Source organism: Nocardia harenae NBRC 108248 (genome assembly GCF_001612885.1).
Lineage (GTDB): Bacteria > Actinomycetota > Actinomycetes > Mycobacteriales > Mycobacteriaceae > Nocardia > Nocardia harenae.
In genome coordinates this window covers 1-47,659 of sequence record NZ_BDBH01000003.1, presented here as the reverse complement: position 1 = coordinate 47,659, position 47,659 = coordinate 1, and the positions used below count along the sequence as shown (strand labels likewise).

The following is a 47,659-nucleotide window of genomic DNA, read 5'->3' as shown; positions in this document are numbered from 1 at the left end:
GGCCGGCCGCCGCCACTCCCGGGGAGGTCGTCGCGGCGGCGCGGGCCGCCTTCCTCGCGGGTGAGCGGATCGATGTGCAGTCCATCGCCGCCGGGCTCGGGCTCTCCCGCGCCTCCGTCTATCGCTGGTTCGGGTCGCGCGAGGGGCTGCTCGGGGCGGTGCTCGCCGGGGAGTACGAAGCGCTCGTCGCGCGGGCCGACAGCCGCAGGCGCAGTGCGGGCGGGCTCCGCGTGCTCGAGGTGCTGGCCCGGGTCAATCGCTGGATGAGCGACAACGAACCCTTCCGCCGCTACTTCGAGCACGAACAGCGGGCGGGGTTGCGCACCCTCACCGCCGGGGACGGGCCGGTGCAGCCGCGCGCGGTGCGGGCCGTCGAGGAGCTGGTGCGGCGGGCGGCCCGGGACGACGGGTACGAACCGCCCATCGCGCCCGACCTGCTCGCCTACGCCATGGTGCGGCTCGGCGAGGCGTTCCTCTACAACGACAGCGCCGTCGGCATCACCGGCGACGTCGAGCGGTTGCGCACGGTCCAAGCGGCGCTGCTCGGCCTGCCCGCCGACAGCTGAACCCGGCACCGCGCCATTCCGATCACCATGATCGCAAGGCCCCGCCCGTACGGCGCAGTGGCGCAATGACCGGAGCCACCCAGGTCGCGCGCACCCGGCCCCGGCGCATTCCGGGCGGGTGAACGCGGTTCACGCGAACCGTGGCCGGCGCGGCCCTCCCGGGCCGTTATCGTCGGTTCATGCAGGTCAGAGGTGTGAATCCGGCTCCGGAGGGAGGCGAACCGCAGGGCAGGGCGCCGGTGCGCAGGCTGCGGGCGGATCAGGCGCGGCGGGTGGCCGATGTGCTGCGGCACCAGATCCACACCGGCGCGTTCCCGGACGGGCTCCCGGCCGAGACCCGGCTGGCGGAGGAGTTCGAGACCTCGCGCAATACCGTGCGGGAGGCGCTGGCGCTGCTGCGCGACGAGGGGCTGATCGACCGCGCGCCCCGGGTCGGCACCCGGGTGGCGAACCGCAAGTACGACCACGGCCTCGATGCCCTGCTCGGCCTGCAGGAGACGCTCAAGGGCCACGGCACCGTGCGCAACGAGGTGCGTGCCGCCACCAGGATCGCCGCGCCGCCCGCGGTCGCCCGCAGGCTGCGGCTGGAGCCGGGCGAGCGGGTGGTCTACCTGGAGCGGCTGCGCTACCTGGGGGACACCCCGCTCAGCCTGGACCTGACCTACCTCGCGCCCGACATCGGCGCCGCGATCCTCGACCTGGACCTGGCAGGCACCGACATCTTCGTGCTCATCGAGCAGGTCAGCGGCCAGTCGCTGGGCTCGGCCGATCTGGCGCTGGAGGCGGTCCCCGCCGACCCGCACACCGCGGCGACCCTGGAGGCCGCCGACGGCGCCGCGCTGCTCATGCTGGAGCGGCTCACCCGGCTGGAGGACGGCAGGCCGGTGGATCTCGAGTACATCCGGATGCGCGGCGACCGGATCACCATGCGGGGCAGCCTGTCCCGCACCGCACCCGAGTGGAAGGTCCTGTAGATGGCCCTCGCGAACAACCGCGCCGACGTGCCGGTGACCATCGACGAATCGCTCTGTATCGAGGGCTGCACGCTCTGCGTCGAGATCTGCCCGCTCGACTCGCTCGCCATCGACACCACGACCGGCAAGGCGTTCATGCACGTGGACGAGTGCTGGTACTGCGGCCCGTGCGCCGCCCGCTGCCCCACCGGTGCCGTCACCGTCAACATGCCGTATCTCCTGAGGTGAATGATTCATGAAACGCCTGATCGCGGTGGCCGCCGCCGCTGCTCTCGCCCTGACCGGCTGCTCGCTGGAGCAGGCCGCCGCGGGCGGCGACACCGTGCGCGTCGTCGTCGGCTACCAGTCCAAGACCATCAACACCGTCACCGCGGGCACCCTGCTGCGCGCCAAGGGCTACCTGGAGCAGCGGCTGCGGCAGATCACCGACGCGGGCGGCGCGCGGTACGAGGTGGAGTGGCAGGACTACGACACCGGCGCGCCGATCACCGCGCAGATGGTGGCGGAGAAGATCGACATCGGCTCGATGGGCGACTACCCGCTGCTCATCAACGGCTCCCGCACCCAGGCCAACGAGCGCTCGCGCACCGACTTCGTCTCGGTCACCGGGTACAACCCGAGGGGCGCGCTCAATATGGTCGTCGTCCCGCCGGATTCGCGCGCGACCACGCTCGCCGACCTGCGCGGGCAGAAGATCTCGGCCAGCGTCGGCTCGGCCGGGCACGGCACGCTGGTGCAGGCGCTCACCCGCGCCGGGATCGACCCGGGCACGGGGGTCGAGGTGCTGAACCAGCAGCCGCAGGTGGGGGCGTCGGCGCTGGAGTCGGGCCAGGTGGCGGCGCTCTCGCAGTTCGTCGCCTGGCCGGGGCTGCTGGTCTTCCAGGACAAGGCCGAGCTGCTCTACGACGGCGCCGAGCTGAACGTGCCCACCTTCCACGGCGTCGTCGCCAGGCAGGACTACACCGAGCGGCACCCGGAGGTGCTCGACGCCTTCCTGCAGGCGCAGCTGGACGCCACCGAGTCCCTGCGCGGCGAGCCGCTGGCGGCGGCGGAGATCGTGGCGGACGGGTCGGGGCTGCCGCAGGAGGTGGTGTACCTCTACAACGGGCCGGGCGGCACCTCCTTCGACACCACGCTCAAGCCGAGCCTGATCGCGGCCTTCAAGGACAACGTGCGGTACCTGAAGTCCATCGGTGACTTCGCCGAGCTCGACATCGATGGCTTCGTCGACGACGCCGCGCTGCGCAAGGCCTTCGCCGAGCGCGGCGGGACCAGCTACGACGCCGCGCTCGCCGACAACGCCAACGCCACCATCGGCTCCGGCAACGAGGTCTGGGTGGACGGGCAGCAGCGGACCAGGCCCGCCGCCGACCCGACCGAGCTGCTCCGCGTCGTGAAACAGGCTCGGGCGCAGGGCGATACCGTGCGCACCGCGTACGTGCTCGATGCCGAGCTCGGCACGCGCTGGTTCGCCGACGAGTCGGTCTGGTTGCGCGACGGGGATCGCTACCTGCCCTTCACCACCGAGGCGGCGGCGCAGCGCTACCGGGCCGCACACCCCGGCGCGGTCCCGGTGAGCTACGACCAGGCGGTCCAGGAGGTGCGGGCATGAGCGTCGAGACCGCGGTCCTTCGGGAGGGCAACGCCCCGCTGGTCGAGGCCGGTCCCGCAGCGGCGGCGCTGACCCCGGCCCCGGCGAAAGCCACCGGCTCCCCCTGGCCTGGTCGGATCACGAAACTCGCCTCGGTGCTGACGGCGATCGGCGTCTGGCAACTGCTGACGGCGAACGACGTCCGGCTCTGGCTCCGCTTCGACACCCTGCCCACGGTGACCGAGATCCTCACCGCCTTCGCCCGCACGCTCGGCACCGACACCTACTTCCTCGACCTCGCGCAGTCGCTGATCCGCATCCTCAGCGGCTTCGGCCTCGCCACGGTGGCGGGCGTGCTCACCGGCATCGCGCTGGGCCGCTCGCGCAGGTTCGCGAACGTGGCGGGCCCGCTCACCGAGCTGGCCCGCCCGATCCCGGCCATCGCGGTGGTGCCGATCGCCATCCTGCTCTTCCCGGACGACGAGGCGGGCATCGTCTTCATCACCTTCCTCGCCGCCTACTTCCCGATCATGGTCAGCACCAGGCACGCGGTGCGCGCGCTGCCGACGCTGTGGGAGGACTCGGTGCGCACGCTCGGCGGCAGCCGCTGGGACGTGCTGCTGCGGGTGGTCTTCCCCGGCTCGCTGCCCGGCGTCTTCGGCGGGCTCTCGGTCGGGATCGGGGTGGCGTGGATCTGCGTCATCTCCGCGGAGATGATCTCCGGCCGATTGGGCGTCGGGTACCGGACCTGGCAGGCGTACACCATCGTCGACTACCCCGGCGTCTTCGTCGGCATCATCACCATCGGCGTGCTCGGCTTCGGCACCTCGGCCGCGGTGGAATTGCTCGGCAGGCGGGTTACCCGCTGGCTGCCGCGCGGAGCGGAGAATGCGCGATGACCACCGTCGAACGCACCGGCACGGGGCTTTCGCTCGCCGACGTGCACCTCTCCTACGGCGGCGACCCGGTGATCGCCGGGCTCACCCTCGACGTGCGGCCGGGCGAGATCCTGGTGCTCACCGGCCCCTCGGGGTGCGGCAAGTCGACGGTGCTGCGCGCGCTGGCCGGGCTGCTCCCGCCGGACTCCGGGCGCGTGCTCGCCGACGGCGAGCCGGTGCGCACCACCTCGCGCGACCGGGCGGTGGTGTTCCAGGACAACGCGCTGCTGCCGTGGCGGACGGTGCGCGGCAATATCGAGCTGGCGCTGAAGCTGCGCGGCGAGCCGAGGCAGGGGCGACGGGCGGCGGCGGAGCGGTGGATCGACGAGGTCGGGCTGACCGGGTTCGGCGACTTCCTGCCCAAGAGCCTCTCCGGCGGGATGCGGCAGCGCGTGCAGCTGGCGCGCGGACTGGCCGGGGCGCCGCGCGCGGTCATGATGGACGAGCCCTTCGGCGCGCTGGACACCCAGACCCGCGCCACCGTGCAGCGGCTGCTGATCGACACCTGGCACACGCACCCCGCCACCGTCGTCTTCGTCACCCACGACGTGGACGAGGCGCTCCTGCTCGGCGACCGGGTCGCCGTACTCGGCCGGGCCGGGCAGCCGCTGCGCGCCCTCATCGATATCCCGGCCCCGCGCACCGGGGCCGATCGTTCCGCCGAGCGCGCCGAGATCGTGGCGGCGCTCTCGTGACGGGCTGCTGTCCGCGCCCCGGCGCTCCCGCGACCCGCGGCCGGCTCCGGCTCGATGCCTCGGAGCACCATCCCGCGAGACCCGACGCTGCTCCCCCGCTGCCCGCACTCCCCCGGACCACCGCGTCCCGCGGCCGCGCCCGGCTCCGCTGCGCCCCGCACTCCCCGACCGTTGGAGGCCCCGCATGACCGCCCCCGCTCCGACGCCGAGCATCCCCGAACTCGCGAACGCGATCCGCCTGGACTGCGACGTCCTGGTGATCGGCGGCGGCACCGCGGGCACCATGGCCGCGCTCACCGCCGCCGAGCGCGGCGCGAACGTGCTGCTGCTGGAGAAGGCGCACGTGCGGCACTCCGGCGCGCTCGCCATGGGCATGGACGGCGTCAACAACGCCGTCGTCCCCGGCAAGGCCGAGCCGGAGGAGTACGTCGCCGAGATCACCCGCGCCAACGACGGCATCGTGGACCAGCGCACCGTCTACCAGACGGCGACCCGCGGCTTCGCCATGGTGCAGCGGCTGGAGCGCTACGGCGTGAAATTCGAGAAGGACGCCTACGGCGAGTACGCGGTGCGCCGGGTACACCGCTCCGGCTCCTACGTGCTGCCCATGCCGGAGGGCAAGGACGTCAAGAAGGCGCTGTACCGGGTGCTGCGCCGGCGCACCATGCGGGAGCGGATCCGGATCGAGAACCGGCTCATGCCGGTCCGGGTCCTCACCGCGGGCGGCCGCGCGCTCGGCGCCGCCGCCCTGAACACCCGCACCGGCGAGTTCGTCACGGTGGGCGCCAAGGCGGTGATCCTGGCGACCGGCCCGTGCGGCCGCCTCGGGCTGCCCGCCTCCGGCTACCTCTACGGCACCTACGAGAACCCGACCAACGCGGGCGACGGCTACGCCATGGCGTACCACGCGGGCGCGGAGCTCTCCGGGATCGAATGCTTCCAGATCAACCCGCTGATCAAGGATTACAACGGCCCGGCCTGCGCCTACGTCGCCAATCCGTTCGGCGGGTACCAGGTGAACGCGCACGGCGAGCGCTTCGTCGACTCGGACTACTGGTCCGGGGCGATGATGGCCGAGGTCAAGCGGGAGATCGAGTCCGCGCGCGGCCCCATCTACCTCAAGGTGTCCCACCTGCCGGAGGAGACGCTCTCCACCCTGGAGGGCATCCTGCACACCACCGAGCGCCCGACCCGCGGCACCTTCCACGCCAACCGCGGCCACGACTACCGCACGCACGACATCGAGATGCACATCTCCGAGATCGGGCTGTGCGGCGGACATTCCGCCTCCGGCGTCTGGGTGGACGACCACGCCCGCACCACCGTCCCCGGGCTCTACGCCGCAGGCGACCTGGCCTGCGTGCCACACAACTACATGATCGGCGCCTTCGTCTACGGCGACCTCGCCGGCGAGCACGCGGCGGGCACGCTCGGCGATCTCGATGCGCCGGGCGAGCTCCCCGCCGACCAGCTGGCCGCGGCGCACGAGCTGATCTACCGGCCGCTGCGCAACCCGGAGGGGCCGCCGCAGCCGCAGGTCGAGTACAAGCTGCGCCGCTTCGTCAACGACTACGTGGCGCCGCCGAAGACCGCGGCCAAGCTCGCGCTGGCGGTGGAGACCTTCGAGCGCATGCGCGCCGAGGTCGCCGGGATCGGGGCGCGCACCGCGCACGAGCTCATGCGCGCCGCGGAGGTGTCGTTCATCCGGGACTGCGCGGAGATGGCGGCGCGCAGCTCGCTGACCCGCACCGAATCCCGCTGGGGGCTCTACCACGACCGCGCCGACCTGCCCGAGCGCGACGACGTCGACTGGCGCTACCACCTGAACCTGCGCAAGAACGGCGCGGGCGAGATGGAGTTCGTCAAGCGCGCGGTGGCGCCGTACCTGGTGCCGGTGCCGGAGTTCGACGACGTGCCTGGCGCGCTGCCCGCCGAGGTTCCGGTGCGCACTCCGGAGCCGGTGCTGGTCCGCGGCAGCGAGCAGCCGGTGCCGGAGCGGATCGAGCCGGTGCTGCGCGAGGAGGCGCCGTCGCCGCGGATCGTCACGCTGCTGGCGCTGGACGCGCCGGACGTCCCGGAACTCCAGCCGTACCTCGCCGACCCCGACTCGGTGGTGCGGGTGGCCGCGCTCTCGGTGCTCACCGAGCACACCCCGGACGGCTTCGCCGCAGCGCTGATCCGGGCGCTGGACGACCCGGCGGCCACCGTGCGCCGGGCCGCCGCGGACAGCCTGCGCGAGCTGGTCGAGGTGCTGCCGGGGCACGCCGGGCTGCCGGAGCGGATCGGCTCGCCGGACGCCGCGGTGCGCGCCACGGTGGTGGATCTGGTGCGGGCGCGGCGCGGCGGCTCGCCCGAGTGGTTCGCCGCCGCGGCGCGCGACCCGCACCACCGGGTGCGGCTGGAGGCGGTGCGCGGGCTGGTCTCGCTGGACGAGGCCGCGGGCGTCGCCGCGCTGGCCGGCGACCCCAGCCGCGAGGTGCGCGTCGTCGTCGCGCAGGGGCTGGCCGAGATCGGCCCGGTGGCGGTGGCCGCAGGCGTCCGCCCGGTCATCCGCGCCCTCGCCGCCGACCCGGACCCCCTGGTTCGCGCCGCCGCGCTGGCCGCCTTCGGCCCGCTCGGCGCCGAGGGGCCGTCCACGGCCGTCGGCTCCGAGAGCGTCGCCCCGCGCGCCGCGCGCACGAAGGCGCCCGCGCCGGGCGACGACGTGGCGCTGCTGATCGCGGCGCTCTCCGACACCGCCTGGCAGGTCAGGGTGGGCGCGGCCAAGGGGCTGGCGGGCGCCGCGCCCGACGCCGCGATCCCGGCGCTGAGCACCGCGCTCGACGATCCGCACCTGGATGTGCGCAAGGCGGCGGTACTGTCGGTGAGCGCTCGTGCCGAGCGGGACGACGCGCAGGACGCGCTGGCCCGCGCGGTACACGACAGCGATGCCGACGTCAGGGCGTACGCGCGCCGCGCGGCGCGGTTGCTGCCCCGCTGACGGATCGCTAGTTTGTCGGCGTGACCGTGGCCGACCCCCGAGCGGCCCGCGGTTGCCGGGCGCGGTCGGCTCGGTGCAGGGTCGGCTCGGGCCGGTGGACGGGAGACGCGGCGTGACGGTGGCGATCTGGCTCGATCTCGTCGTGCTCGTCGCCGCCGTGCTCGCCGCACTGGTCGGCTGGCGGCGCGGCGCGATCGTCGGGCTGCTCGGCTTCGCCGGGGTGATCGTCGGCGCGCTGCTCGGTGCGCTGCTGGCCGGTGGGGTGCTGAACCGGGTGCAGCCGGGCTGGCCCCGGATCACGGTGGTGATCGCGGTGGTCGCGATCTTCCTGATCACCGGCGAGCTGATCGGCCACCGCATCGGCCGCTCGGCCAGGAACGCCGTGCACGGCAGCGGAACCCGCAGGGCCGACGCGATCGGCGGCGCGCTCACGCACGCCGCCGCGGTTCCGGTCCTGGTCTGGCTGGTGGCCGGAACCGTGGCGGGCTCGGCCCAGGCGCAGGCGGTGCAGGGCTCGGTGGTGCTGCGCACCGTGGACGACCTGGCCCCCGGCTGGGCCGCCGACCTGCCGGAGCGGATCGCCGAGCCGCTGCGCGACGCCGGGCTGCCCGCCGCCTCCAACTGGCCGCGCGAGGAGACCCCGCGCTCCCGCGAGCAGCCGGACCCGGCCGTCGCCGGGCTCCCGCTCACCACCGCCCTGGAGCCGAGCGTGCTCCGCATCCGCGACACCGCGGCCGACTGCGGATTGCGGCAGACCGGAAGCGGTTTCGTGATCGCACCCGAGCGGGTGCTGACCAACGCGCACGTGGTCGCGGGCGCCACCGACATCTCGGTCGACACCGCCGACGGGCCGCTCGATGCCCGGGTGGTGCAGTTCGAGCCCGCCATCGACATCGCGGTGCTGGCGGTCCCCGGCCTCACCGCGGCCCCGGTGCCGATCGCGCCGCTGCCCGCCGACCCGGGCGCCGACGCCGTCGTCCTCGGCTACCCGCAGGGCGGGCCGTACACCGCGAGCGCCGCTCGGGTTCGCAGCCGGTTGCAGCGCCCGGTGCGCGACATCTACCGCACCGCGGGCGTGGAGCGGAAGTTCTACGCCGTGGCGGGGGAGATCCGCGGCGGCAACTCCGGTGGGCCGCTGGTGGATCCGGAGGGCCGGGTGCTCGGCGTGGTGTTCGGCGTCGACGAGGAGCGCGGCGAACTCGGCTACGCCTCCGGGCTGCCGGACGTCCTGGACCAGCTGGGCGGGCGCTGGCGCGCGGGCACCCCCGTCGGCGCAGGCAACTGCGCCCCCTGACCCGGCTCCGCGCGCCGGCGGCGGCGACTCAGCGTGGCAGCGCGAGCCAGCCGCTTTCCAGCGCCGCGGACAGCTCGCCGTAGCCGATCTCCTGCTCGGCCAGCGCGGTCCAGGCCGCGTGCATCTCGTCGCTGCCCGGATCGATGGTCATGAGCAGGTCGAAGGCGCGCTCGCAGGCGGCCGCCATCCGGTCGAAGACGATGCCGAGCGTCTCCGGGTGCCGCCGCACACCGGGGCGCGGCGCGGGCAGATTGCGCCGCACCCAGGCGTCGATGCGGCGCACCAGATCGAGGCGCTCGCGGTCGAATTCGGTGGCGCGGGCGGGCAACCTGCGCCGGGCCCGGTGCAGCTCGGCCAGCGCGTGCGCCTCCCGGCACAGTGGGCCCTGCAGGTAGTGGCCGCGCAGCGCGGCCAGCAGCTCGTCCTTGGACGGGAGCACCGGCTCGGCGGGCGGCTCGATCGCGGGCAGCGCGCGCCGGGCTTGGTGCGCTGTCATCGGACCGACCTCCCGTCCACGGCGACACGAGTCACATCACGTCGAATTCACGCCCCGCGCCGCCCGGAAACCGTGGCGCAGATCGCGTTTCCCCCGCTGCGACATGATCCGTGGTCAGCCTCGCGCGCCGGCCACCGCGGCCGGGCGTAGCCGCTCGGGGGCGAGCGCGGTGAGCTCCGCGGCGTGCTGCCGATCGGCGGTGATGGCATCCAGCCGCCTGCCGAGCGCCTTGACCTCGTCGCGCAGCGCCATCACCCGGTCCAGCGGGTAATCCACCTCGGCCAGCACGGATTCCACCATGCGCCGGGCCTGGCGCTGCAGCGCGCGCCCCGCGTCGGTGGCGCGCAGCTCGACCGCGCGCCGATCGTGCGCGCTGCGCACGCTCTCCACCAGGCCGTGCGCCTGCAGCCGTTGGATGAGCGGAGAGACGGTGCCGTAGTCGAGGTGCAGCTTCTCGCCGAGTTCGCGCATGGTCATGCCGGGGCGCTCCCAGAGCGCGAGCAGCGCCAGGTACTGCGGGTAGGTCACCCGCATCTCGTCCAGGAAGGGCCGGTAGGCCGCGGTCATCGAGCGGGAGGTGGAGTACAGCGCGAAGCAGAGCTGAGCGGTGAGCGAGAGCGGGTCGGCGCCGGGTAGCGCGGCCCCTGCGCTCCGGTGCGGGCGGAATTCGGATTCTCGGGTGGTATCGGGCAACGGTGCCTCGGACATAGCTGCACTGTACGCACCGGGCCGACCCGGGCGGGCCGGGTCGGCCGGGTATACCGCGCGGTCTCTCCCCGATCAGCTCGCGGCGCTGGTCTCGGCCACCTTCAGCTGCACGTCGACATTGCCTCGGGTGGCGTTGGAGTAGGGGCACACCTGATGCGCGGCGGTCACCAGCTGCTGCGCGCGGGCGGTCTCGACGCCGGGCAGCGCGACGGTCAGGGTGACGGCGAGCCCGAAGCCGGTGCCGTCCTGGCCGATGCCGACCTCGCCGGTCACCGAGGAATCGGCGATGCTGACCTTCTCCCGCCGCGCGACCATCTGCAGCGCGCTGTGGAAGCAGGCGGCGTACCCGGCGGCGAAGAGCTGCTCGGGGTTGGTGCCCGCCCCGCCGGAGCCGCCCATCTCGGCCGGGATCACCAGATCCAGGTCGAGCGCGTCGTCGGAGGAGGTCACGTGGCCCCCTCGGCCTGCGCCGGTGGCGGTGGCCGTCGCGGTGTACAGGATCTTCATCGTCGAACTCCTCGCGGGTCGTGTTCGTCGGACGTTTCCGACAGTAGCCAGCAATTCAGTTGTGCACAATGTTTGTGATGAGCCCCTCCGGCAATCCCCCGGCATGTGGTGAACGACGTCGAGAAGCGCTGGAACGACCCGGGCGCCGTGCGCGGCGCGGTGCGCTACCTGGCGGCGATGCTGGTGGTGACCGCCGTGGTTTTCGGCGCCTGCGTGCTCTGGGCGAGCCGCCGCGACGCCTGCGCCGGCGAGCGCATGCTCTGCGACGGCGCGGCGCAGGGTGTCACGCTGCTCGTGCCCGCGGCGGCGCTGCTGCTCGGCGCGATCGGCGCCTTCGTACGGACCTTCCAGGTGTGGCGGCGCGGCGGCGGCTGGCCGATCTGGCAGGGCGCGGGCTGGTTCGCGCTGGTCCTCTTCATGGCCTACCTGTCGATCGGCGGTACCGCGTCGGCCCGCTGACTACACCGGCAGCGTCGCCCAGACCACCTTCCCGGACGGCCAGCACGGCGCGCAGCCCCATGCCCGCGCGAGATGAGCGACCACGTGCAGCCCGTACGCCCGTACCTCGCCCGCGGCGGGTTCGCGCAGCACGGCGGGGTGCGGATCGGCATCGGAGACCGCGACGGTGAGCCCGCCCGCCCGCAGCTCGAGCCGGACCCCGACATCGCCCGCGCCGTGCCGTACGGCGTTCTCCACCAGCTCGTCCAGCGAAACGATCAGTGCGCGCGGCTGCTCCATGGCGAACCGCACCAGGTCGGCGCCGAAGCGCCGGGAGGTCGCCGCGTCGAGCACGCCCCGCGGCCGCAGTACCGCGCACTCCCCCGCGGCCTCCGGCCGCCAGAACACCTTTCCGCCGCTGATCCGCTCCACCCGGATCGGCTACCCGTCCGCCTCCCGCTCAACCGCGATTCACGCCGGGGCCAGCGGGTATAGCGGGCGCACAGCACAGGGGAACGATCGAGAAAGGAACGCCACATGACCGAGACGGCCACCGGAAGCACCGCGTTCACCGACCGCCCGTCCCCCGAGCATCGCAGGCCACCCGGGGTCGACGACGCGACGGTCGCGGCGGGCGGCAAGCTCTCCGAGGCGCTGGAGACGATCGAGCGCGCCCGCGGCCACCTGTACGAGCTGCACCAGCTGATCGGCGGCGCCGACCTGCGGCTGGACGAGGCGGCGTCGCAGTTCCGGGCGGCCGGGCACCCGGAGATCGCGGAAGGCATCGAACGCGAGCTGATCGGCCGGAACGTGCTGCCGGGGCGCTGGACCTTCCAGATCGTCGAGGAGTTCGACGACGGGTACTACACGCGGTTCCGGGAGTTCGAACGAGATGTCCGGGACAAGCTGTTCGATGGCAAGCGCCACCTATTCGAGGCGGAGCTGAAGGAAGCGAGGCGGACACCCGGGCGCAAGGGCCATTCGGCCGTTCCCCCCGAGTAGGAATAGCGCGTCAGCCGCCCGCGGGCCGCTCGGGCAACTCGACCGCGGCGCGACGCGCTTCCAGCCAGAAGGTGGCGCCGACCGTCAGATACGAGGCGACCACCGCGAGCACGGGAAGACAAGGACCATCAGCAACACCGGGAACATCGACATGACCCGCGCCCCTCTCCGCACTCCGTCCCGGGCCCGCTGCCCGGGCTCGGCGACGCCACCTGCGCCTGCTCGGCTATTACCCCCAACTCATCGCCACACGCGATCCATACCGCAACACCCCTGTGAAATGGGTCACCGGCACCCGGCAATTCACCGGGGCCGAATTGGCGCAGCGGCGGCGCGCCGCTCCGGGTACGAATTCGCTATCGATTACCAATAGACCGGAGCATCGCGCAGCGCGGAATCGGATGTAATGTCGTGCTGTCGAATCCGGCGTCCGGAAAGGGGCAAAACACAAGCATGGCCAAGAAGGTCATCGTCCAGACCATCGACGATCTCGACGGCGAGTCGGTCGCGGACGAAACGATCGAGTTCGCGCTCGACGGAATCGGTTACGAAATCGATCTGTCCAGCGCCAACGCGAAGAAGCTGCGCGACGAGCTGGAGGCGTGGGCCAAGCACGCCCGCCGGGTGAGCGGCAGACGGCGCCAGCCCAAGACCCCGGCCCCGCGCGCCAAGTCCGCCGACAATCGCGAGCAGACCGCCGCGATCCGGGAGTGGGCCCGCAACAACGGGTTCGAGGTCTCCGCCCGCGGCCGGATCCCGGCCGAGGTGCAGCAGGCCTACCGCGCCGCGAACAGCGACGCGGAGGACTGACCCGCCGCGCGGCAGGCGGGCCGTCGCAGGTTTCCCCGGCCCGCCCCCGCTCGCGCCGGTTTCCGCCCCCGCGCGGCGTCGCGCCGGGCAGAATGGAGTTCGGCGCACCACCGAACCAACGACCCCAGGATCGCGGGATGGCCCAACGGCGTAGCCTCTCGCAGCGACGAGCTGCCCTCGAAGCGGAATGGGCCCGCCGGGTCCCCCGCCCGCCCGGCACGGATGCCATCCGGCCCACGGCCGATGTCGCGCCGCCCGGCGCGCTCGACTCCGCGGTGGCGCAGTCCTGGGTGCGCTCGCTGCGTACCGTCGACCCGGGCCGCGACCACGCGCCCGGCGACGCCGTCGATGTCAGGACCCGCTGGGCCGCGTCCCCGCTGCGCACCCCGGTACTCGAGCTCGCCGATCAGCTGCGCGCGGTGGCCGATGGCTCCGATTTCGTCGCCGCCGTCACCGACGAGAGCGGCACCATTCTCTGGTCCTACGGCGGGCCGGTGATGCGGCGCCGCGCCGAACAGGTCAATTTCGCGCCCGGCGGCCGCTGGGACGAGCCGCACATGGGCACCAACGCGCTCTCGCTGGCGCTGCGCACCGAGCGCCCGCACACCGTCTTCTCCGCCGAGCACTTGGTCGCCGCGCTGCACGGCTGGGTCTGCTACTGCGCGCCGATCCACGGCCCCGACGGCAGGCAGCTCGGCGTCCTCGATCTCTCCACCGCCTGGGATCGGGCGCACCCGCTCGCCATGTCCACCGCCATGGCGCTGGCCAGCGCCATCGAGGCACGGGTGCGGGCAGGCGCGCCCGCCGCGCCGGGCATGCGGCTGCGCTGCCTCGGCGGCGCGGAGCTGGTGCGCGCGGGCGGGCCGGTGCGGCTGCGGCCCCGGCACCTGGAGATCCTCACCCTGCTCGCGCTGGAGCCGGAGGGGTTCACCCACGAGCGGCTGCACTTCGCCGTCTACGGCGACCGGCCGGTCGGGACGAGCACGCTCAAGTCGGAGATGTCGTACCTGCGCCGGGCCACCGACGGGGAGATCAGCAGCCGGGTCTACCGGCTGGCGCACCCGCCCGCCTGCGATGCCGTGGAGCTGCTCGCCGCGCTGGAGTCGGGGGATACCGGCACCGCCGTCGAGCTGTACCGCGGGCCGCTGCTGCCGGGGTCGGACACCCCCGGAATCGTCACGTGGCGGGACCATCTGGAGGTCGCCATCCGCACCGCCGTGCTCTCCAGCCCCGATCCCGCGCACGCCCTCCGCTACGGCGAGTTCGCCGCCGCCGATATCGCCGTGCACGAGCACGCGCTCACGGTTCTCGCCCACGGCGACGCCAGGCGCGCCATCGCCGCGGCTCGGCTGCACTCCGCCCTGCGCGACTGAGAACCCGGCGTCAACGTTTCGCCAACCTCGTCGGCGCATAGTGACACACGTCACGGCCGAGCGCCGTGCGTTCACTGTCGCCAACAGCGAGGAGTCGGTCGCCATGATCTACGCGAAGCCGGGAGCCGAGGGCAGCGTCGTCGAGTACGCCCGCCGATACGACAACTTCATCGGCGGTGACTGGGTGGCCCCGGCGGAGGGCGGCTACTTCGAGAATCCCTCGCCGGTGGACGGCGCCACCTTCACCGAGGTCGCCCGCTCCACGGCCCCCGACATCGACCGCGCGCTGGACGCCGCGCACCAGGCCGCCGACGGCTGGGGCCGCACCTCCACCACCGAGCGCGCGAATATCCTGAACCGCATCGCCGACCGCATCGAGGAGAACCTCACCGCGCTGGCCGTCGCGGAGTCCTGGGAGAACGGCAAGCCGGTCCGCGAGACGCTCGCCGCCGACCTGCCGCTCGCGGTCGACCACTTCCGCTACTTCGCCGGTGCGCTGCGCGCCCAGGAGGGCGGCATCTCGGAGATCGACGGCGACACCATCGCCTACCACTTCCACGAGCCGCTCGGCGTTGTCGGCCAGATCATCCCGTGGAACTTCCCCATCCTCATGGCCACCTGGAAGCTGGCCCCGGCACTGGCCGCGGGCAATGCCGTGGTGCTCAAGCCGGCCGAGCAGACCCCGGCCTCCATCCTCGCGGTGGTCGAGCTCATCGCCGACCTGCTCCCGCCCGGCGTGCTGAACGTGGTCAACGGCTTCGGCGTCGAGGCGGGCAAGCCGCTGGCCTCCAGCCCGCGGGTGGCCAAGGTGGCGTTCACCGGCGAGACCACCACCGGCCGGTTGATCATGCAGTACGCCAGCGAGAACATCATCCCGGTCACCCTGGAGCTCGGCGGCAAGAGCCCGAACATCTTCCTGCCGGATGTGGCGGCCGCCGACGACGAGTTCTTCGACAAGGCGATCGAGGGCTTCGTCATGTTCGCGCTGAACCAGGGCGAGGTCTGCACCTGCCCGTCCCGCGCGCTCGTGCACTCCTCGATCTACGACGAGTTCATGGAGCGGGCGGTGGCGCGCACCGAGGCCATCGTGAGCGGCAATCCGCTGGACGACGCCACCATGATCGGCGCGCAGGCCAGCAACGACCAGTTCGAGAAGATCCTCTCCTACATCGATATCGGGCGGCAGGAGGGCGCCGAAGTGCTCACCGGCGGCGGCACCCGCACGGTCGAGGGGCTGCCGGACGGGTACTACGTGGAGCCGACCATCTTCAAGGGCCGCAACGACATGCGGATCTTCCAGGAGGAGATCTTCGGCCCGGTCGTCTCGGTGACGACCTTCGACTCGGTGGACGAGGCGCTCAAGATCGCCAACGACACCCTGTACGGCCTCGGCGCCGGCGTCTGGTCGCGGGATATGAACACCGCCTACCGGCTGGGCCGGGAGATCAAGGCGGGCCGGGTGTGGACCAACTGCTATCACGCCTACCCGGCGCATGCGGCGTTCGGCGGCTACAAGAAGTCGGGCATCGGGCGGGAGAACCACCGCATGATGCTGGAGCACTACCAGCAGACCAAGAACCTGCTGGTCAGCTACTCCCCCAACAAGCAGGGCTTCTTCTGATGGCCGTGCCTCGGGTGGAGCTCACCGGGAAGGCCGCCGAGCTGCTGCACTCCCTCGAGGCCAGGCACGGGCCGGTGATGTTCCACCAGTCCGGCGGGTGCTGCGACGGCAGCGCGCCGATGTGCTACCCGCGCGACGAGTTCCGGGTCGGCTCGGCCGACGTGCTGCTCGGCCGGGTGGACGCCGACACGCCGTTCTGGATGAGCGCGGACCAGTACGAGTACTGGAAGCACACGCACCTCACCGTGGACGTGGTGCCCGGCCGGGGCAGTGGCTTCTCGCTGGAGGCGCCGGAGGGGGTGCGGTTCCTCATCCGGTCGCGGCTGCTCACCGACGACGAGGTGCTCGCACTCGCGGCGGAGCCGCCGCCCGCCACCGGGGCCGAGTTCGAGGGGTGAGTCTCGACGCCCGGCACCCGATGCCGGGCCGGCGGGTGCCGGGTGTCCACCGGCACCCTCGGTCCGGCCGCACCGGCGGCGGGAGCGCCACCCTCGCGCCCGGCGGCGCCTGTCATGACCGCCCCCGAGCCGCCATGGCATCGGCCACGTTACGGAAACGGACCGATCGGGTACCCATGACACATGAGACCGATAGACACCCGGGAAAGGGAGGACACGGCGCCGCCCGCGGTGAGCGGGTCCGGCCACCATGCCGGCGGGCACCAGTGGCGGCGCATCCGTGACGTGATCGCGTCGCGGACCGTGGCCGACGGTGCGCGACCGGTCTCCATCGATATCGGGGCGCCGCAGGTCGCCGCCGAGACGCAGGGCGTGGTGTGCGGATTCCGCATCGACGGGATCGGTGAGCGCTGGGCCTCCGGCACCGATTCGCTGGCCGCGCTCTACCGCGCGCTGCTCGGCGTCGCCGACGACCTGGCCGCCGCCAACCGCCGCGGTGCCCGCTTCGAGCTGCTGGACCCGGCCGACCTCGCCTTCCCGGCCCCGGCCGCGAGTTCGACGCAGCGCCCGGCCGACCCCGAGCACACCCCGCAGTCGCTGGTCGCCGCGCGCACCCTGCACGGCGCGGACGGCCCGTACTCCATCATCATCGGCCGGCCGTACCCGTCCGAGGACGGGCGGTACGCGCTCTGCCGCTTCCACATCAGCGAGCACCGCCCCGCCGTCGCCTCCGGGGTGGACGGGATCCAGGCGCTGCTCACCGCGTTCCGGATGATCGCCGGGCTGCGCGACCTGCCCGCGGACTGGCCGGTCAGCCGCCTCGCCTGAGGGCTCTAGTATTCCCGGGTGACCCGCTTCCGCCAGCCCGCCCTCGACCTCGACCTCCCCGACACCTCGGTGCTGCCGCCGCGGCAGCGGCAGATCCTCGCCGCCATCCGGGATTGGGCCGTCGCACACGGGTACTCGCCGTCCACCAGGCAGATCGGCGACGCGGTCGGGCTGCGCTCCACCTCCACCGTCTCCCGGCACCTGCGCGATCTGGAGGAGCGCGGCTTCCTGCGCCGCGGCCCCGCCGCCACCCGGCCCATCGACGTCCGGCTCTTCCTCGCCGCCGACGGCGAGCGCGCGGGCTCCCCCGACTCGGTCCAGGTGCCGCTGCTCGGCGATATCGCCGCAGGCACCCCCATCACCGCCGAGGAGCACTTGGACGAGGTGCTCGACCTGCCGCGCGAGCTGGTCGGCCGCGGCGAGCTGTTCGCGCTCCGGGTGCGCGGCGACTCCATGGTCGACGCCGCCATCTGCGACGGGGACACCGTGGTGGTGCGGCGCCAGCCGGACGCGCACTCCGGCGAGATCGTGGCCGCGCTGCTGGACGGCGAGGCCACCGTGAAGGTGCTGCGCCGCCGCGGCGGCCACGTCTACCTGGAGCCGCGCAACCCCGCCTACCCGGTGCTGGACGGCGACGAGGCGGCGGTGCTCGGCAAGGTCGTCTCGGTGCTGCGCCGGGTCTGAGCCAGGAGCCGCCCGCCGGTCGGCGCCCGCCTCGATTCGCGGCACCACCCGGTCTCCGGCGCGCCGGGAATCCGGCCGCGCGCACGGCGTTTCCCGCCTGAGTTCGCCGAAACGATTGCCCCGCATCGCAGCTCACGCGAGAATGAGCGGGCCGAGTGCCCCCGTGGCACTCCGGCACGCAGGGGACGCACCGGCCGCGCGCCGAGTTCGATCCCGCGCCTGCGGGCCGGTCGAAACCACCGGCCGCACCGCGGGCGCGTGCGCCGCGCTCGGCGTGGCCGGATCTCCCACTCGGGTGCCGCGCGGCCGTATCGAACTCGGCCGCCGTTGCCGAGAGACAGTGGGGAAATCATGAGAATCGATCGAATCGCAGCCACCGCCGTGCTCGCCGCCGCCGCCACCGCGGCCGCCGCCGGGGTGGCGCACGCCGCGCCCGCCCCGGCCGCCGCCGTCTCGGTGCAGGGCAGTGAGCAGGGCATCGCCTTCACCACCGCGCCCGCCGCCGACGGCAGACTGGTCACCACCGTGGCGTCCGGGGCTTTCGCCGTCACCGGCGGGGCGGTCACGCTCAGCGACGCGGCGGGCACCGTCGTGGCCGCGCTCCCGCTCACCGTGCAGACCGCGGGTGGCGCGCTCGACCTGCGGCCGGTGGTCGCCGACGCCGGGCGGACGCTCACCCTCACGCCGGTCTCCCAGACCGGCGAGGTGCAGCCCGTGCAGGACGAGACGACCGCGCGCAAGCAGTACAACGCCGGGGTCGGCGCGATCATCGGGGCCGGGATCGGCGCGGTGATCGGCTTCTTCCTCGGCGGGGTCGGGGCGCTGGTCACGGTGCCGATCGGGGCCGGGATCGGGGCGCTCATCGGGTTCTCCACCCCGTGAGCGAAGTCCCGTCGCACCACGCGCGGCGCGCCTGCCCGATCCGGTCAGGCGCGCCGCGCGCGTTGCGGAGCGGATTCGCGTGGTGACGGTGCCGATGCCGGAGCCGGCGGTGGCGCCGGAGGAGACCGTGGTCACCGTGCGGATCCCGGCGGCGGTGGAGCGGCTGGCGACGCTGCGCGCGCTCGCGGTCGCGACGGCGGTGGCGGCCGGGTTCGGGGCGCGCGAGTCCGGGGAGGTGCGGGACGCGCTCTACCGGATCGCCGAGGCATTGCTGACCCGCACGGTTCCCGGCAGCGCCGTGGACGGCACGCTCACCGCCCGGACCGGAACCGTGCTGGTCCGGCTGCGGGCGGTGACCAGGGCGGGGCCGATCCCGCGGTACACCGTCGGCGCTGCCACCCCGTCGCTGGCGCACAGCGCCGCCGCCTTCCGCGCCCCCTTCGACGGCGCCGCGGGCGGCCACCCGACCGTGGTCGATCTCGGCTGGACCCGCCCGGAGTGAGACCGGGCGCGCCACGCCGCCGATCCGCGTGCGCGGCGGCCCGCCGAATGTGGCACAGTTGCGCGGCGGAACCGGTGCCCATGCCGGCGACGCGGGACGAGCGAGGAGGCAAGGCGCATGCTGTCCGGGCAGCGGGAGGCGGCGGGCGGCGCCGCGCGCGCGGAGGTCGAACGCGTCGCGGCGGGACTCGTGCACTCCGCCACCGATTTCCAGGATCGCACCGGGCCCACCGTGCTGCTGGTCGAGGACGACCGGGCGGACGCGCTGCTGGTCGAGGAGCTGGTCGCGGACGGCGCCCCCGGCCTCCGGATGACCTGGGTGCGCAGCATGGCCGAGGCGGGCGAGCACCTGGAGCGGCACCGCCCGGACTGCGTGCTGCTCGACCTGCACCTGCCCGACGCCAGCGGCATGGAGGCGGTGGCCCGGATCCTCGGCTTCACCGACCAGGTCGCCATCGTGGTGCTCACCGGCCTGGACGAGGAGCAGACCGGGCTCGCCGCGGTCGCCGCGGGCGCGCAGGATTACCTGGTCAAGGGCCGGGTGGAGCCGGAGCTGTTCGGTCGCGCGGTGCGCTACGCCATCCAGCGCAAGCAGACCGAGGCCGCCGCCGTCGCGCTGCGCGCCAGCCAGATGCAGGCGCAGGAGAACTCCCGGCTGGAGCGCGGGCTGCTGCCCACCCCGCTGCTGCGCGGCGAGCGGGTCGCCGACATCTACACCCGGTACCGCCCCGGCCGCGCCTACGCCCTGCTCGGCGGCGACTTCTACGACGTGGTGCAGGACGCCGACGGCACCGTGCACGCGCTGATCGGCGATGTCGCCGGGCACGGCCCGGACGAGGCCGCGATCGGCGTCGCGCTCCGGCTGGCCTGGCGCACCCTCGTGCTCAGCGGGATCAGTGGGTCCAGGCAGCTGGAGCTGCTGGAGGAGGTGCTGCTCGCCGAGCGCGCGGGCAACCACACCTTCGCCACCCTGACCACGCTGGTGCTCGATCCGCGCAAGCGGGTGGCACGGGTGATCCGCGCCGGGCACCCCGGCATGCTGGCCCGCACCGACTCCGGCACCGCCTGGGTGGAGGTGGCGGGCGGCCCCGCGCTCGGGCTGCTGCCCGGCCGGGCGGTCTGGCCGAGCCACCAGTACCCGATGAGCGACGACACCGGGCTGGTGCTCTTCACCGACGGCCTCTACGAGGGCCACATCGGGCCGGGCAACCAGCGGCTCGGCGAGGACGGGCTCTACGAGCTGGTGGCCTCGGTGCCGCGGATCGACCCGAACGTCTTCATCGACGCGCTGATCGCCAAGGTCGAGTCGATGGCCGACGAGCACGGCGGGCTCGCCGACGACGTGGCGGTCATGTACCTGCGCTGGGCGCGCCCGGAGTCCGGCGCATGAGCGGCGCCGCGAACGGCATCTCCGGCCGGTTGACCGTCCAGACCTGGTTCCAGCTGGTGCTCGGTGCCATGGTGCTGATCGTGCTGCTCGGCGGCGCCGCGGGCGCCCAGGTGATCGCCGACACCAACAACAGCACCGATCGGCTGCTGGACCGGATCCAGCCCGCCGCCGCCGAGGCCTACCTGCTGCAGGGCGCGCTGATCAACCAGGAGACCGGGGTGCGCGGCTTCGCCATCGCCGCCGACCCCCAATTCCTGCAGCCCTACACCATCGGCAGGCAGGAGGAGGAGCGCGCCGCCGCCCGGATCCGCGAGCTGGTCGGCGACGACGCCGCGCTCATGGCCGACCTGGACCTGCTCGAGCGGCTGGCCGACCAGTGGCGCGCGGCCTACGCGGACCCGGTCACCGAGGCCACCACCCCGGCGGCGGCCAGGGAGATCGCGGACGCGGGCGTGGAGCGCAGCAAGGCCCTCTTCGACCAGCTGCGCGCCCAGTTCAGCACGCAGAACGACGGTTTCGCCGTGGCGCTGGCCAGGGACCGCGAGGATCTCGCCCACACCAGGAACATCCGCAACGCGGTGCTCGGCGGGGTGGTCGGGATCTTCGTGCTGGCCGCGGTGCTGCTCACGGTGATCGTGCGCAGGCTGGTGGCGCGGCCGCTCGCCGAGCTGGAGCGGGCGTCGCTGCGGGTGGCCGGTGGCGAGTTCGATCACCACATCGAGGCACGGGGCCCATCGGATCTGCGCACGGTGGCCGAGGCGGTGGAGGACATGCGGCGCCGGATCGTGGCGGAGCTGCAGTCCTCGCGGGCGCAGGAGGCCAAGCTGGGCGAGCAGGCGGCAGATCTGGACGCGCAGACCGTGGAGCTGCGGCGGTCCAATCAGGAGCTGGAGCAGTTCGCCTACGTGGCCTCGCACGATCTGCAGGAGCCGCTGCGGAAGGTGGCCTCGTTCTGTCAGCTGCTGGAGAAGCGGTACGGCGACCAGCTCGACGAGCGGGGTAAGCAGTACATCGACTTCGCCGTGGACGGGGCGAAGCGGATGCAGGTGCTGATCAACGATCTGCTCACCTTCTCCCGGGTGGGCAGGCTCACCGACGCCGCCGAGCCCATCTCGCTGGACGACACCCTGGACAAGGCGCTGACCAACCTGGCCTCCATCGTCGAGGAGACCGGCACCGAGGTGCGGCGGCCGGAGCGGCTGCCGGAGATCGTCGGCGACCGCACGCTGCTGACCATGCTGTGGCAGAACCTGATCGGCAACGCGGTGAAGTTCGCGGCGCCGGGTCGGGCGCCGGTGATCGAGGTGGAGGTCGCCGAGGAGGGCGCCGAGCACCGGTTCGTGGTCACCGACAACGGCATCGGCATCTCGCCGGAATTCGCGGAGAAGGTCTTCGTGATCTTCCAGCGACTGCACAACCGGGAGGAGTACTCCGGGACCGGGATCGGGCTGGCGATCTGCAAGAAGATCGTGGAGTTCCACGGCGGCCGGATCTGGATCGACACCGAGTACACCGGCGGCGCCCGCTTCTGCTTCACTCTTCCACGCACGGCCGACCTCGAATCGTCCACCAGGACCGGGGCCGACGAGACCACCGACACCGAGGAGCCCTCGTGACGAGTTCCGGCCAGCCCATCGACATCCTGCTGGTGGAGGACGATCCCGGCGACGAGCTGATGACCAGGGAAGCCTTCGAGGACAACAAGATCGGCAACAACCTCTACGTCGCCAGGGACGGCGAGGAGGCGCTGGAGTTCCTCTACCGGCAGGGGCCGTGGGGCGAGGCCCCGCGGCCGGATCTCATCCTGCTCGATCTGAACCTGCCGAAGTACGACGGGCGGCAGGTGCTGGAGCGGATCAAGTCCGATCCCGATCTGGCGTCGATTCCGGTGGTGGTGCTCACCACCTCCGCGGCGGAGGAGGACATTCTGCGCAGTTACAAGCTGCACGCCAATGCGTACGTGACCAAGCCGGTCGATCTCGATCAGTTCGTGGCGGCGATCAAGCAGATCGATGACTTCTTCGTGCAGGTGGTTCGGTTGCCGCGGCAGCGGTAGGGGTTTTTCCGGGGCTCCGCCCCGGATGCCCCGGTAGCCGCGTGCGGCGGGGCATGGTGGCCGGCGGCACCGACTGCGACGGGCCCGGTGAGTCCTTGTGTGGCGGCGGGAACACGCGCCCGCGACTGGCCGAGCGGCGGCTCACGCCCCAAGACGAGCGGAGCGGCGGTAGCTCGCGAGCGGCGATGAACCGCACCCGCCAGCCGGCGGAAGGCGGGCAGTCCGCGCCCGTCACCTCCACGCCTCCCCGGCGGCCGCGGCGGCCCGGGCCCGATGGCCCGGGAGCCGCACCCCGCGGAGTGCCGCATCCGCGGGGGGACTGCTCGCGCCGGGACCACGGAGCTCCCGGCGCGCGGCCCGTCACTCGGACGGGCGAACCTCCTCCGACGCGAGCGCGTCGTCCCTGGTCGCGAAGACCTGGAGCACCCGGTCCAGCCCGGTGATCTCGATCGGCCTGCGCACCGGCTCGGACGCCACCACCCGTAGCGAGCGCTCCGGCGCCGCCTCGGCGGCCACGAGCAGCACGCTGAGCCCGGCGGAGCCGAAGAACCCGACGCCGGACAGATCCACCACCAGTACGGGCGGCTCCGCCCGCAACGCCTCCTCCACCGCCGACTGCAGGTCGGGCGCCGACGCCATGTCGATCTCACCCGCCGCCGTCAGCACGACGGTCGACCCGACCGTCTCGGTACGGACGTCCAACGCCCTGTCCTCAGCGCTCACCGGGCGACCGCTCCGCCAGTGTCCGGGATCATCATCAACAACCTCCGCCAATGTCGAGGCCGCCCACGTGCCCGTGGCTGGACACCGGGTGGCCTTCAGCGGCCAAACTACCTCATCGGGACGCGCCGATCCGACACACCGGCATGGACGGGCCGTTTCGGTGGTCGCGGGCCGCTCGGCGGCGCACGGCCGGGATCGGCCCGGCCCGCGGGGTGAGCCCGGCCGCCACGGTACGCACCGCCGCGGCGCGCACCGCGTGCGCCGCCCGGCCGACCAGGGCGGGCCGCCCCGCGCGGCGATCGGGGCGTAGCGTTGTAAGGCAACCCTTATCGCCGATATCGGAGGTAGCCCCGTGGCTCGACCCCGCACCACCCTCACCGTGTTGCGCACCGAACAGCTCACCCCGCACCTGATCCGGGTGCACTTCGGCGGCCCCGGCTTCGCGGCGTTCCGCCCCAGCGAGCACAGCGACTCCTATATCAAGCTGATCTTCCCGGAGGAGGACGGCCACGAGGTGCTGCGCACGTACACGGTGCGCAGCGTCGACGTCGAGGCGGGCACGCTGGCCGCCGACTTCGTCTACCACGGTGCCGAGGGCATCGCCGGGCCGTGGGCGGCCTCGGTCACGCCGGGCACCACCATCGACGTCTACGGCCCCGGCGGCGCCTACACGCCGCGCGCGGACGCGGACTGGCACCTGCTCGCCGGGGACGAGGCGGCGCTACCCGCCATCGCGGCCGGGCTGGAGGCCATGCCCGCCGAGGCCGTCGGGGTGGCCTTCGTCGAGGTGGCGGGGCCGGAGGAGGAGCTCGAGCTGGTCAAGCCGGACGGGATCGAGCTCACCTGGCTGCACCGGGGGGCGCGGCCGCCGGGTGAGCTGCTCGCGGAGACCGTGCGGGAGGCCAAGTGGCGGGACGGGCAGGTACAGGTCTTCGTGCACGGGGAGGCGCAGGCCGTCATGCACGAGATCCGGCGGTACGTGCGCCGGGAGCGGAAGGTGCCCGCCGAGTGGGCGGCCTCGATCTCCGGGTACTGGCGCCGGGGGCGGACCGAGGAGGGATTCCGGGAGTGGAAGTCGGATCTCAAGAAATCCGGGGACGCCGACGACTGACCGCCCGGCGACGCGTCGCCCGGCCGGAGCCACGGCGCACGGCGCTCCGCCGGGGCAGGCGGCGCGGGCGGCGGTAGCGTCGAGCCCATGAGTCTCGATGTCGCGATCATCGGCTACGGCCTGGCCGGATCGGTCTTCCACGCCCCGCTGATCGCGGCCGACCCGCACCTCCGCGTCGCCACCGTGGTCACCGGTTCGGCCGAGCGGGCGGAGCAGGCGCGCCGCGAACACCCCGGCGTCCGCGTCCTCCCCGACCCCGGCGCGCTCTTCGCCGACCCGGCGGGCACCGCCCTGGTGGTCGTCGCCTCCCCCAACCGCACGCACGCCCCGCTGGCGGAGCGGGCGCTGGAGGCGGGCATCCCGGTGGTGGTCGACAAGCCGTTCACGGTGACCGTCGCCGAGGCCGAGCGGCTCATCACCCGCGCGGAGGCGAGCGGGCTGCTGCTCACCGTGTTCCAGAACCGCCGCTGGGACGGCGACTTCCGCACCGCCCGCCGCCTGGTCGACGAGGGCGTGCTCGGCCGGGTGCACCGGTTCGAGAGCCGCTTCGAGCGCTGGCGCCCGGCCCCGAAGGGCGGCTGGCGCGAGGTCGGCGGCCCGGCCGACGCGGCGGGCATCCTCTACGACCTGGGCCCGCACCTGGTCGACCAGGCCCTGGTCCTGAACGGCCCGGTCACCACCGTCTACTGCGAGCTCGACCGGCTGCGCCCCGGCGTCAGCACCGACGACGACGCCTTCGTCGCCCTGCACCACGCCTCCGGCGCCCGCTCGCACCTCTGGGCGAGCGCGCTGGCCCCGCGCCTCGGCCCCCGCTTCCGGATCCTCGGCGACCGCGCGGGATACGAGGTCGACGGCCTCGACCCACAGGAGGCCGCGCTGCGCGACGGCCGCCGCCCGGACGACGGAAAGCCATGGGGAACAGTCGACTCCGCGCACTGGGGTACCGTTGGCGCGGAGCCGGACGCCGAGCCGGTTCCCACGCTCCCCGGCGACTACCCCGCCTTCTACGCCGGCGTCGCCGCCGCGCTGCTCGACGGCGGGCCCGCCCCCGTCGACCCCCGCGACGCCGTCACCGGCCTCCGCATCCTGGAAGCCGCCCGCCGCTCCGCCGAAACCGGCGCCGCCGTGCGGCCGTGATCTCCCGGCCGCGCCCCGCCGCCGGCGGCGCGCAGGGCGTACCACCGCTGCGGGTGCGGCCCCGATCCCGCTGCGGGGCACCGCGATCGGGCCCGGCCCGGTAGGGTGCGGCGGTGGACTCCGCCGAGTTGATCGACCGAGGCAGGTCGCTCGCCGACAACCTGACCTCGACCCAGCTGCCGCCGCCGTGGTGGCTGGTGCTCGCCACCGGTGCGGTGGCCTTCGCCCTGGTGGCCTACTCGCCGGTCTGGCGGGTGGCCCGCGCCGCGGTGACCATCGCGCACGAGGGCGGGCACGCCGGGGTCGCGCTGCTCTCCGGGCGCAGGCTGAGCGCCATCACCCTGCACTCGGACACCTCGGGGCTGACGGTCTCCAGCGGCAAGCCGTACGGCATCGGCATGATCCTCACCGCGTTCGCCGGGTACCCGGCGCCGCCGCTGGTCGGGCTGGGTTTCGCGGCGCTCCTCGGCGCCGACCGGATCACCCTGGTGCTGTGGACCACGATCGTGCTGCTGGCCGCCATGCTGATCAAGATCCGCAATCTGTACGGCGCGCTGACGGTGTTCGTGGTCGGCGGTGCCGTCTTCGCGGTCTCCTGGTTCGGCAGCGACCTGCTGCAGGCCGGGTTCGCCTACCTGACCACCTGGTTCCTGCTGATCGCCGGGATCAGGCCGGTGGTGGAGCTGCAGCGCACCCGCAGCCGGGACGGCTCCCGGGATTCCGACGCCGACCAGCTGGCCCGGCTGACCCGGCTGCCCGCCGTCTTCTGGGTGCTGATCTTCGCCGCGGTCGCCATGTTCGCGCTGCTCATCGGGGGTCGCATGCTGCTCGCCGATGCCACCGGGGTGTGCGTGCCGTACCTCTCCGACGCCCGCTGCCCCGGGCCCGAGGTCACCGCTCCGTAGCCGTGCCGGGGTTTGCGCTCCTCCGCTCGCGGCACGCCTACAGCGAAGGCACGACCCGGCTCACGGAAGGAGCGACCCCACCATGACCGCGAACCTCGACGGCGTGCGGGCCCTGATCATCACCTCGCAGACCGGGGTGGAGCACGACGAACTCCACGACCCCAGGCAGTGGCTGCTCGGCAAGAACGCCATCGTCGTGCACGCCGCCCCGGAACCCGGCGACGTGCAGACCTTCCGGCACGACACCGAGAAGGACGAGGTCGCCACCGCCGACACCGCACTGGCCGACGTCTCCGCCGCCGACTTCGACATCCTGGTCGTCCCCGGCGGCACGGTGAACGCCGACAAGCTGCGCACCGAGCCGAAGGCGGTCGAGCTGGCCACCGCGTTCGCGCGGGCGGGCAAGCCCATCGCGGCCATCTGCCACGGCCCGTGGCTGCTGGTCGAGGCCGGGCTGGTGCGCGGCAAGACGCTCACCTCCTACCCCTCGCTGCGCACCGATATCGGCAACGCGGGCGGCGCCTGGGTGGACGAGGCGGTGGTGCGCTCCACCGATGACGGCTGGACGCTCATCACCTCCCGCAACCCCGGCGATCTGCCCGATTTCGAGACCGCCATCGGCTCCCAGCTAGCGGCCGCCCGCTGAGCCGGGAAACCCGCCGCGCGCTCACTCCGGCCGCGGGTTCCCGACCAGCGATTCCAGCTGCGTCACCAGCTGTTCCGGCGGGCCTGCCGCGGCGATCGTCCAGCCGGGCTCGGCCGGGCGCAGCGGCTCCAACGCCGCCAGCTGGCTGTCGAGCAGGCTCGCAGGCATGAAATGGCCGCGCCGCGCGGCGAGCCTGCGCGCCAGCTCCGCGCGCGGGACGTCGAGGTGCGCGAAGCGGACCCCCGGCACCAGCTCGCGCAGCCGATCCCGGTAGCGCAGCGCCAGCGCCGAACAGCTCAGCACCCCGCCGGTGGCGGCGAGCCGGGCGCCGGCGGCGGCCAGCCACGGCCACCGCTCGGCGTCGGTGAGCGGAATCCCGGCGCGCATCCGGGCCAGGTTGGCGGGCGGGTGCAGCTCGTCGCCCTCGACGAACGGCACCCCGAGCCGGGCCGCGAGCAGCCCGCCGACCGTGGACTTGCCGCTGCCGGAGACGCCCATGAGCACCAGCGGCGGTCGCCTCTCGCTCTGCATACCGCCTGTCTACCCGGCCGAACGGCGACCACCCCCCGTCGGCCACCTGCGGCAGGATGGTCGGCATGGAACTGCGTATCTTCACCGAACCGCAGCAGGGCGCGGACTACGACACCCTGCTGACCGTCGCGCGCACCGCCGAGGATCTGGGGTACGACGCGTTCTTCCGCTCCGATCACTACCTGGCCATGGGCGGCGGCGACGGGCTGCCCGGCCCCACCGACGCCTGGATCACGCTGGCCGGGCTGGCCCGCGACACCTCCCGCATCCGGCTCGGCACCCTGGTCACCGCCGCCACCTTCCGGCTGCCCGGCCCACTCGCCATCCAGGTCGCGCAGGTGGACCGGATGTCCGGCGGGCGCGTCGAATTCGGCCTCGGCTCCGGCTGGTACGCCGACGAGCACACCGCCTACGGCATCCCCTTCCCGGACCGGCGGCTGGCCCGGCTGGAGGAGCAGTTGGCCATCGTCACCGGGCTGTGGTCCACCAAGCCGGGCGACACCTTCGACTTCAGCGGCGAGTTCTACACCCTGGCCGGCTCCCCCGCGCTGCCCAAGCCGGTGCAGGACCCGATCCCGGTGCTGGTCGGTGGCGCGGGCCCGACGCGGACGCCGCGGCTGGCCGCCCGCTACGCCGCCGAATTCAATATGCCGTTCGCCTCGATCGAGGACTCCGCCGCGCAGTTCGACCGGGTGCGCACCGCGGTCGCCGAGCGCGGCCGCCGGGACGACCTGGTCTACTCCAATGCCCTCGTCGCCTGCGTCGGCGGCGATGACGCGGAGGTCGCTCGCCGGGCCGCCGCCATCGGCCGCGAGGTCGGCGAGCTGAAGCGGAACGGCCTCGCGGGCTCACCCGCCGAGGTGGTGGACAAGCTCGGCCGCTACGCCGAGATCGGCACCAGCCGGGTCTACCTGCAGATTCTCGACCTCGAGGACCTCGACCACCTGGCGTTGGTCGCCGAGCAGGTGCTGCCACATCTGTGATCCACGCCTCGAATGCCGGGTATTCGCCGGGATAAGCCGATTCGATCCACTACTCGCGGGTAAGCCATCGTTGTCAGCAATGATCCCGAGTTTCGGAGGACATCGTGGCCGAGAACACCAGTGGACCCCGCGAGGGCATCAAGGGCGTTGTCGAGGACGTGAAGGGCAAGGTCAAGGAGGCCGCCGGGATCGTCACCGGCAGCGATCGCCTCGAGGGCGAGGGCCGGGCCCAGCAGGACAAGGCCGAGTCCCAGCGCGAAGTCGCGCAGAAGGAGGCCGAGGCCGAAAAGGCTCGTGCCGAGGCGGGCCTGGACGAGGCGCGGCAGCGCGGATATCAGAACGGCTGAGTCGTCGCGGCGGCCCGAGAGGGCTGCGGGTGGGCTGTCCGAACGGGCAGCCCACCTTCCGTCGGTTCGGGCAGGGAACCGGCGCAGCACAGTTCACCACCAGTTCGAACGCGAGGATGTCCCGATGACGCGCGAGACCGCCGCGGCAGGCCCGGCCGGGGGTTCGACCGACAGCTACGAGAACATCGAACCCTGGTTCGAGAAGCTGGCCGCGCTCGCGCCGGGCGACCCGAATCGGGAGGCCCTGCGCGCCGAGATCATCGCGCGCTGCCTCCCGCTGGCCGCGCACATCGCGCGCAAGTTCTCCGGGCGCGGCGAGTCCTTCGACGACCTGCTGCAGATCGCCCGGCTCGGGCTGGTGCTCTCGGTGGACCGCTTCGACGTGCGGCGCGGCTCGTCCTTCCTGTCCTTCGCGGTGCCGACCGTGATGGGCGAGGTCCGGCGGCACTTCCGGGATCACACCTGGTCGCTGCGGGTACCGCGGCGGCTGAAGGAGGTGCAGCTGCGGATCGGCCCCACCGTGGAGGCGCTCTCGCACTCCCTCGGCCGGATGCCGACCGCCCGCGAGATCGCGGCCGAGCTGGAGATCGACCTCGCCGAGGTGACCCAGGCCATGGTGGCCGGCAATGCCTACCAGACCAACTCGCTCGATGCCGCGAGCAATGACGACGGCGAGCGCACCCCGCTCGCGCTGCGCGACACCCTCGGCAGCGTGGAGCCCTCCTACCAGCTGCTCGAGGACGCCATCGCGGTGCGCCCGCTGCTCGCGGCGCTGCCCGAGCGCGAGCGCGAGGTGCTGGTCATGCGGTTCTTCGAGAACAAGACGCAGACCCAGATCGCGGCGCAGCTCGGCGTCTCGCAGATGCAGGTCTCGCGGATCCTCAGCAAGACGCTCGCCGCGCTGCGCGCGCAGGCGCTCGGCGACGAGACGGCCGGCCGTGTCGCCTGACCCGGCCGGCGAGGAGCCGGAGGTCCCCGAGTCCGAGCGCACCGCGGCGCTGGCCGAGCGGGTCGCGGCCGCGACCGCCCGCACCGGGCGCACCGTCGCGGTGGCCGAGTCACTGACCGCGGGCCGGATCGCCGCCGCGCTCGGCGCCGCGCCGGACTCCGGCACCTGGCTCCGTGGCGGCGTCGTCGCCTACGCCGCGGAGGTCAAGCACACCGTGCTCGGCGTCCCGGACGTGCCGGTGGTGACCGCCACCGCCGCCGGGACCATGGCCACCGGCGTGCGCGGGCTGCTCGGCGCCGATGTCGCGGTCGCGGTGACCGGGGTCGGCGGGCCGGACCCACAGGACGGCGAGCCCGCCGGGTCGGTGTGGTTCGGGGTGACCGCCGGGGACACCGCCGCGACCTGCCACCACGTCTTCGACGGCGATCCGGTCGAGGTGCTCGAGCAGACGGTGACCCGCGCGCTGGAGCTACTGCGCGACGCGGTGGCGACCGGCGATGCGGAGCCCGCCGACCGGGTGTCCGAATAATCCGGATACTGGACGGTATGCGCCTTCGCCGCCCCGCCCGCGCCCTGATCGCCGCCTGCGTCGTCACCACCGCCGTCGCCTGCGGCGCGGACGATCCGGACGACTTCCCGCCGCCGCCCAGCGGCGTCGCCACCGGCCCGGTCGCGACATCGGCCGCCCCGAGCAGCCCGGGCGGCACCCCCGACCTGGACACACCGGCCGAGGTCGGCACCGGGCTCGACGTGCCGTGGGGGCTCGCCTTCCGCCCGGACGGCACCGCCTTCGTCGCCGAGCGGGACACCGGCCGCATCCTGCGGATCGCGCCGAGCGGCGGCGCGCCGGAGCCGGTCTACCAGGTGCCCGGCGTGGTGGCGCGCGGCGAGGGCGGGCTGCTCGGCCTCGCCGTCTCGCCCACCGACCCCGAGCTGCTCTACGCCTACTTCACCGCGGAATCCGACAACCGCATCGTCCGGTTCCGGCTCGGCGAGCAGCCGCAGGTGGTGTTCCAGGGGCTGGCCAAGGCCGGAAACCACAATGGCGGGCGGATCGCCTTCGGCCCGGACGGCCTGCTCTACGTCGGCACCGGCGATGCCGGGGAGCCACGCCGCGCCCCCGACCCGGCCGACCCGAGCGGCAAGATCCTCCGGCTCACCCCGGACGGCCGGCCCGCGCCGGGCAATCCGGAGCCGGGCTCACCGGTCTACAGCCGCGGGCACCGGAATGTGCAGGGGCTGGCCTGGGATGCCCGCGGCAGGCTCTTCGCCGCCGAGTTCGGGCAGAACCGGCTGGACGAGATCAACCTGATCGAGCCGGGCCGCGACTACGGCTGGCCCGCGGTGGAGGGCACCGGCGGGGCAGGCCGCGGCTACGCCGACCCGCTGGTCACCTGGGGCACCGACGAGGCGTCGCCCTCCGGCATCGCCATCGCGGGCAATACGCTCTACGTCGCGGCGCTGCGCGGGGAGCGGCTGTGGACGGTGCCGCTCGGGCAGGATGCACTCGGCACGCCGCGCTCCGCACTGGACGGCCGCTACGGGCGGCTGCGCACGGTGACCGTGGCGCCGGACGGCGCACTCTGGGTGACCACCTCGAACACCGACGGCCGCGGCGATACCAGGGACGGCGACGACCGGATCGTGCGCTTTCCCGCACGCTGATCCGGCCGCCGCCGGTCTTTCGGTCAGGGGCACCGGCCGCGGTGGGTCAGAGGTACTGGCCGCAGACCGGCCACGCGCCGGCGCCCTGGGTGGCGAGCACGTTCTCGGCGACCCGGATCTGCTCCGCGCGGCTGGCGTTGTGCGGCATGCCGCTACCGCCGTTGGCGGCCCAGGTGCTCGGGGAGAACTGCAGCCCGCCGTAGTAGCCGTTGCCGGTGTTGGTCGACCAGTTGCCGCCGCTCTCGCACTGGGCCACCTGGTCCCAGTTGTTGCCCGCGGCCGAGGCGGTCGCGGCCATCCCGAACGGCACCGCCGCGAGTGCGCCGGTGACCGCCGCGACGCCGAGCGCGCGGCCGATGGTCCGGGTCTGCTTGGTCTTCCGCTGCTGGGACATACGCTTCCTTCCCCGCTGCCCGCCGGTCCGCACCGCGAACCCCCGCCCCCGGGACGATCTCGGGGTCGGCCGGACCGCGGGGCGGGGTCGCCGGCTTGCGCCGGTCCGGCTCGGGCTGCGCGCCGAGCGCAGCCGGGAGCGACGATAACGAAGCAATCTCGGCAGATCACGTACCGGTAACTGACTCGCCATTTCCATTGTTCCGGCGAATTACCGCGATCATTCCCAGGTGGAAAGCATCTTCCGGTTCCGACCAAAACCGCGATTTCCGGGCGAAAAAGTGACAATTGTCACTTGCTTTTCGTGTCCTCGAGCACGGCCATGGCCGCGTTGTGCCCGCCGATACCGCTCACCCCGCCACCGCGCACCGCCCCCGCGCCACAGCAGAACACCCCCTCGTGGCCGGTGGCGACCCCCCAGCGGGTGGCCGGGCCGGGCTCCTCGCCGTCCTCTCGGAAGGGAAAGGCCAGGTCACCGTGGAAGATGTGGCCGCCGGGGAGCCCGATTTCGCGCTCCAGGTCGAGCGGCGATTTGGCCTCCAGGCACGGCCTGCCCTCGGCATCGCGGGCCAGGCAGCCCGCGATGGGCTCGGCCAGTACCGCGTCGAGCCGGGCCAGCGCGGCGGCCACCGCGCGCTCGCGCGCGGCTTCCGGATCGGCCTCGAACAATCGCGCGGGGGTGTGCAGCCCGAAAAGGGTGAGGGTGTGCATTCCGCGCTCGGCGGAATTGCGATCGAGAATCGACGGGTCGGTCACGGTGTGGCAATAGATCTCCGAGGGCAGCGCGGGCGGGAGCGAGCCCGCCGCGGCGGCCCGATAGGCATCGGCCAGTTGCGAATACGTCTCGGCGATATGGAAGGTGCCCGAGAATGCCTCGCGCGGCGTGATTTCCGGGTCGCGCAGCCGGGGCAGCCGGTCCAGCACCATATTGATCTTGAGCTGCGCGCCCTCCGGCTTCGGCCCCCGCGCGCGGCCGAGCAGCCGATCCAGTTCGTAGGGCGCGGCATTCACCAGGATGTGCCCGGCGGCCAGCTCGCTCGCCGCGCCCGTCGCGGTGTCGGTGCAGGCCACCGCGCCGGTCTCGATTCCGGTGACCGCGCACCCGGTGACGATCTCCGCCCCGGCCCGCACCGCGGCCGCCGCGAGCTCGCCGGTGAGCGCGCCCATGCCGCCGATCGGGACGTCCCAGTCGCCGGTGCCGCCCCCGATCACGTGGTAGAGGAAGCAGCGGTTCTGCCGCAGCGTGGGATCGTGCGCGTGCGTGAAGGTGCCGATGAGCGCGTCGGTGAAGACCACGCCGCGCACCACGTCGTCGGTGAAGGTGCGCTCGATCAGCGCACCCAGCGGCTCGGTGACGATCGCCGCCCAGAGCGCGTCGTCACCGAGGCGGGCGCGCAGCTCGGTGCGGGTGGGCAGCGGTTCGGTGAGGGTCGGGAAGACGGCGCGGGCCAGCGCGCCGGTGCGGGCGCCGAACTCGGCCCAGGCGCGGTGCTCGCGCTCGGCGCCGGTGATCCGCCGGAAGCTCGCGGCGGTGCGCGCCCGGTCGCCGGAGTCCACCAGCAGCCCGGTCTCGCCGACCGGGGTGTAGGAGGAGATGCGGCGGCGCGCGGTGCGGAAGTTCAGCCCGAGGTCGGCGACGATGCGGGCGGGCAACAGGCTCACCAGGTACGAGTAGCGGGAGAGCCGCGCCCCGACCCCGGCGAAGGTCAGCGCCGAGACGGCGGCGCCGCCGGTGTGCGCGGAGCGCTCCAGCACCGCGACCCGGCGGCCGGCCCTGGCCAGGTAGGCCGCCGCGACCAGGCCGTTGTGGCCGCCGCCGACGACCACCGCGTCGTACTTCCCGTGCTTCGGCCGCATGCCCCCTCGTTACCATCCCGCGCGCGGCGCACGGCCGAGGCAGGGCCGGCGACACGCCGGATTCCGGCACAAAGACCGGGCTACCGCGCTGTGAGTGTCACAAACTCCGCCCTGACCGGCAGCTTCCCGGCGATCCCGCTCCTACCGTGAGGTAGACCACACTTCCCACCTTCCCGAGAGCGACCCATGAACGACACCGACGGCCCCCTGGTGGTCTACTCGCGCGAGACCGAGATCCTCGACTACTTCGGCAAATGCGAGGCGTGCGGCTACCCGGCCCGCGCCTCGGCCACCACCGAGATGCTGGCGGGCGGCGGGGTGCAGACCGCCGTGGTCGCCGCCTGCTCGCTGCCCTGCGGCTGGACCGGACGGGTCCCGCTCACCACCATGACCGGGCGGGTACGGCGCTGACGCTCAGCCGCCGGTGACCACGCAGGCGTAGCCCAGGTGCACGCCGGTGCCGACCCGGACGTCGCCCGCCACGGTCGGCTCCCGGTCCGGCGCCTGCACGGCCTCCAGCCGATGCGGGCCGGGCACCGCCGGGATCCAGGTGAACAGCGCATTGCCGCTGTCCGGGATCCGCACCGCGATGGGGATGCCGTTGTCCAGCAGCGTCACCGGCTCGATGGCGTTGGTCACCAGTACCTGCACGGTGTAGGTGCAGCCGGTGCCGTAGGTGGTGGCCGAGCCGAAGTTGATGTCGCCGAGCACCCGCATCTGCGTGGCGGTGGCACCGGCCTCCGGCGCGGTCGCCCAGCCCAGCGCTCCGGCGAGCGCCAGGGTCACCGCCACCGGCAGGGCAGCGCCACGCCGGGTCCGGCACGCCTGGTTCCCGGCCGGCCGCACCGGGTCCCGCGGCCGGGCCGGAACAGGCGGCACCCCGCCGGGGAGGAACTCCCCCCTGCCACCCGGTGGCGGGGGGTCCGGGGCTTCCCGGACGGCACGGGGCACGGCGCGATCCATGGCGGTCCCTTCGACGTCGGAGGGCGAGCAGACCTCGATCTTCGCCCGTCCGCCCGGCCGTGGGAGCCGGAATCGCGGAGCACGCTGGCCCGCAAGGGCGTTCGCGCTCAGCCCCCGGCCCGCACCACCACGATCGGAATGTCCACCGAGTGCAGCAGCCCATTGCTGGTGGAGCCGAGCAGCATGCCGGTGAAGCCGCCGCGCCCCCGGCTGCCCACCACCACGAGCTGGGCCCGCGCCGATTCGTCGAGCAGCGAGCGCACCGGCCGGTCGGCCACCACGATGCGGCGCACCGGCACATCCGGGTACTGCTCGGCGTAGCCGGCCAGGCTCTCGGCGAGCGCCGCCTCCTCGCTCTGGCGCACCCCCTCCCAGTCGTCGATCGGCAGGTCGAGCCCGCTGGTGTCGCGCCAGGCGTGCAGCGCGGTCAGCCCGACCCCGCGGAACGACGCCTCGGCGAAGGCGACCTCCAGCGCGCCGACGCTGTTCGCGGTGCCGTCCACCCCGACCAGCACGGGTTTGCTCGCGGCCACCGGATCGGTGGCGGCCGGGGTGCGCACCACCGCGACCGGGCAGTGCGCGTGCCCGGCCACCGCGGTGCTCACCGAGCCGAGCAGCCCGCGCCGGAAGGCGCCGAGCCCGCGGCTGCCGAGTACCAGCCGGTGCGCGGTGCGCGAGCGGTCGAGCAGCGTCGGCACGATGAAATCGAAGGTCAGCTCGGCGGTGACGGTGATCGGGCCGCCCGCCGCGGCCTCGGCGATCCGGCCCGCCTCGCGCAGCGCCCGTTCGCCCTCGTCCCGCAGCCAATCGCGCTCGCCTTCGGGCAGCGTCGGGTGCTCGCCGTAGCCGAACGGAACGGCCATCGAGCAGAGCAGGTGCAGTGGGCGGCCGTGCAGCCGCGCGTCCACCGCGGCCCAGCCGGCGGCGTGGTACGCGGTCTCCGAGCCGTCCACCGCGGCGACGATCGGGGCGTTCGGGGCGGGCGTCGGTTCCGGCACGATACTTCCTCTCCGTCGGGGAAATCCCCCTCCATCATTCCCCGCCCCCGTCCCCGGCGCGGGGAGCTGTCGCCGTGGTGTTGCGCACCGTAGCGTTCACCCCGATAACCAGGCGGAAGGGAGCCGAACACATGACGGATTCCACGGCCGCTCCGCCACCGGACGCCGGAGTTGCCGAGACCGCCGCTGAGGTGCGGGCGGGCAAGACCACCGCCGCGGAGGCGGTGGACCAGGCGCTGGCCCGGATCGAGCGCGCCCAGCCGCGGCTGCGCGCCTTCGTGCTGGTCATGGCCGAGCGCGCGCGAGCGGAGGCCGCCGAGCTGGACGCGCGGCAGGCCGCAGGCGCGCCGCTCGGGCCGCTGCACGGCGTGCCGATGGCGGTGAAGGACGAGCTCGACGTCGCCGGGGTGCCCACCGGCTACGGCGGCGCCGCCGGGGGCGGGCCCGCGGCGGCCGACGCCGAGGTGGTGCGGCGGCTGCGCGCGGCGGGCGCGGTGATCGTCGGCAAGACCGCCATGCCGGAGTTCGGCATCTGGCCCTACACCGAGAGCGTGGCGCACGGCCACACCCGCAATCCGTGGTCGCCCGCGCACACCCCCGGCGGGTCCAGCGGCGGCTCCGCGGCGGCGGTGGCGGCCGGGCTGGTGCCCGCCGCCACCGGCGCCGACGGCGGCGGCTCGATCCGCATCCCGGCCGCCTGCTGCGGGGTGTTCGGGCTGAAACCGCAGCGCGGCCGGGTCAGCAGCGCCCCGCGCCCCGACCTGTGGGGCGCGCTCGGCACCGTCGGCGTGCTCACCCGAACGGTGGCCGACAGCGCGCTGCTCTACGACGTGCTCGCGGGCACCGTCGCCGCCGACCGCTGGCACGCGCCCGCCCCCGCCGCCCCCTACGCCGACCCGGAGCCGGGGCCGCGGCTGCGGATCGGGCTGCTGCTGCGCACCGCCGTGCCCGGGAGCACCGCGGCGCCGTCCTGCGTGGCCGCGGTGCGGGAGACCGCCGAGGCGCTGGCCGGGCTCGGCCACGAGATCGTCGAGGACCGGTACCGGCTCCCCGACCCCACCGACACCTTCCTGCCCCAGGTGCTCGGCGGCGTCCGGGCGGACGCGGGCCGGATGCCGCACCCGGAGTTGCTGGAGCGCCGCACCCGCGCGGTGGTCCGGCTGGGCCGGGTCGCGGTGCCGCCCCCGGTGCTGCGCTGGGCCGAGCGGCGCGGGGACCGGCTCACCGCCCGGGTTTTCGCACTCTTCGACCGCTACGACGTGCTGCTCACCCCCACCCTGACCGGCCCGCCGCCGCCGATCGGCCGGATGGACGGCGCCGGCATGCTGCGGGGTGCGCTGCGCGCGGTGCCGATGGTCGCGTACACCGCGCTCTGGAATGTCTGCGGCAACCCGGCCGCCGCCGTCCCCGCCGGGTTCGCCGACGGGTTGCCGCGCAGTGTCCAGCTGGTCGCGCCGCCGAACGGCGAGCACACCCTGCTGCGGCTGGCCGCGGAGCTGGAACGGGTCCGGCCGTGGGTGGCGGTGCCGCCGGGCTAGGCCGGTTTCGCCGTGCGCGGTCCGGGCATCTCACCTGCACCCGGACCGCCCACCGAGGAGGAACCCCATGTCCAGCGACGCCTACGCGCTGCGCGCCGAGCTCACCATGGGCGTCGAGGAGGAGTTCCTGCTCGTCGACCCGGAGACCGGCGCCCCCGCCGCGGCCAACCGCGCGGTCGCCGAGACCGCCGCGGCCGACGGCGTCGAGCTCCAGCTGGAACTCACCCGCTGCCAGGTGGAGACCAGCTCCGACGTGCACACCGACGCCGCCGCGCTCGACACCCAGCTGCACGAGCTGCGCAGCGCCGTCGCGCACTGCGCCGAGCGCAACCGGGCCACGCTGCTCGCGGTCGCCGCGCCGCCGACCGTGCCGCACGAGTTCCCGGTCACCGATACCCCGCGCTACCGCGCCATCGGCGATGCCTTCGGCATGATCGCGCACGAGCAGGGGCTCTCCGGCTGCCACGTGCACGTCGGGGTGCCGGACCGGGAGGAGGCGGTGCGGGTGAGCAACCACCTGCGGCCGTGGCTGCCGGTGCTGCTCGCGCTCGGCGCCAACTCCGCCATCTACCGCGGCTCGGACACCGGCTACGCCAGCTGGCGCAGCATCCTCTGGCGGCGCTGGCCGAGCGCGGGGCCGCCGCCCTACTTCCGCTCGGTGCGCGAGTACGACGCCGTGGTCGACACCATGCTCGCCTGCGGCAGCATCCTGGACCGCAAGATGGTCTATTGGGACGTCCGTCCGTCGCTCTCCTACCCGACCATCGAGGTCAGGGTGGGCGACGTGCCGGCCACCGCGCGCGAGAGCACCCTGCTCGCGCTGCTGGTCCGCGGCCTGGTCCTGAACGCGCGGAGGGCGATCGCGCGCGGCGAGGAGGCCCCGGAGATCCCGCACGAGATCCTGCGCGCCGCCTACTGGACCGCCGCCCGCTCCGGCCTGGACGGCGAGGCGCTGGAGCCGGTCTCCGGCCGGGTGCTCCCCGTCCCCGCACTGCTCGACGACCTGGTGCACCGCATCACCCCCGAGCTGGACGAGCTCGGCGACCGCGCCTTCGTCACCGACACCATCGCCGAGGTGCTGGCCCGCGGCAACGGCGCCCGCAGGCAGCGCCGCGCCTACGCCGCGCGGCACGACCCGGCCGACGTGATCGCCGAGCTGAGCCGCGCCACGCTGGAGGGCTGCCGGTTTTCGCCCGGCGCTCCCCGGGTAGCCGCCCGCTGACGACGAGGAGGACCCATGAAAGCGGTTACCTGGCAGGGCAAGCGCAAGGTCGCGGTGGACACCGTGCCCGACCCGAGGATCGAGGACCCCACCGACATGGTGATCCGGGTGACCTCGACCGCCATCTGCGGCTCCGACCTGCACCTGTACGAGGTGCTCGGGCCGTTCATGACACCTGGCGACATCCTCGGCCACGAACCCATGGGGATCGTCGAGGAGGTCGGGAGCGAGGTCTCGTCGGTGCGGGTCGGCGACCGCGTGGTGATCCCCTTCCAGATCAGCTGCGGCCACTGCTTCATGTGCGGCCATGGCCTCTCCACCCAGTGCGAGACCACCCAGGTGCGCGACCAGGGGTCGGGCGCCGCGCTCTTCGGCTACTCCAAGCTGTACGGGCAGGTGCCCGGCGGGCAGGCGCAGTACCTGCGGGTGCCGCACGCCGACCACACCCACGTCCAGGTGCCCGCCGGCCCGCCCGACGACCGCTTCCTCTACCTGTCGGACGTGCTGCCCACCGCCTGGCAGGCCGTCCGGTACGCGGCGATCCCCGACGGCGGCTCGGTCACCGTGCTCGGCCTCGGCCCCATCGGCGACATGTGCTGCCGGATCGCCGCGCACCTCGGCTACCGGGTGATCGGGGTCGACCTGGTGCCCGAGCGGCTCGCCCGGGTCGCCGCCCGCGGCATCGAGACCATCGACCTCACCGAGGCCGGGGACGGCATCGGCGAGGTGATCCGCGACCGCACCGACGGGCGCGGCACCGACACCGTCATCGACGCCGTCGGCATGGAGGCGCACGGCTCCCCCGTCGCCTCCTTCGCCCAGAAGACCACCGGCTTCCTGCCCGACGCGGTCGCCGAGAAGCTCATGAACAGCGCGGGCGTCGACCGGCTCGCCGCCCTGGAATCCGCGATCGACATCGTCCGCCGCGGCGGCACCATCTCGCTCATCGGCGTCTACGGCGGCATGGCCGACCCGCTCCCGCTGCGGGTGCTCTTCGACAAGCAGATCCAGCTGCGCATGGGTCAGGCGAACGTCAAGCGGTGGGCGCCGGAGATCCTGCCGCTGCTCACCGACGAGGATCCGCTCGGCGTCGATTCCTTCGCCACCCATCGCCTGCCGCTCATCGGGGCGCCGCAGGCGTACGAGAAGTTCCAGCAGAAGAAGGACGGGGTGGTCAAGGTGGTGCTCGACCCGGCGTGATTCGTCCTGGATGCGAAGGCGCGCGGGCATGTCCGGCCTTCGCCGGCGCGGCCCGCAACCGCACGCCGAGGAAGTCCAGCGATTATCCCCGGAGCCCTGGGAGCAACGCCTCAACGCCGCGCGTAGTGGGCGATGATGACGCCGGTGCCGGTGGTGACGCTGCGGGTGAGCTCGAACTCGGTGAGCGGGGCGGGGCCGTCGAAGAGGCGGGTGCCGGTGCCGAGGGTGAGGGGGTGGATGAGGAGGGAGTAGCGGTCGATCAGGCCGGCGGCGTGCAGGGTGCGGACGAGGGCGGCGCTGCCGATGACGGAGAGGTCGCTGCCCGGGGTCGCCTTCACCGCGGCAACCGACTCGGCGGCGTCGCCGGGGAGGAGGGTGGAGTTCTGCCAGGCGTCGGTATCGGCCAGCGTCCTGGAGGCGACGTATTTGGTGGCGGCGTTCATGTGCGCGGTGAAGGGGTTGCCGTCGGTGGCGGTGCCCCAGGCCTGGTGGAAGTCCTCCCAGGTGCGGCGGCCGAAGAGCATGTCACCGGGCTCGGCCATGCCGCGCGCCATCTCCGCGCCCATGATCTCATCGTTGTACGGCAGGCCCCAGCCGCCGTGCGGGAACCCGCCGCGGGTGTCCTCGTCGGGGCGGCCGAGCCCCTGGACCACCCCGTCGAGGGTGACCGACATGGTGACCGAGATCGAGCGCATTCATCGTCCTTCCGCTGCCTGACGTCAACAGCGGTGCAGACGGCGCGGAAATCCGAAAGTAATCGGCGCTCAGAGCGGGTGGAAACCGGCTCCGACGGCGCCGCGCGCATCGAGGTCGGCGACGATGGCCGCCATGGTGGTCCCGACCTCGGGCCCGAGGCACCCGATCGCCAGGTACGCGTTGACCATGCCGACCAGCGTGCTGCCGACCATGACCGGCGCCCCCGAGTCCCCTTCGAGCACACACAGCTGGGTCCACGTCTCCTGCGCGGTGTTCAGCACATCGCCCCAGGCGACGCCGCAGGTCTCGCCGCTGGTGCGGCCCTTCTTGCAGACCACGGCGGGGAACTGGGCGGGGGCGCCGATGCCGGTGATGGTGGCGTTGCCGACCCGGTTCACGGGGGTCACCTTGGCGGGGTCGAACTGGATGACGGCGTAATCCAGGTTCGGGTCGGAGTGCACGAAGCGGCCGACGACGCCGAGGTCGTGGTCCCGCTCGGCGACGACGGTGGCGCCCGCGTCGCCGCAGTGCCCCGCGGTCAGCCCGACCAGGCGGCCCGCGGCGTCGTAGCCGATGGTGGTGACGGTGCACTGCGCGGTGTTGCCGACGACGATGCCGGAGCCCCCGCCCACCGGCACGGGGGCGTCCTGCGCGGCCGCCGCGCCCGCCCCGAGCGGGACGAGGGCGAGCGCGGCACCGGCGGTGACGGTTCGGGCGAGGCTGCGGTTCATGTCGGTCTCCCGTCGTACCGCGGGGCGCGCGTCGTCCCCGGCGTATCCCTCGTCTACCCGGGCCGCCGCGGGCGGAAACGGCGCTCAGTGGCCGGGCTGCACCCCGCTCAGCTCGTTCGGCGTGCCGGGCAGGGTGGCGGTGGCGGTGCGCTCGCCGGTGGCCAGGTCGATGCGGTGCACCTGCTTCGTGGCGGGGTCGGAGACGTAGGCGGCGCCGTCGCGGACGAAGAGCGCCGGGCGGGGCTGCTGCCAGTCCAGCGGCTCCTGCCAGGGGGCGAGCACCGGGATGCTGCGGGTCACGGCGCCGCGCACCGGGTCGATGACGTGCAGCGCGCCGTCGGTGCCGAGCACCAGCGCCTCGCCCGCGGGGCCGCGGCCGAGCGAGCGGAAGGTGTAACTGGTGCCGAGCTCGACCAGGCGGAGCCCGCCGGTCGCGGTGTCGATCAGCGAGACCTGCTGCGGGCGTTCGAGTTCCGCGTCCTTGTCACGCTTGTAGTCGCCGAGGACCACGGGCGAGGCGGCGCTGCCCGCCTGGTTGCCGATCCGGCCGTACGGGGTCGGGCTGGTGACCTTGGTGATGACGCCGTCGCGGTAGATCAGCGCACCGTTCTGGCAGCCGATCACCACCGCCTCGCCCTGCGCGGTGGCCTCGCCGTGCACGCCGGGACAGTCCTCGCTGCGGGCGATCTCGCGGCGCTCGGCGTCGAGCACGAGGATGCCGGTGCGGCGCTCCTCGGTGCCGAGCGAGACCACGAGCCGGCCGTCGGCGAGCTCGATGGCGACGCCGTGGTGCGGCGCGGCGGCGGTGTAGACCTCGGTCCGCGGCGAGCCGTCGGCCAGCGCCGCGGTGTCGAAGGCGGTGACCTCGCCGCTGCCGTCGGCGAAGAGCACGGTGCGCCCGGCGTGCCGCACCACGTGGCCCGGCTCCTGCGCCGGGAACTCGGTGCCGGTGAACTGCCCGGTGGCGGCGTCGAGCACCCGGAAGGCGGAGCCGCTGGTGACCACGACGTGGCGGTCGTCGCCCGCGGGGTTCAGCCGGGTGAAGCCCTCCAGGTCGACGGTGTGCCCGACCTCGAGCGTGCTGCCGTCCAGCACCGCGATGCCGCCGTCGTAGGTCACCGCCACCGGATCGGCGACGGTGGCGGGCTCGTCGCCGCTGCCGCAGGCGGCCGCGGTGAGCGCCAGCGCGCAGGCGCCGGCCGCGAGTGCGCGGAACTTCATGTGCTACCTCATCTTTCGGATCACCCGGCGACGATGGCGTCGGTGTTGGCGCGCATCATGTCCAGGTAGGTGGGGGCGCCGCCGTCGGGCGGGGTGAGCGATTCGGTGTGCAGGGCGGTGACCCGCACCTCGACGCCCGCCTGTTCGGCGAGGACGCGGGCGAGCCGGTCGGGCTGCGAGGAATCGGCGAAGATCGTGGTCACCCCGGCCGCGCGGACCGCGCCGGCCAGCCCGGCCAGGTCGGCGGCGCTGGGCGAGGCGAGCGCGCTGCCGCTGGGCAGCACCACCCCGACCACCTCGAGCCCGAAGCGCGCGGCGAGGTAGCCGAAGACATGGTGGTTGGTGACCAGGGCGCGGCGGTCGGCCGGGAGCGCGGCGAAGCGCTCGGTCATCCAGCGGTCCAGCTCGTCCAGGCGGGTCAGGTAGGCGTCGGTGCGGGTGCGGACGGTGGCGGCGTCGATGCCGGGGACGTCGGCGAGCACGCGGTCGCGGATGGCCTCGACCGCGGTGCGCACCCGGGCGGGGTCGGTCCAGAAGTGCGGGTCCGGGTTGCCGCTGTCGCGATACGGCAGGGGGCCGATCCGCTCGCCGACCAGCAGCGCCGGGGTGCCCGCCGCGGCGGCGGACTCGACGTGGCGCAGGACGCCCTCCTCCAGGCCGAGGCCGTTGGCGACGATCAGCGCGGCCCGCTCCAGCCCCGCCGCCTGCTTGGCGGAGACGCCGAACGAATGCGGATCGCCGCCGGTCGGCATGAGCACTGTGACCGGTGCGGCGTCGCCGACCACCGCGCGGGTGAGGTCGCCGAGCAGGTCGGTGGTCACCACGATCTCGGCGCGCTCCGCGGTGCCGCCGCAGGCCGCGGTGAGCATCGCCAGCGCGGTGAGCACCGCCGTGAGCAGGCGCTTCATCGGCCGGCCTGGGCGAGGAGCCCGGGGGTGATGTCGAGCGGGAACTCGCGGGCGACGCGCAGGGCGTCCAGGTAGTCGATCTCGTACACGGTGCGGCGCTCCGGGTCGGTGAGGTAGGCGCGGGCGGTGTCGACGGCGATGCGCGCGGGCGCGCCGGGGGTGGTGAGGGGGCGGCGGGCGAGTTCGGCGCCGGTGGCGGGGTCGAGGGCGCGGAGTACGCCGTCCGGGGCGAGGGCGAGGACCGGAGTGCCCTCGCCCGCCGTCGCGGCGGCGAGCACGGGGCCGGTGTCGAGGCGGGTCCAGGTGCCGCGGGCGACATCGAGGAGCCAGAGGCCGCTGGTCCCGGCGGAGGCGGTGAGGGTGCTCGCGCCGGGGCGCTGGGTGAAGGTGGTGGCGCGGTCCCCCGGGGCGGTGCCGGGTGGGTACGGCACCGTGCGCGCCGTCTCGCCGGTCACGACGAGCGCGCCGGTGGCGCAGCCGAAGACGGCGCCGCGCCTGGTCACGGCGGTGCCACGGGGGTCGGGGCAGGGCTCGCCGACGGCGCGGCGCACGGATCCGTCGCGCTCCAGCAGTTGCACCCGGCCGGTGCCGGGGTCGACCGTCACGAGGGCGCCGTCGACGGGGAGCGCGATCCCCGGCACGGTCACCGGGTCGGGGATGCGGCCCGCGTCCAGCGCTGCGCGATCGAGGACGGTCGCGGTGGCGCCGGTGTTCAGCACCGCGACAGCGCGATCGGCGGCGGCCGCGAGGCCGGGCGGCGCCGGTACGGTGAGCTCGCCGCGGACGCCGGGGGCGGTGCGGTAGTAGTGCACGTGGTCGCCGTGGTCGACCATCCAGGAACCGGCGTCGGCCACCCGCACGCCGCCGGGCGCGGCGAGGTAGGCGTAGCGGCCGTCGCCCGCGGCGGCGGTGACGCCGGGGAGCGGGGCGAGGTCGGTGAGCTCCGCGGTGATCAGGTCGAGGACGCGGACCGCGCCGGTTCCGGTGTCGGCGAGGAGCAGCCGGGGCTGCGCCTCGGCGGTCTCCTCGGCGCCCTCGACGTAGCCGTGCGGGACGTCGGGCTCCGGGGCGGGCGCGGAGTCGGCGCCGCAACCCGCCAGCAGTCCGGCGGTGGCCGCCACGGCGACCCCGGCGACCCGGCGCGGGCCACGAGGACCACGCCGCAGCCGCTCGCGGCAGGCGGCCAGCAGCGCCGAACCGAAGAACAGCCCGACCGCGCAGGCCGCGATGGTGGCCCCGGCGGCGGTGCCCGCGTGCCAGGAGACCAGCAACCCGACGACCGTCGCCACCGCGCCGAAGAGCGAGGCGAGCAGCATGGTGGTCGGAATCCGGTGCGCCCAGTAGGTGGCGGCAGCGGGCGGGGCGATGAGCAATCCGAATACCAGCAGCGTCCCGGCCAGGTGGAACGAGCCGACCACGGCCAGCGTCACCAGGGCGAGCAGCCCGATCCGGGCGAGCCGCGGCCGCAGCCCGAGCGTCTCGGCGATGCGCGGGTCGAAGGTGAGGGCGGTGAACCCGCGGTGCCCGGCGGCGGCGAGCACCGCGGCGAGCAGTACCGCGCCAGCCAGCAGCCGGAGGTCACCCGCGTCGATGGCGAGCACGTCGCCGAACAGGTAGCCGGTGAGGTCGACGGCGAAGCTCTCCGAGCGGGAGACGATCACCACGCCGAGCGAGAGCATGGCGATGAAGAGCAGCCCGATCGCCACATCGGGGGTGAAGCGCCGGTTCCGGCCCAGCACCGAGACCCCGGCGGCCATCGCCACCGCGCTCACCGCGGCACCGGCGAGCAGGTTGCCACCCAGGAGCGCGGCGATGGCGACGCCGGGGAGCATGCCGTGCGCCATGGCCTCGCCGAGAAAGGCCATGCCGCGCACCACCACCCATGTTCCGGCGATGGCGCACAGGCAGGAGACGAGCAGGCCGCCCAGCAGTGCGCGCTGCACGAAGGTCACCGCGAAGGGGTCGACGAGCCAGTCCATGATGCGACACCCTAGAATGGAAATGATTTTCATTTCAACTGTAGTGACAGGGGACACACATGGGCGCCGAGGTGCGGCTGGCCGGGGTCGTCGCCGGGTACGAGAGCGGGCCGGTGCTGCACGGGGTGGACGCGGTGCTGCCCGCCGGGCGGGTGACGGCGCTGGTCGGGGCGAACGGGTCGGGGAAGTCGACCTTGCTCTCGGTGCTCGCCGGGGTGCTGGCACCGACGTCGGGCACGGTGCTGCAGCCGCTCGGGCGCCCCGCGCTCGTGGTGCAGCACAGCGCGGTTCCGCCGACACTGCCGATCACGGTGCGGGAGACGGTGGCGATGGGGCGGTGGGCGAAGCGCGGGTGGTGGCGCAGGCTCACCCGGGACGATCGCGCCCTGGTGGACGAGGAACTGACGGCGCTCGGGCTGGGTGCGCTGGCCGGACGCCGGTTGGACACGCTCTCCGGCGGGCAGCGGCAGCGAGCCCTGCTGGCGCAGGCACTGGCGGCTCGGTCGCGGCTGCTGCTGCTCGACGAGCCGGGGACCGCGCTGGACGCGGAGGCTCGTGCCGCCGTGCACACGGCGCTCGACCTGGCCAGGGAGCGGGGGGTCACCGTCGTGCACGCCACCCACGATCGGGCCGACGCGTTGCGCGCGGACCACTGCGTCGCGCTGACCGCGGGCCGGGTCACGGACGCGGGCGTGCCGGAGGCCGTGCTGCGCGCCGCCGGACTGTCGAGCGCCTCACCGGGCGCGACCGACGCAACAGACCGATCCGGGTCGTCGGATACCTCCCTGACCGAGCCCCGCGCGACCGACCCGCCTTCCCGGCCGGGCACGGGATCGCCCCGGCGCGGCGCGACGAGTTCCGCCGGCCCGAACCGCGTCTTGACGCCCGACGTGCCCTCGACCACACTTCCTACCAGCCGGTAGCCGGACGCGGGTGTCCGGTGGTCATCCGTGTTCCGGCGCAGACGAGGATCGGATCATGCAGCAATCTCGTCGGTCTCGCGCGCTGCGGGCCGCGGCCGCGACGGTGGGGGCGTGCGCGTTCGCGGTGGCGGGGGCCGGCGCCGCGCCTGCGGCACCGCAGCCCGAGGTGTATGTCGCGCTGGGCGACTCGTTCTCGGCGGGGTCCGGGATCGCGCCCGCCGCGCCGGCCAGCGGGATTCCCGGGGACTGCACCCGCTCGGCGCTGAACTACCCCAAGCTGGTGGCGCAGGCGCTGCGGCCGAGCGAGTTCCGCGATGTCACCTGCGGGGCGGCGGTCTCCGCGAATCTGGCGGGCGGACAGCTCGGGCTGAGCGGGCAGGCGGCGCCGCAGTACGACGCGCTGACCCCGGACACCACGCTGGCGACGCTCGGTATGGGCGGAAACGATATCGGGCTGGTGCAACTCGGGGTGAGCTGCATCAACCCGCTGCCGGAGCCGGACGGGGTCTCCTGCGCGGCGGTGCAGACCGCGGGCGGGCGGGATCGGGTCGGCGAGCAGATCGAGCGCTTCGCCCCGACCTACGGGGTCATGATCGAGGAGATCCGGCGGCGCTCCCCCGCGGCGACCATCGTGCTGGTCGGCTACCCGATCGGGATCCGCGACGGCGGCTGCCCGGAGAGTCAGCCCGCGTGGGCGGCGGATGCCACCTATCTGCAGGGCAAGATCAACCAGTTGAACGACGTGATGCGGCGGGAGGCGGGGGCGCACGGGGCCCTGTACGTGGATCTGGAGCCGTCCACGCAGGGGCACGACGTGTGCGCGGAGCCGGGGGCGAGCTGGATGGTGGGCGCGGTGCCGACCTCGGCCGATGCCGTCGTGCCGCTGCATCCGAATGCGGCCGGGCATCGGAACACCGCGAAGCAGGTGCTGGCCGCGCTCGGGCGCTGAGCGGTCCCGGCCGGTCGGGCCGCGCGGCGCATCGCTCGGGGGCGGCGGTGTCGCACACGCGCCCGTCCGGTCGATGCCGGGCCCACCGATACCCGGGCCCGGCGCACCGCGACGGCCCGATTCACATCCGCGATTCGAGCCGGTGGAAGAGGAATTCCACCAGCGTGATCAGCGAGCGCAGACAGGTGCCGCGATTGCGGGCGTCGAGTCGGACGAGCGGTGTCTCCGGCGCGAGGTCGAGTGCGTCGCGGACCTCCTCCAGCGGGTAACTACGCGCCCCGTCGAACTCGTTGATCCCCACCGCATACGGCACCCCACGCTCCTCGAGCACCGACAACACCTCATCGGCCCT

General features: G+C 73.9%; 50 protein-coding genes and 2 pseudogenes. 36 read left to right on the top strand and 16 right to left on the bottom strand.

Annotation, left to right across the window (positions count from 1 at the left end; all coding sequences use genetic code 11):
- From NH2_RS06065 to NH2_RS06030, 8 genes are all read left to right on the top strand, one after another.
- Positions 1–566: QsdR family transcriptional regulator (locus NH2_RS06065; protein WP_067649566.1), on the top strand; the 566-nt coding region annotated here is incomplete at its 5' end.
- Between the two features lie 179 nt (positions 567–745).
- Positions 746–1,540 (top strand): GntR family transcriptional regulator, encoded by a 795-nt coding sequence (locus NH2_RS06060; protein ID WP_084505268.1) that lies wholly within the window; start codon positions 746–748, stop codon positions 1,538–1,540.
- On the top strand, positions 1,541–1,768 hold the full coding sequence (locus NH2_RS06055) for a 4Fe-4S dicluster domain-containing protein (protein ID WP_067649562.1): 228 nt from the start codon (positions 1,541–1,543) through the stop codon (positions 1,766–1,768).
- 7 nt (positions 1,769–1,775) lie between these two features.
- Entirely contained in the window at positions 1,776–3,152 is a 1,377-nt protein-coding gene (locus NH2_RS06050) for an ABC transporter substrate-binding protein (RefSeq protein ID WP_067649559.1), read from the top strand.
- Complete coding sequence (locus tag NH2_RS06045) at positions 3,149–4,030, top strand: ABC transporter permease (protein ID WP_084505267.1); 882 nt, start codon at positions 3,149–3,151, stop codon at positions 4,028–4,030. The genes NH2_RS06050 and NH2_RS06045 overlap by 4 nt, the downstream gene beginning before the upstream one ends.
- Positions 4,027–4,764 (top strand): ABC transporter ATP-binding protein, encoded by a 738-nt coding sequence (locus NH2_RS06040; RefSeq protein WP_067649557.1) that lies wholly within the window; start codon positions 4,027–4,029, stop codon positions 4,762–4,764. The genes NH2_RS06045 and NH2_RS06040 overlap by 4 nt, the downstream gene beginning before the upstream one ends.
- 184 nt (positions 4,765–4,948) lie before the next feature.
- A complete protein-coding gene (locus NH2_RS06035) occupies positions 4,949–7,744 on the top strand; it encodes a fumarate reductase/succinate dehydrogenase flavoprotein subunit (protein WP_067649554.1) in 2,796 nt (931 codons plus the stop codon).
- Positions 7,745–7,856: 112 nt separating this feature from the next.
- Positions 7,857–9,038 carry a MarP family serine protease gene (locus NH2_RS06030; protein WP_067649588.1) on the top strand — a complete coding sequence of 394 codons (1,182 nt, stop codon included), beginning with the start codon at positions 7,857–7,859 and terminating at the stop codon, positions 9,036–9,038.
- A 28-nt stretch (positions 9,039–9,066) separates the two neighbouring features.
- Here NH2_RS06030 and NH2_RS06025 read toward each other — a convergent pair whose 3' ends face one another.
- The 3 genes from NH2_RS06025 to NH2_RS06015 all read right to left on the bottom strand — a co-directional run bounded on the left by NH2_RS06025 (position 9,067) and on the right by NH2_RS06015 (position 10,749).
- Positions 9,067–9,534, bottom strand: a complete 468-nt coding sequence (locus tag NH2_RS06025) for a DUF4254 domain-containing protein (RefSeq protein WP_067649551.1) — start codon at positions 9,532–9,534, stop codon at positions 9,067–9,069.
- Between the two features lie 114 nt (positions 9,535–9,648).
- Positions 9,649–10,242: a MarR family winged helix-turn-helix transcriptional regulator gene (locus tag NH2_RS06020; RefSeq protein WP_067649548.1), complete on the bottom strand. Its 594-nt coding sequence runs from the start codon at positions 10,240–10,242 to the stop codon at positions 9,649–9,651.
- Positions 10,243–10,314: 72 nt separating this feature from the next.
- The gene (locus tag NH2_RS06015) at positions 10,315–10,749 is read right to left on the bottom strand and encodes an organic hydroperoxide resistance protein (RefSeq protein ID WP_067649545.1); all 435 of its coding nucleotides are present in this window, start codon (positions 10,747–10,749) and stop codon (positions 10,315–10,317) included.
- 105 nt (positions 10,750–10,854) lie between these two features.
- On the opposite strand from NH2_RS06015, the gene NH2_RS06010 reads away from it, so the two are divergent.
- Positions 10,855–11,208 carry a hypothetical protein gene (locus tag NH2_RS06010; protein ID WP_067649543.1) on the top strand — a complete coding sequence of 118 codons (354 nt, stop codon included), beginning with the start codon at positions 10,855–10,857 and terminating at the stop codon, positions 11,206–11,208.
- On the opposite strand, the gene NH2_RS06005 is transcribed toward NH2_RS06010, so the two are convergent.
- Positions 11,209–11,619 carry an ATP-binding protein gene (locus NH2_RS06005; RefSeq protein WP_067649536.1) on the bottom strand — a complete coding sequence of 137 codons (411 nt, stop codon included), beginning with the start codon at positions 11,617–11,619 and terminating at the stop codon, positions 11,209–11,211.
- 105 nt (positions 11,620–11,724) lie between these two features.
- Here NH2_RS06005 and NH2_RS06000 point away from each other — a divergent pair, with 105 nt between their 5' ends.
- The 12 genes from NH2_RS06000 (at position 11,725) to NH2_RS05945 (ending at position 22,732) form a co-directional block, all read left to right on the top strand.
- Positions 11,725–12,189 (top strand): hypothetical protein, encoded by a 465-nt coding sequence (locus tag NH2_RS06000; RefSeq protein WP_067649531.1) that lies wholly within the window; start codon positions 11,725–11,727, stop codon positions 12,187–12,189.
- A gap of 453 nt (positions 12,190–12,642) precedes the next feature.
- A complete protein-coding gene (locus NH2_RS05995) occupies positions 12,643–12,999 on the top strand; it encodes a histone-like nucleoid-structuring protein Lsr2 (RefSeq protein WP_067649529.1) in 357 nt (118 codons plus the stop codon).
- Between the two features lie 137 nt (positions 13,000–13,136).
- The gene (locus NH2_RS05990; RefSeq protein WP_084505266.1) at positions 13,137–14,372 is read left to right on the top strand and encodes a helix-turn-helix domain-containing protein; all 1,236 of its coding nucleotides are present in this window, start codon (positions 13,137–13,139) and stop codon (positions 14,370–14,372) included.
- A 103-nt stretch (positions 14,373–14,475) separates the two neighbouring features.
- Entirely contained in the window at positions 14,476–15,993 is a 1,518-nt protein-coding gene (gene adh / locus NH2_RS05985) for an aldehyde dehydrogenase (RefSeq protein WP_067649583.1), read from the top strand.
- Positions 15,993–16,391, top strand: a complete 399-nt coding sequence (locus NH2_RS05980) for a DUF779 domain-containing protein (protein WP_067649526.1) — start codon at positions 15,993–15,995, stop codon at positions 16,389–16,391. Before adh ends, NH2_RS05980 begins: the two co-directional genes overlap by 1 nt.
- A 285-nt stretch (positions 16,392–16,676) precedes the next feature.
- Positions 16,677–17,219, top strand: coding sequence for a DUF6968 family protein (locus tag NH2_RS05975; RefSeq protein ID WP_157103627.1), 543 nt, complete (start codon positions 16,677–16,679; stop codon positions 17,217–17,219).
- A gap of 18 nt (positions 17,220–17,237) precedes the next feature.
- On the top strand, positions 17,238–17,903 hold the full coding sequence (lexA, locus tag NH2_RS05970) for a transcriptional repressor LexA (RefSeq protein WP_067649520.1): 666 nt from the start codon (positions 17,238–17,240) through the stop codon (positions 17,901–17,903).
- Positions 17,904–18,254: 351 nt separating this feature from the next.
- Entirely contained in the window at positions 18,255–18,785 is a 531-nt protein-coding gene (locus NH2_RS05965; RefSeq protein ID WP_067649517.1) for a DUF8020 domain-containing protein, read from the top strand.
- Positions 18,786–18,867: 82 nt separating this feature from the next.
- A complete protein-coding gene (locus tag NH2_RS05960) occupies positions 18,868–19,287 on the top strand; it encodes a hypothetical protein (RefSeq protein WP_157103626.1) in 420 nt (139 codons plus the stop codon).
- Positions 19,288–19,404: 117 nt separating this feature from the next.
- The gene (locus NH2_RS05955) at positions 19,405–20,676 is read left to right on the top strand and encodes a PP2C family protein-serine/threonine phosphatase (protein ID WP_067649514.1); all 1,272 of its coding nucleotides are present in this window, start codon (positions 19,405–19,407) and stop codon (positions 20,674–20,676) included.
- Complete coding sequence (locus tag NH2_RS05950; protein ID WP_067649511.1) at positions 20,673–22,292, top strand: sensor histidine kinase; 1,620 nt, start codon at positions 20,673–20,675, stop codon at positions 22,290–22,292. The genes NH2_RS05955 and NH2_RS05950 overlap by 4 nt, the downstream gene beginning before the upstream one ends.
- A complete protein-coding gene (locus tag NH2_RS05945) occupies positions 22,289–22,732 on the top strand; it encodes a response regulator (RefSeq protein WP_067649507.1) in 444 nt (147 codons plus the stop codon). The genes NH2_RS05950 and NH2_RS05945 overlap by 4 nt, the downstream gene beginning before the upstream one ends.
- Positions 22,733–23,092: 360 nt before the next feature.
- Here the strand turns inward: NH2_RS05945 and NH2_RS05940 are convergent, their stop codons facing one another.
- A complete protein-coding gene (locus NH2_RS05940) occupies positions 23,093–23,455 on the bottom strand; it encodes an STAS domain-containing protein (RefSeq protein WP_067649504.1) in 363 nt (120 codons plus the stop codon).
- A gap of 352 nt (positions 23,456–23,807) precedes the next feature.
- Between NH2_RS05940 and NH2_RS05935 the strand changes: the two genes are divergently transcribed.
- From NH2_RS05935 to NH2_RS05920, 4 genes are all read left to right on the top strand, one after another.
- A complete protein-coding gene (locus tag NH2_RS05935) occupies positions 23,808–24,566 on the top strand; it encodes a siderophore-interacting protein (RefSeq protein WP_067649501.1) in 759 nt (252 codons plus the stop codon).
- An 87-nt stretch (positions 24,567–24,653) separates the two neighbouring features.
- Positions 24,654–25,703, top strand: coding sequence for a Gfo/Idh/MocA family protein (locus tag NH2_RS05930; RefSeq protein ID WP_067649498.1), 1,050 nt, complete (start codon positions 24,654–24,656; stop codon positions 25,701–25,703).
- Between the two features lie 113 nt (positions 25,704–25,816).
- On the top strand, positions 25,817–26,608 hold the full coding sequence (locus NH2_RS05925) for a M50 family metallopeptidase (RefSeq protein WP_084505264.1): 792 nt from the start codon (positions 25,817–25,819) through the stop codon (positions 26,606–26,608).
- Positions 26,609–26,690: 82 nt separating this feature from the next.
- The gene (locus NH2_RS05920; RefSeq protein WP_067649495.1) at positions 26,691–27,254 is read left to right on the top strand and encodes a type 1 glutamine amidotransferase domain-containing protein; all 564 of its coding nucleotides are present in this window, start codon (positions 26,691–26,693) and stop codon (positions 27,252–27,254) included.
- Between the two features lie 21 nt (positions 27,255–27,275).
- On the opposite strand, the gene NH2_RS05915 is transcribed toward NH2_RS05920, so the two are convergent.
- On the bottom strand, positions 27,276–27,785 hold the full coding sequence (locus tag NH2_RS05915) for a gluconokinase (RefSeq protein ID WP_067649492.1): 510 nt from the start codon (positions 27,783–27,785) through the stop codon (positions 27,276–27,278).
- A 65-nt stretch (positions 27,786–27,850) separates the two neighbouring features.
- On the opposite strand from NH2_RS05915, the gene NH2_RS05910 reads away from it, so the two are divergent.
- From NH2_RS05910 to NH2_RS05890, 5 genes are all read left to right on the top strand, one after another.
- A complete protein-coding gene (locus tag NH2_RS05910) occupies positions 27,851–28,768 on the top strand; it encodes an LLM class F420-dependent oxidoreductase (RefSeq protein ID WP_067649576.1) in 918 nt (305 codons plus the stop codon).
- 104 nt (positions 28,769–28,872) lie between these two features.
- Positions 28,873–29,115 carry a microaggregate-binding protein 1 gene (mbp1, locus tag NH2_RS05905; RefSeq protein WP_067649489.1) on the top strand — a complete coding sequence of 81 codons (243 nt, stop codon included), beginning with the start codon at positions 28,873–28,875 and terminating at the stop codon, positions 29,113–29,115.
- A gap of 124 nt (positions 29,116–29,239) precedes the next feature.
- Complete coding sequence (locus NH2_RS05900; protein ID WP_067649486.1) at positions 29,240–30,064, top strand: SigB/SigF/SigG family RNA polymerase sigma factor; 825 nt, start codon at positions 29,240–29,242, stop codon at positions 30,062–30,064.
- Entirely contained in the window at positions 30,054–30,593 is a 540-nt protein-coding gene (locus NH2_RS05895; RefSeq protein ID WP_084505263.1) for a CinA family protein, read from the top strand. Before NH2_RS05900 ends, NH2_RS05895 begins: the two co-directional genes overlap by 11 nt.
- 17 nt (positions 30,594–30,610) lie before the next feature.
- Complete coding sequence (locus NH2_RS05890; protein ID WP_067649484.1) at positions 30,611–31,729, top strand: PQQ-dependent sugar dehydrogenase; 1,119 nt, start codon at positions 30,611–30,613, stop codon at positions 31,727–31,729.
- 49 nt (positions 31,730–31,778) lie between these two features.
- Here the strand turns inward: NH2_RS05890 and NH2_RS30100 are convergent.
- A pseudogene (locus NH2_RS30100) lies at positions 31,779–32,123 on the bottom strand (transglycosylase family protein); the annotation flags it as partial.
- Positions 32,124–32,413: 290 nt separating this feature from the next.
- Positions 32,414–33,979 carry a phytoene desaturase family protein gene (locus tag NH2_RS05880; RefSeq protein ID WP_067649478.1) on the bottom strand — a complete coding sequence of 522 codons (1,566 nt, stop codon included), beginning with the start codon at positions 33,977–33,979 and terminating at the stop codon, positions 32,414–32,416.
- A 186-nt stretch (positions 33,980–34,165) separates the two neighbouring features.
- Here NH2_RS05880 and NH2_RS05875 point away from each other — a divergent pair, with 186 nt between their 5' ends.
- Positions 34,166–34,390 (top strand): hypothetical protein, encoded by a 225-nt coding sequence (locus NH2_RS05875; protein WP_067649475.1) that lies wholly within the window; start codon positions 34,166–34,168, stop codon positions 34,388–34,390.
- A 3-nt stretch (positions 34,391–34,393) separates the two neighbouring features.
- On the opposite strand, the gene NH2_RS05870 is transcribed toward NH2_RS05875, so the two are convergent.
- Together NH2_RS05870 and NH2_RS05865 are read right to left on the bottom strand one after the other, a co-directional pair.
- A complete protein-coding gene (locus NH2_RS05870; protein WP_067649472.1) occupies positions 34,394–34,771 on the bottom strand; it encodes a hypothetical protein in 378 nt (125 codons plus the stop codon).
- A gap of 278 nt (positions 34,772–35,049) precedes the next feature.
- Positions 35,050–35,940 carry a universal stress protein gene (locus NH2_RS05865; protein ID WP_067649469.1) on the bottom strand — a complete coding sequence of 297 codons (891 nt, stop codon included), beginning with the start codon at positions 35,938–35,940 and terminating at the stop codon, positions 35,050–35,052.
- Between the two features lie 131 nt (positions 35,941–36,071).
- On the opposite strand from NH2_RS05865, the gene NH2_RS05860 reads away from it, so the two are divergent.
- From NH2_RS05860 to NH2_RS05850, 3 genes are all read left to right on the top strand, one after another.
- On the top strand, positions 36,072–37,478 hold the full coding sequence (locus tag NH2_RS05860; protein WP_067649466.1) for an amidase: 1,407 nt from the start codon (positions 36,072–36,074) through the stop codon (positions 37,476–37,478).
- Between the two features lie 67 nt (positions 37,479–37,545).
- Positions 37,546–38,700, top strand: a complete 1,155-nt coding sequence (locus NH2_RS05855; protein WP_067649463.1) for a glutamate--cysteine ligase — start codon at positions 37,546–37,548, stop codon at positions 38,698–38,700.
- Between the two features lie 15 nt (positions 38,701–38,715).
- A complete protein-coding gene (locus NH2_RS05850) occupies positions 38,716–39,900 on the top strand; it encodes a zinc-dependent alcohol dehydrogenase (protein WP_067649460.1) in 1,185 nt (394 codons plus the stop codon).
- A gap of 110 nt (positions 39,901–40,010) precedes the next feature.
- Here the strand turns inward: NH2_RS05850 and NH2_RS05845 are convergent, their stop codons facing one another.
- The 5 genes from NH2_RS05845 to aztB all read right to left on the bottom strand — a co-directional run bounded on the left by NH2_RS05845 (position 40,011) and on the right by aztB (position 45,435).
- A complete protein-coding gene (locus NH2_RS05845; protein ID WP_067649457.1) occupies positions 40,011–40,595 on the bottom strand; it encodes a dihydrofolate reductase family protein in 585 nt (194 codons plus the stop codon).
- A gap of 69 nt (positions 40,596–40,664) precedes the next feature.
- Positions 40,665–41,327, bottom strand: a complete 663-nt coding sequence (locus NH2_RS05840) for a S1 family peptidase (protein ID WP_067649454.1) — start codon at positions 41,325–41,327, stop codon at positions 40,665–40,667.
- 84 nt (positions 41,328–41,411) lie between these two features.
- Positions 41,412–42,548, bottom strand: a complete 1,137-nt coding sequence (gene aztD, locus NH2_RS05835; protein WP_067649452.1) for a zinc metallochaperone AztD — start codon at positions 42,546–42,548, stop codon at positions 41,412–41,414.
- A gap of 20 nt (positions 42,549–42,568) precedes the next feature.
- Positions 42,569–43,456: a zinc ABC transporter substrate-binding protein AztC gene (gene aztC / locus NH2_RS05830; protein WP_067649449.1), complete on the bottom strand. Its 888-nt coding sequence runs from the start codon at positions 43,454–43,456 to the stop codon at positions 42,569–42,571.
- A complete protein-coding gene (gene aztB, locus NH2_RS05825) occupies positions 43,453–45,435 on the bottom strand; it encodes a zinc ABC transporter permease AztB (protein WP_067649446.1) in 1,983 nt (660 codons plus the stop codon). Before aztB ends, aztC begins: the two co-directional genes overlap by 4 nt.
- Before the next feature lie 59 nt (positions 45,436–45,494).
- Between aztB and aztA the strand changes: the two genes are divergently transcribed.
- Entirely contained in the window at positions 45,495–46,358 is an 864-nt protein-coding gene (gene aztA, locus NH2_RS05820; protein WP_084505262.1) for a zinc ABC transporter ATP-binding protein AztA, read from the top strand.
- A gap of 55 nt (positions 46,359–46,413) precedes the next feature.
- Positions 46,414–47,307 carry an SGNH/GDSL hydrolase family protein gene (locus NH2_RS05815; protein WP_084505261.1) on the top strand — a complete coding sequence of 298 codons (894 nt, stop codon included), beginning with the start codon at positions 46,414–46,416 and terminating at the stop codon, positions 47,305–47,307.
- Between the two features lie 121 nt (positions 47,308–47,428).
- Here the strand turns inward: NH2_RS05815 and NH2_RS05810 are convergent.
- A pseudogene (locus tag NH2_RS05810) lies at positions 47,429–47,659 on the bottom strand (ATP-binding protein); the annotation flags it as partial.

Bases quoted from the DNA above. Each gene is read 5' to 3' on its own strand.
- NH2_RS05860 (WP_067649466.1), top strand. From the start codon at position 36,072: ATGACGGATTCCACGGCCGCTCCGCCACCGGACGCCGGAGTTGCCGAG.
- NH2_RS05815 (WP_084505261.1), top strand. From the start codon at position 46,414: ATGCAGCAATCTCGTCGGTCTCGCGCGCTGCGGGCCGCGGCCGCGACG.
- NH2_RS06045 (WP_084505267.1), top strand. From the start codon at position 3,149: ATGAGCGTCGAGACCGCGGTCCTTCGGGAGGGCAACGCCCCGCTGGTC.
- NH2_RS06040 (WP_067649557.1), top strand. From the start codon at position 4,027: ATGACCACCGTCGAACGCACCGGCACGGGGCTTTCGCTCGCCGACGTG.
- aztD (WP_067649452.1), bottom strand. From the start codon at position 42,548: ATGAAGTTCCGCGCACTCGCGGCCGGCGCCTGCGCGCTGGCGCTCACC.
- NH2_RS06000 (WP_067649531.1), top strand. From the start codon at position 11,725: ATGACCGAGACGGCCACCGGAAGCACCGCGTTCACCGACCGCCCGTCC.
- NH2_RS06050 (WP_067649559.1), top strand. From the start codon at position 1,776: ATGAAACGCCTGATCGCGGTGGCCGCCGCCGCTGCTCTCGCCCTGACC.
- NH2_RS05840 (WP_067649454.1), bottom strand. From the start codon at position 41,327: ATGAACCGCAGCCTCGCCCGAACCGTCACCGCCGGTGCCGCGCTCGCC.
- NH2_RS06020 (WP_067649548.1), bottom strand. From the start codon at position 10,242: ATGTCCGAGGCACCGTTGCCCGATACCACCCGAGAATCCGAATTCCGC.
- NH2_RS05890 (WP_067649484.1), top strand. From the start codon at position 30,611: ATGCGCCTTCGCCGCCCCGCCCGCGCCCTGATCGCCGCCTGCGTCGTC.
- NH2_RS05980 (WP_067649526.1), top strand. From the start codon at position 15,993: ATGGCCGTGCCTCGGGTGGAGCTCACCGGGAAGGCCGCCGAGCTGCTG.
- NH2_RS05930 (WP_067649498.1), top strand. From the start codon at position 24,654: ATGAGTCTCGATGTCGCGATCATCGGCTACGGCCTGGCCGGATCGGTC.
- NH2_RS05900 (WP_067649486.1), top strand. From the start codon at position 29,240: ATGACGCGCGAGACCGCCGCGGCAGGCCCGGCCGGGGGTTCGACCGAC.
- NH2_RS05875 (WP_067649475.1), top strand. From the start codon at position 34,166: ATGAACGACACCGACGGCCCCCTGGTGGTCTACTCGCGCGAGACCGAG.
- aztA (WP_084505262.1), top strand. From the start codon at position 45,495: ATGGGCGCCGAGGTGCGGCTGGCCGGGGTCGTCGCCGGGTACGAGAGC.
- NH2_RS05845 (WP_067649457.1), bottom strand. From the start codon at position 40,595: ATGCGCTCGATCTCGGTCACCATGTCGGTCACCCTCGACGGGGTGGTC.
- NH2_RS05915 (WP_067649492.1), bottom strand. From the start codon at position 27,785: ATGCAGAGCGAGAGGCGACCGCCGCTGGTGCTCATGGGCGTCTCCGGC.
- aztC (WP_067649449.1), bottom strand. From the start codon at position 43,456: ATGAAGCGCCTGCTCACGGCGGTGCTCACCGCGCTGGCGATGCTCACC.
- NH2_RS06015 (WP_067649545.1), bottom strand. From the start codon at position 10,749: ATGAAGATCCTGTACACCGCGACGGCCACCGCCACCGGCGCAGGCCGA.
- NH2_RS05855 (WP_067649463.1), top strand. From the start codon at position 37,546: ATGTCCAGCGACGCCTACGCGCTGCGCGCCGAGCTCACCATGGGCGTC.
- NH2_RS05990 (WP_084505266.1), top strand. From the start codon at position 13,137: ATGGCCCAACGGCGTAGCCTCTCGCAGCGACGAGCTGCCCTCGAAGCG.
- NH2_RS05995 (WP_067649529.1), top strand. From the start codon at position 12,643: ATGGCCAAGAAGGTCATCGTCCAGACCATCGACGATCTCGACGGCGAG.
- NH2_RS05950 (WP_067649511.1), top strand. From the start codon at position 20,673: ATGAGCGGCGCCGCGAACGGCATCTCCGGCCGGTTGACCGTCCAGACC.
- NH2_RS05880 (WP_067649478.1), bottom strand. From the start codon at position 33,979: ATGCGGCCGAAGCACGGGAAGTACGACGCGGTGGTCGTCGGCGGCGGC.
- aztB (WP_067649446.1), bottom strand. From the start codon at position 45,435: ATGGACTGGCTCGTCGACCCCTTCGCGGTGACCTTCGTGCAGCGCGCA.
- NH2_RS05850 (WP_067649460.1), top strand. From the start codon at position 38,716: ATGAAAGCGGTTACCTGGCAGGGCAAGCGCAAGGTCGCGGTGGACACC.
- NH2_RS05910 (WP_067649576.1), top strand. From the start codon at position 27,851: ATGGAACTGCGTATCTTCACCGAACCGCAGCAGGGCGCGGACTACGAC.
- NH2_RS06060 (WP_084505268.1), top strand. From the start codon at position 746: ATGCAGGTCAGAGGTGTGAATCCGGCTCCGGAGGGAGGCGAACCGCAG.
- NH2_RS06035 (WP_067649554.1), top strand. From the start codon at position 4,949: ATGACCGCCCCCGCTCCGACGCCGAGCATCCCCGAACTCGCGAACGCG.
- NH2_RS05965 (WP_067649517.1), top strand. From the start codon at position 18,255: ATGAGAATCGATCGAATCGCAGCCACCGCCGTGCTCGCCGCCGCCGCC.
- adh (WP_067649583.1), top strand. From the start codon at position 14,476: ATGATCTACGCGAAGCCGGGAGCCGAGGGCAGCGTCGTCGAGTACGCC.
- NH2_RS05955 (WP_067649514.1), top strand. From the start codon at position 19,405: ATGCTGTCCGGGCAGCGGGAGGCGGCGGGCGGCGCCGCGCGCGCGGAG.
- NH2_RS06025 (WP_067649551.1), bottom strand. From the start codon at position 9,534: ATGACAGCGCACCAAGCCCGGCGCGCGCTGCCCGCGATCGAGCCGCCC.
- NH2_RS06055 (WP_067649562.1), top strand. From the start codon at position 1,541: ATGGCCCTCGCGAACAACCGCGCCGACGTGCCGGTGACCATCGACGAA.
- NH2_RS05920 (WP_067649495.1), top strand. From the start codon at position 26,691: ATGACCGCGAACCTCGACGGCGTGCGGGCCCTGATCATCACCTCGCAG.